This is a genomic window from Bradyrhizobium sp. 139 (assembly GCF_023074175.1).
In the GTDB taxonomy this organism is placed as follows: Bacteria; Pseudomonadota; Alphaproteobacteria; order Rhizobiales; family Xanthobacteraceae; genus Bradyrhizobium.
Genome location: NZ_JADPKS010000003.1, coordinates 1 through 54,941 on the forward strand (window position 1 = coordinate 1; position 54,941 = coordinate 54,941).

Annotated in this window: 57 protein-coding genes and 3 pseudogenes (1 of these 60 running past the window's edge); 29 read left to right on the forward strand and 31 right to left on the reverse strand. The window is 64.0% G+C overall.

Translation table 11 applies throughout. The features are described from left to right. Nucleotides 1-94 precede the first annotated feature (94 nt). Nucleotides 95-346: pseudogene (locus tag IVA80_RS00055) on the reverse strand (nitrite reductase, copper-containing); the annotation flags it as partial. A gap of 167 nt (nt 347-513) precedes the next feature. Here IVA80_RS00055 and IVA80_RS00060 point away from each other — a divergent pair. Next, nucleotides 514-2,196 (forward strand): mucoidy inhibitor MuiA family protein, encoded by a 1,683-nt coding sequence (locus IVA80_RS00060; RefSeq protein WP_247424098.1) that lies wholly within the window; start codon nt 514-516, stop codon nt 2,194-2,196. 174 nt (nt 2,197-2,370) lie between these two features. On the opposite strand, the gene IVA80_RS00065 is transcribed toward IVA80_RS00060, so the two are convergent. From IVA80_RS00065 to IVA80_RS00080, 4 genes are read right to left on the reverse strand one after another with little or no spacing between them, the layout of a single operon-like run. Then, nucleotides 2,371-3,174: a heme ABC transporter ATP-binding protein gene (locus tag IVA80_RS00065; RefSeq protein WP_247424101.1), complete on the reverse strand. Its 804-nt coding sequence runs from the start codon at nt 3,172-3,174 to the stop codon at nt 2,371-2,373. Then, nucleotides 3,171-4,265: an iron ABC transporter permease gene (locus tag IVA80_RS00070; RefSeq protein WP_247424103.1), complete on the reverse strand. Its 1,095-nt coding sequence runs from the start codon at nt 4,263-4,265 to the stop codon at nt 3,171-3,173. The genes IVA80_RS00065 and IVA80_RS00070 overlap by 4 nt, the downstream gene beginning before the upstream one ends. Further along, entirely contained in the window at nt 4,262-5,215 is a 954-nt protein-coding gene (locus IVA80_RS00075) for a hemin ABC transporter substrate-binding protein (RefSeq protein WP_247424106.1), read from the reverse strand. Before IVA80_RS00075 ends, IVA80_RS00070 begins: the two co-directional genes overlap by 4 nt. Before the next feature lie 6 nt (nt 5,216-5,221). Beyond that, nucleotides 5,222-5,428 carry a hemin uptake protein HemP gene (locus tag IVA80_RS00080; protein ID WP_247424109.1) on the reverse strand — a complete coding sequence of 69 codons (207 nt, stop codon included), beginning with the start codon at nt 5,426-5,428 and terminating at the stop codon, nt 5,222-5,224. A gap of 251 nt (nt 5,429-5,679) precedes the next feature. On the opposite strand from IVA80_RS00080, the pseudogene IVA80_RS00085 reads away from it, so the two are divergent. The 6 genes and pseudogenes from IVA80_RS00085 (at nt 5,680) to IVA80_RS00110 (ending at nt 11,174) form a co-directional block, all read left to right on the forward strand. Continuing rightward, nucleotides 5,680-8,077, forward strand: a pseudogene (locus tag IVA80_RS00085) (TonB-dependent hemoglobin/transferrin/lactoferrin family receptor). Between the two features lie 136 nt (nt 8,078-8,213). Then, complete coding sequence (locus tag IVA80_RS00090) at nt 8,214-8,546, forward strand: antibiotic biosynthesis monooxygenase (protein ID WP_045002782.1); 333 nt, start codon at nt 8,214-8,216, stop codon at nt 8,544-8,546. 27 nt (nt 8,547-8,573) lie between these two features. After that, nucleotides 8,574-9,089 (forward strand): heme utilization cystosolic carrier protein HutX, encoded by a 516-nt coding sequence (gene hutX, locus IVA80_RS00095; protein WP_247424111.1) that lies wholly within the window; start codon nt 8,574-8,576, stop codon nt 9,087-9,089. A 27-nt stretch (nt 9,090-9,116) separates the two neighbouring features. Beyond that, nucleotides 9,117-9,893 carry a tonB-system energizer ExbB gene (exbB, locus tag IVA80_RS00100; RefSeq protein ID WP_247424115.1) on the forward strand — a complete coding sequence of 259 codons (777 nt, stop codon included), beginning with the start codon at nt 9,117-9,119 and terminating at the stop codon, nt 9,891-9,893. A gap of 4 nt (nt 9,894-9,897) precedes the next feature. Further along, nucleotides 9,898-10,344 (forward strand): TonB system transport protein ExbD, encoded by a 447-nt coding sequence (gene exbD / locus IVA80_RS00105; protein ID WP_247424118.1) that lies wholly within the window; start codon nt 9,898-9,900, stop codon nt 10,342-10,344. Beyond that, nucleotides 10,344-11,174 (forward strand): energy transducer TonB, encoded by an 831-nt coding sequence (locus IVA80_RS00110; RefSeq protein WP_247424121.1) that lies wholly within the window; start codon nt 10,344-10,346, stop codon nt 11,172-11,174. The genes exbD and IVA80_RS00110 overlap by 1 nt, the downstream gene beginning before the upstream one ends. A 137-nt stretch (nt 11,175-11,311) precedes the next feature. Here IVA80_RS00110 and IVA80_RS00115 read toward each other — a convergent pair whose 3' ends face one another. The 5 genes from IVA80_RS00115 to IVA80_RS00135 form a co-directional block, all read right to left on the reverse strand. Further along, nucleotides 11,312-12,700: an esterase-like activity of phytase family protein gene (locus tag IVA80_RS00115; RefSeq protein WP_247424124.1), complete on the reverse strand. Its 1,389-nt coding sequence runs from the start codon at nt 12,698-12,700 to the stop codon at nt 11,312-11,314. Between the two features lie 46 nt (nt 12,701-12,746). Beyond that, nucleotides 12,747-13,643, reverse strand: a complete 897-nt coding sequence (locus IVA80_RS00120) for a carbohydrate ABC transporter permease (protein ID WP_247424126.1) — start codon at nt 13,641-13,643, stop codon at nt 12,747-12,749. Next, nucleotides 13,636-14,592 carry a sugar ABC transporter permease gene (locus IVA80_RS00125; protein WP_247424129.1) on the reverse strand — a complete coding sequence of 319 codons (957 nt, stop codon included), beginning with the start codon at nt 14,590-14,592 and terminating at the stop codon, nt 13,636-13,638. Before IVA80_RS00125 ends, IVA80_RS00120 begins: the two co-directional genes overlap by 8 nt. Nucleotides 14,593-14,727: 135 nt before the next feature. Beyond that, on the reverse strand, nt 14,728-16,071 hold the full coding sequence (locus tag IVA80_RS00130; RefSeq protein WP_247424131.1) for an extracellular solute-binding protein: 1,344 nt from the start codon (nt 16,069-16,071) through the stop codon (nt 14,728-14,730). Between the two features lie 87 nt (nt 16,072-16,158). Further along, nucleotides 16,159-17,202 carry a C-terminal binding protein gene (locus IVA80_RS00135; protein WP_247424134.1) on the reverse strand — a complete coding sequence of 348 codons (1,044 nt, stop codon included), beginning with the start codon at nt 17,200-17,202 and terminating at the stop codon, nt 16,159-16,161. Between the two features lie 264 nt (nt 17,203-17,466). On the opposite strand from IVA80_RS00135, the gene IVA80_RS00140 reads away from it, so the two are divergent. Beyond that, nucleotides 17,467-19,152 carry a methyl-accepting chemotaxis protein gene (locus IVA80_RS00140; protein WP_247424137.1) on the forward strand — a complete coding sequence of 562 codons (1,686 nt, stop codon included), beginning with the start codon at nt 17,467-17,469 and terminating at the stop codon, nt 19,150-19,152. A 154-nt stretch (nt 19,153-19,306) separates the two neighbouring features. On the opposite strand, the gene IVA80_RS00145 is transcribed toward IVA80_RS00140, so the two are convergent. After that, nucleotides 19,307-20,284, reverse strand: a complete 978-nt coding sequence (locus tag IVA80_RS00145; RefSeq protein ID WP_247424140.1) for a tripartite tricarboxylate transporter substrate binding protein — start codon at nt 20,282-20,284, stop codon at nt 19,307-19,309. 232 nt (nt 20,285-20,516) lie between these two features. Continuing rightward, a complete protein-coding gene (locus IVA80_RS00150; protein ID WP_247424143.1) occupies nt 20,517-21,452 on the reverse strand; it encodes a DMT family transporter in 936 nt (311 codons plus the stop codon). A gap of 105 nt (nt 21,453-21,557) precedes the next feature. Between IVA80_RS00150 and IVA80_RS00155 the strand changes: the two genes are divergently transcribed. Further along, nucleotides 21,558-21,947, forward strand: coding sequence for a DUF1330 domain-containing protein (locus tag IVA80_RS00155; protein ID WP_247424146.1), 390 nt, complete (start codon nt 21,558-21,560; stop codon nt 21,945-21,947). A 34-nt stretch (nt 21,948-21,981) separates the two neighbouring features. Here the strand turns inward: IVA80_RS00155 and IVA80_RS00160 are convergent, their stop codons facing one another. Further along, nucleotides 21,982-22,914: a DMT family transporter gene (locus IVA80_RS00160; protein WP_247424148.1), complete on the reverse strand. Its 933-nt coding sequence runs from the start codon at nt 22,912-22,914 to the stop codon at nt 21,982-21,984. A 430-nt stretch (nt 22,915-23,344) separates the two neighbouring features. On the opposite strand from IVA80_RS00160, the gene IVA80_RS00165 reads away from it, so the two are divergent. Beyond that, a complete protein-coding gene (locus IVA80_RS00165) occupies nt 23,345-24,637 on the forward strand; it encodes an adenylosuccinate synthase (RefSeq protein ID WP_247424152.1) in 1,293 nt (430 codons plus the stop codon). Between the two features lie 36 nt (nt 24,638-24,673). Further along, a complete protein-coding gene (locus IVA80_RS00170) occupies nt 24,674-26,293 on the forward strand; it encodes a hypothetical protein (RefSeq protein ID WP_247424154.1) in 1,620 nt (539 codons plus the stop codon). A gap of 80 nt (nt 26,294-26,373) precedes the next feature. On the opposite strand, the gene IVA80_RS00175 is transcribed toward IVA80_RS00170, so the two are convergent. From IVA80_RS00175 to IVA80_RS00185, 3 genes are all read right to left on the reverse strand, one after another. After that, entirely contained in the window at nt 26,374-26,640 is a 267-nt protein-coding gene (locus IVA80_RS00175; protein ID WP_247424157.1) for a hypothetical protein, read from the reverse strand. Nucleotides 26,641-26,890: 250 nt separating this feature from the next. After that, complete coding sequence (locus IVA80_RS00180) at nt 26,891-27,112, reverse strand: hypothetical protein (RefSeq protein WP_247424160.1); 222 nt, start codon at nt 27,110-27,112, stop codon at nt 26,891-26,893. A gap of 38 nt (nt 27,113-27,150) precedes the next feature. Continuing rightward, the gene (locus tag IVA80_RS00185; RefSeq protein WP_247424162.1) at nt 27,151-27,396 is read right to left on the reverse strand and encodes a cysteine rich repeat-containing protein; all 246 of its coding nucleotides are present in this window, start codon (nt 27,394-27,396) and stop codon (nt 27,151-27,153) included. A 149-nt stretch (nt 27,397-27,545) separates the two neighbouring features. Here IVA80_RS00185 and IVA80_RS00190 point away from each other — a divergent pair, with 149 nt between their 5' ends. After that, nucleotides 27,546-27,971, forward strand: coding sequence for a DUF5413 family protein (locus tag IVA80_RS00190; RefSeq protein ID WP_247424166.1), 426 nt, complete (start codon nt 27,546-27,548; stop codon nt 27,969-27,971). 61 nt (nt 27,972-28,032) lie between these two features. Beyond that, nucleotides 28,033-28,575: a DUF4112 domain-containing protein gene (locus tag IVA80_RS00195; RefSeq protein ID WP_247424169.1), complete on the forward strand. Its 543-nt coding sequence runs from the start codon at nt 28,033-28,035 to the stop codon at nt 28,573-28,575. An 85-nt stretch (nt 28,576-28,660) separates the two neighbouring features. Here the strand turns inward: IVA80_RS00195 and IVA80_RS00200 are convergent, their stop codons facing one another. The 4 genes from IVA80_RS00200 to msrA all read right to left on the reverse strand — a co-directional run bounded on the left by IVA80_RS00200 (nt 28,661) and on the right by msrA (nt 30,605). Then, entirely contained in the window at nt 28,661-28,954 is a 294-nt protein-coding gene (locus IVA80_RS00200; protein WP_247424171.1) for a hypothetical protein, read from the reverse strand. A 211-nt stretch (nt 28,955-29,165) separates the two neighbouring features. After that, the gene (locus IVA80_RS00205; protein WP_247424174.1) at nt 29,166-29,330 is read right to left on the reverse strand and encodes a DUF3309 family protein; all 165 of its coding nucleotides are present in this window, start codon (nt 29,328-29,330) and stop codon (nt 29,166-29,168) included. Nucleotides 29,331-29,434: 104 nt separating this feature from the next. Beyond that, nucleotides 29,435-29,854, reverse strand: coding sequence for a peptide-methionine (R)-S-oxide reductase MsrB (gene msrB, locus IVA80_RS00210; protein ID WP_247424177.1), 420 nt, complete (start codon nt 29,852-29,854; stop codon nt 29,435-29,437). Between the two features lie 46 nt (nt 29,855-29,900). Beyond that, complete coding sequence (gene msrA, locus IVA80_RS00215) at nt 29,901-30,605, reverse strand: peptide-methionine (S)-S-oxide reductase MsrA (RefSeq protein ID WP_247424180.1); 705 nt, start codon at nt 30,603-30,605, stop codon at nt 29,901-29,903. Nucleotides 30,606-30,878: 273 nt separating this feature from the next. Here msrA and IVA80_RS00220 point away from each other — a divergent pair. Further along, nucleotides 30,879-31,181: pseudogene (locus IVA80_RS00220) on the forward strand (tetratricopeptide repeat protein); the annotation flags it as partial. 241 nt (nt 31,182-31,422) lie between these two features. Here the strand turns inward: IVA80_RS00220 and IVA80_RS00225 are convergent. Further along, on the reverse strand, nt 31,423-32,538 hold the full coding sequence (locus IVA80_RS00225; RefSeq protein ID WP_247424183.1) for an ATP-dependent RecD-like DNA helicase: 1,116 nt from the start codon (nt 32,536-32,538) through the stop codon (nt 31,423-31,425). A 171-nt stretch (nt 32,539-32,709) separates the two neighbouring features. On the opposite strand from IVA80_RS00225, the gene IVA80_RS00230 reads away from it, so the two are divergent. From IVA80_RS00230 to IVA80_RS00255, 6 genes are all read left to right on the forward strand, one after another. After that, nucleotides 32,710-33,915, forward strand: a complete 1,206-nt coding sequence (locus IVA80_RS00230; protein WP_247424185.1) for an LLM class flavin-dependent oxidoreductase — start codon at nt 32,710-32,712, stop codon at nt 33,913-33,915. Between the two features lie 78 nt (nt 33,916-33,993). Beyond that, nucleotides 33,994-34,353: a DUF2200 domain-containing protein gene (locus IVA80_RS00235; protein ID WP_247424188.1), complete on the forward strand. Its 360-nt coding sequence runs from the start codon at nt 33,994-33,996 to the stop codon at nt 34,351-34,353. 121 nt (nt 34,354-34,474) lie between these two features. Beyond that, nucleotides 34,475-35,257 carry a helix-turn-helix transcriptional regulator gene (locus IVA80_RS00240; RefSeq protein ID WP_247424191.1) on the forward strand — a complete coding sequence of 261 codons (783 nt, stop codon included), beginning with the start codon at nt 34,475-34,477 and terminating at the stop codon, nt 35,255-35,257. Between the two features lie 170 nt (nt 35,258-35,427). Further along, the gene (locus tag IVA80_RS00245) at nt 35,428-35,997 is read left to right on the forward strand and encodes an NAD(P)H-dependent oxidoreductase (protein WP_247424194.1); all 570 of its coding nucleotides are present in this window, start codon (nt 35,428-35,430) and stop codon (nt 35,995-35,997) included. A gap of 96 nt (nt 35,998-36,093) precedes the next feature. Next, nucleotides 36,094-37,029, forward strand: coding sequence for a DUF5996 family protein (locus IVA80_RS00250; RefSeq protein WP_247424197.1), 936 nt, complete (start codon nt 36,094-36,096; stop codon nt 37,027-37,029). 369 nt (nt 37,030-37,398) lie between these two features. Further along, complete coding sequence (locus IVA80_RS00255) at nt 37,399-37,602, forward strand: hypothetical protein (RefSeq protein ID WP_247424199.1); 204 nt, start codon at nt 37,399-37,401, stop codon at nt 37,600-37,602. Between the two features lie 21 nt (nt 37,603-37,623). Here IVA80_RS00255 and IVA80_RS00260 read toward each other — a convergent pair whose 3' ends face one another. The 3 genes from IVA80_RS00260 to IVA80_RS00270 form a co-directional block, all read right to left on the reverse strand. Further along, on the reverse strand, nt 37,624-37,977 hold the full coding sequence (locus tag IVA80_RS00260) for a nuclear transport factor 2 family protein (RefSeq protein WP_247424202.1): 354 nt from the start codon (nt 37,975-37,977) through the stop codon (nt 37,624-37,626). A gap of 167 nt (nt 37,978-38,144) precedes the next feature. Next, nucleotides 38,145-38,345 carry a hypothetical protein gene (locus IVA80_RS00265; RefSeq protein WP_247424204.1) on the reverse strand — a complete coding sequence of 67 codons (201 nt, stop codon included), beginning with the start codon at nt 38,343-38,345 and terminating at the stop codon, nt 38,145-38,147. A gap of 59 nt (nt 38,346-38,404) precedes the next feature. After that, nucleotides 38,405-39,424: a hypothetical protein gene (locus IVA80_RS00270; RefSeq protein ID WP_247424207.1), complete on the reverse strand. Its 1,020-nt coding sequence runs from the start codon at nt 39,422-39,424 to the stop codon at nt 38,405-38,407. Nucleotides 39,425-39,684: 260 nt separating this feature from the next. Here IVA80_RS00270 and IVA80_RS00275 point away from each other — a divergent pair, with 260 nt between their 5' ends. The 9 genes from IVA80_RS00275 (at nt 39,685) to IVA80_RS00315 (ending at nt 47,834) form a co-directional block, all read left to right on the forward strand. Next, nucleotides 39,685-40,551 carry a L,D-transpeptidase gene (locus IVA80_RS00275; RefSeq protein WP_247424210.1) on the forward strand — a complete coding sequence of 289 codons (867 nt, stop codon included), beginning with the start codon at nt 39,685-39,687 and terminating at the stop codon, nt 40,549-40,551. Between the two features lie 119 nt (nt 40,552-40,670). After that, a complete protein-coding gene (locus IVA80_RS00280; protein WP_247424214.1) occupies nt 40,671-41,837 on the forward strand; it encodes a cytochrome P450 in 1,167 nt (388 codons plus the stop codon). Between the two features lie 359 nt (nt 41,838-42,196). Further along, a complete protein-coding gene (locus IVA80_RS00285; RefSeq protein WP_247424217.1) occupies nt 42,197-43,144 on the forward strand; it encodes a sulfonate ABC transporter substrate-binding protein in 948 nt (315 codons plus the stop codon). A 38-nt stretch (nt 43,145-43,182) separates the two neighbouring features. Beyond that, nucleotides 43,183-44,145: a sulfonate ABC transporter substrate-binding protein gene (locus IVA80_RS00290; protein ID WP_247424220.1), complete on the forward strand. Its 963-nt coding sequence runs from the start codon at nt 43,183-43,185 to the stop codon at nt 44,143-44,145. Continuing rightward, nucleotides 44,142-45,320, forward strand: coding sequence for an FMNH2-dependent alkanesulfonate monooxygenase (ssuD, locus tag IVA80_RS00295; protein WP_247424223.1), 1,179 nt, complete (start codon nt 44,142-44,144; stop codon nt 45,318-45,320). The genes IVA80_RS00290 and ssuD overlap by 4 nt, the downstream gene beginning before the upstream one ends. Further along, nucleotides 45,317-46,123 carry an aliphatic sulfonate ABC transporter permease SsuC gene (gene ssuC, locus IVA80_RS00300; RefSeq protein ID WP_247424224.1) on the forward strand — a complete coding sequence of 269 codons (807 nt, stop codon included), beginning with the start codon at nt 45,317-45,319 and terminating at the stop codon, nt 46,121-46,123. The genes ssuD and ssuC overlap by 4 nt, the downstream gene beginning before the upstream one ends. A gap of 7 nt (nt 46,124-46,130) precedes the next feature. Continuing rightward, nucleotides 46,131-46,967: an ATP-binding cassette domain-containing protein gene (locus IVA80_RS00305; RefSeq protein ID WP_247424228.1), complete on the forward strand. Its 837-nt coding sequence runs from the start codon at nt 46,131-46,133 to the stop codon at nt 46,965-46,967. 32 nt (nt 46,968-46,999) lie between these two features. Continuing rightward, on the forward strand, nt 47,000-47,581 hold the full coding sequence (locus tag IVA80_RS00310) for a flavin reductase family protein (RefSeq protein WP_247424231.1): 582 nt from the start codon (nt 47,000-47,002) through the stop codon (nt 47,579-47,581). Nucleotides 47,582-47,678: 97 nt separating this feature from the next. Continuing rightward, nucleotides 47,679-47,834, forward strand: coding sequence for a hypothetical protein (locus IVA80_RS00315; protein WP_247424234.1), 156 nt, complete (start codon nt 47,679-47,681; stop codon nt 47,832-47,834). Between the two features lie 116 nt (nt 47,835-47,950). Here IVA80_RS00315 and IVA80_RS00320 read toward each other — a convergent pair whose 3' ends face one another. The 7 genes from IVA80_RS00320 to IVA80_RS00350 form a co-directional block, all read right to left on the reverse strand. Continuing rightward, on the reverse strand, nt 47,951-49,099 hold the full coding sequence (locus IVA80_RS00320) for a M20 family metallopeptidase (RefSeq protein WP_247424238.1): 1,149 nt from the start codon (nt 49,097-49,099) through the stop codon (nt 47,951-47,953). 333 nt (nt 49,100-49,432) lie between these two features. Beyond that, nucleotides 49,433-50,818, reverse strand: a complete 1,386-nt coding sequence (locus IVA80_RS00325) for a sigma-54 dependent transcriptional regulator (protein ID WP_247424241.1) — start codon at nt 50,816-50,818, stop codon at nt 49,433-49,435. 52 nt (nt 50,819-50,870) lie between these two features. Further along, nucleotides 50,871-51,221 (reverse strand): flagellar motor switch protein FliN, encoded by a 351-nt coding sequence (fliN, locus tag IVA80_RS00330; protein WP_247424244.1) that lies wholly within the window; start codon nt 51,219-51,221, stop codon nt 50,871-50,873. A 2-nt stretch (nt 51,222-51,223) separates the two neighbouring features. Next, on the reverse strand, nt 51,224-51,847 hold the full coding sequence (locus IVA80_RS00335; RefSeq protein ID WP_247424247.1) for a FliH/SctL family protein: 624 nt from the start codon (nt 51,845-51,847) through the stop codon (nt 51,224-51,226). Further along, complete coding sequence (gene fliG, locus IVA80_RS00340; RefSeq protein ID WP_247424250.1) at nt 51,847-52,938, reverse strand: flagellar motor switch protein FliG; 1,092 nt, start codon at nt 52,936-52,938, stop codon at nt 51,847-51,849. Before fliG ends, IVA80_RS00335 begins: the two co-directional genes overlap by 1 nt. A gap of 18 nt (nt 52,939-52,956) precedes the next feature. Continuing rightward, entirely contained in the window at nt 52,957-54,567 is a 1,611-nt protein-coding gene (gene fliF / locus IVA80_RS00345; protein WP_247424253.1) for a flagellar basal-body MS-ring/collar protein FliF, read from the reverse strand. Nucleotides 54,568-54,759: 192 nt separating this feature from the next. Beyond that, nucleotides 54,760-54,941, reverse strand: the 3' portion of a protein-coding gene (locus tag IVA80_RS00350) for a DUF1153 domain-containing protein (RefSeq protein ID WP_002714638.1). The gene runs 94 nt beyond the window's last position; 182 of the gene's 276 nt are visible here — the last part of the coding sequence; its start codon lies beyond the right edge, outside the window; the stop codon is at nt 54,760-54,762.

Sequence of the window (54,941 nt, forward strand, 5' to 3'; positions counted from 1 at the left end):
ATCGACGACGTCAACCGCCATCCGGTCATCCATACCTGGTCCTACAAACTTGCCGAGGCCGCCTGAATATGATTCGAATCAAGGAAACGATCGTCTAGTTGGTGTTGGGAGCCGGTATCTCCGCAGGCGCCTTCACCTGGGTCATTAGATCGCCATTCCACTTGCCTTCGACCTTGAAGTGCGCAGTGGCGCCGAGGTCGGCCGCCTCGATCAGGTTTTGCGTGACATAGGCGTAGATGCCGGGCTGCAGGAACTTGTACAGCGCCGCTCCTGCCGAGCCGCCGCGAATGAACCAGATATCGAGCCCGATCTCCGGCGCGTTGGAGAACTTGCCAGTCTCCCAGACAGACGCCGCGGGACGATGCGTTCCGCGGCCATGGTGCCGCCGCCGCGGCGCCCCACGGAAACCCCAATCGAACCAGTTTCTTCCTTGCCGCGTCTCACCACGATGGCGTGGCTTTTTCATCGCGCGTCCGACTGGCGACGCGGCGATATCGGCAGGGAGGAATTTTTATGCGCATCATCGCGAAATATCTGGCGACGACGAGCCTGGTCCTGGTGACCACGGCCGCCGCGTTGCCGTCATGGGCGGCCGATGTGGAGGCCATATCGGCGATCGACAACGTCACCGTCTATCTCGATGGCGCCACCGTCACCCGCGTCATCGCGCTGGACCTCGCCTCCGGTGACAGCACGCTGGTCGCCAAGGATTTTCCGCTTTCGCTCGATCCGTCCTCCCTTCGCGTCGAGGGCGAGGCGGGTGCCAAGCTCACCATCGGCACGATCGATGCGCGGCCGCCGCGTGCGGCGGCCCCGGTCAACCTGCCCGAACTCGACAAGCGCATCGAAACGCTCAAGGACGAGCGCTCCGATTTGCAAGGAGCAATCGATGGGGCGGCCGCGCGGCGCAAATTCGCTCAGCGGTTTGCCGAGGCGTCCCCCGCCGGCCTCGGCGACAAGGGCGAGGCCCGTCCGATCACCGAGTGGCGGGCGGCCTTCAGCGCGGTCGGCGACGAGATCGCGACCGCCGACACCGCGATCCGAGAGGCCACTCGAAAACAGCGCGAGATCGATCGCCAGATCGCGCAGCTCGAAGCCGAGCGTTCGGCCAAGCCGCCGAGCAAGCTCGAGGTGCGCATCGACGTCGCCTCCGCAGCTGCGACAAAGGCGACGCTGCGGGTGACTTATGCTGTGCGAAACGCGCGCTGGCTGCCGCTCTATGATGCCCGGCTCGACACCGGCGCCAAGGACCGGAAGCCGCAGTTGGAGCTGGTTCGCCGCGCCGAGGTCACGCAATCGACCGGCGAGGACTGGTCGAACGTGACGCTCGGTGTTTCCACCGTGCGCATCGGCCGGGGCGGCAGCGCGCCGGAGCTGAACTCGCTGGTCGCCCAATATCTGCAAGTGCCGAAGGCGCGGGCGCTGGGCTCAGTTTCTGACACGGCGGCGCCTGCGGCAGCACCGATGCAGCGAAAGATGGAAGCCCCCGCCTACGCTAGCAGATCCAGGGAAGATATTGCGGAGCGCGCCGACGAACAGCAGGCGGTTGCCGAGATCGGCGACTTCCAGGCAACGTTCAAGATTCCCGGTCGCGTCAGTCTCGGTGCCGCCGAGGGCGCCAAGGGCCTGCGCATTGCTGCGATGAGCGTGCCCGCCGATCTCGCGGTGCGCGCGGCACCAGTGATGGATCCGACCGCCTTCCTCGAAGCCAGCTTCAAGCAGACGGACGACACGACATTGCTGCCGGGCAAGGTCGCGATCTACCGCGACGGCGTCTTCGTCGGCCGTGGCAAGATCTCGGCTTCGGCCAAGGACGATATTGTGCGGCTCGGATTCGGCGCCGACGACAAGGTCAAGATCGAACGCGCGGTGCTCAAGCGCAACGAAGGTTCGGCAGGTCTCCTGGTCACGACGTCGAAGACCGACGAGCGTTCGTTCAAGACGACTGTCCGAAACGGTCACGACTTTCCGATCAAGGTCGCGATCGAGGATCAGCTCCCGGTCAGCGAGAGCGAGGACATCGCCGTCGAGATGCTGCCGTCGACCACGCCGCCGACCGCAAGCAATACTCGCGACCGGCGCGGCGTGCTGGAATGGTCGTTCGACGCCAAGCCCGGCGATGTCAGGGACATCAACTTCGCCTGGCGCATCCGCTGGCCGAAGGACAAGAGCATGGTGATCGTGCCGGCGGGCTAAAGACGTGCGGCGCGCGCCCTCTTACCTCGCCCCGCTTGCGGGGAGAGGTCGGAATTCGAGCGTAGCTTGAATTCCGGGTGAGGGGGACTCTCCGCAAACTCAACTCTCACCGTCCCCGCGGAGACTCCCCCTCACCCCAACCTCTCCCCGCAAGCGGGGCGAGGGAGTGCACCTTCACCGCGTGGGCGGCGCCGCGCGCATCGACTGCGGCAGCACGTAGGGAACGCCGTCGTCGGCCTGGTGGACGACAGCGTCGATCTCGAAGATTTCGCGGATGGTTTCGCGCGTGACGATCTCCGCGCGCGGGCCGTCGGCGGCGAGCTTGCCTCCGTTCAGCACGACGAGCCGGTCGGCGAAACGGATCGCAAGGTTGAGATCGTGCAGGATCGCGATGACAGCCGTGCCGCCGGCCGCGCGGCAGCGCGCGGCCTCGACCAGGTCGATCTGGTGGCGCAGATCGAGGCTCGATGTCGGCTCGTCCAGCAGCAGGAGCCCCGGCCCATGCTCGGCCTCGCCGCAGGCGAGCTGCACCAGCACGCGGGCAAAATGGGCCCGCTGCTGCTCGCCGCCCGATAGCGTCGGCAATTGCCGTTCGCGAAAATGCGCGAGGCCAACCTCGTCCAGCGCGGCGTCGACGAACGGCACGGCATCGCGCAGGTTGCGGTCGCCCGCGCCCATCAGCACGATCTCCCCGACCGTGAAGGGGAATGTGACATTGACGTGCTGGGACAGCATCGCGCGCCGCGCGGCAAGCTCGCGCGGCGTATAGCTGCGGATGCCGCGCTGCTTCAGCCGCACCTCGCCTTGGCTCGGACGGAGATCGCCGGAGAGCAGCCGCAGCAGCGTCGACTTGCCGGCGCCATTCGGGCCGATGATGGCGACCATCTCGCCGGCGGCTACCGTCAGGCCGACGCCATCGAGCAGCGTCGCGCGGCCGGCGCGCTTGCTCAAGCCGTGCGCTTCGATCACGACGCTCATAGCGTGGCGAGCCCGCGCTGCCGCAGCAGGATGCCGAGGAAGACCGGCGCGCCGACCGCCGCGGTCAAGATGCCGATCGGCATCTCCGCGGGCGCCACGATGGTGCGCGCCAGCGTGTCGGCGCCGACCATCAGGACCGCGCCGAGCAGCACCGAGGCTGGCAGCAGCAGGCGATGTGCTGGGCCAATGACGAGGCGTAGGAGATGCGGCACGACGATGCCGACGAAACCGATGACGCCGCTGATCGACACTGCGACTCCCGTCATGGCGGACACCATGATGATCGAGATCCGCTTGAGACGCTCGACATCGACGCCGCCGTGAAAGGCGTCGGCCTCGCCGAGCACCAGCAGATCGAGACCGCGCGCGATGAAGGCGCAGGCCGCAAGCCCGACGACGAGGATCGGCGCGAGCACGGCCGCCTTGGTCCAGGTCGCGCCGCTCATCGAGCCCAGCATCCAAAATGTGATGTCGCGCAGCTGGCGGTCGTCGGCGATGAACACGAGCAGGCCAATGCCGGCATTGGTGATGGCGGTGATGGCGACGCCGGCGAGCAGGAAAATCGCGATCGACGTTCGCCCGGCGCGGCTGGAGATGCCGTAGAGGATCGCCGTCGTCGCCAGGGAGCCTGCGAAGGCTGCAAGCGGCAAGAGCTCGGTCTGGAGGAAACGCAGCGGCTCGCCGAAGCGCGAATCGGTGAAGACGATCGCGCTTGCGGCCGCGAGCGCGCCGCCGCTGGAGACGCCGACCAGTGCGGGATCGGCGAGCGGATTCCGGAACAGGCCCTGCATGATCGCGCCGGCCGCGGCGAGCAGGCCGCCGACCATCGCGGTCGCCGCGATCCGCGGAATGCGGATCGACCACAGCACGAGCTGGTCGCGGGCCGTCATGGCATCGGCTGCGTGGCCGGCAAAGCCCAGCGCGGCAGGCAGCCGGGAGAGGGGAATGCCGGCTGCGCCAACGGTCAGCGCGATGATCGCGGTGACTGCGAGCGTTGCGAGGAGCAGGGGAATCGCAACCGGCGCGAACCTGCGCCCCGCGCCGCGCCGCCGCAGGTTATGCGCGTCCGTTCCGACCGCCGCCGCGCTCATTGCCGGCAATTCGCAGCCGACAAGGCCGACGTGAATGCAGCGCCCCCGTCGGCCAATACCGGATAGAGCTTGACCGAGAGATCACGCGCAGCCGATGCCGTACGCGGCCCGAAGCCGAGCAGATATAGCCCGTCCATGGTGATGAAGCTCTTGTGTGCGGCGACCGGGGTCAGGGCAAAGCCGGGATGGGTGTAGATCGCCTCGGCCTGGAGCGACTCCTTGCCGCGTTCGATCGACAGCACGACGTCGGGCCTTGCGGCCACGATCGCCTCGTCGCCGATGATCTTGTAGCCGTCGTAATCGTCGACGGCGTTGGCAGCGCCCGCGAGCCGGATGATCTCGTCGGCGGCGGTCTTGTGGCCGGCGACCATCGCCCGTCCGTTCAGGAGCGACATCACGAACATCACGCGGATCGGCGTCGTTACCTTGGCACGCAGTGCGCGAAGTTGTGCAAGATCCGCAGTCACTGCGGTGCTCAGGCATTGGGCGCGTGCATCGACGCCCATGGCATGGCCGACCAGCTTGATCTTCTCGATCAGACCTTCCTCGGAGAAGGACTCTGGCACCAGCACCAGCGGCACCTTCGCCGTCTCCAGCAGGTCCATGGTCTCGCGCGGGCCCGATCCCTGGATTGCCAGGATCAGGGTCGGGTTGAGGCCCAGCACGCCTTCGGCCGAAATCTGGCGCATGTAGCCGACATTGGGTTTGTCGTGCAGCGCCGCCGCCGGATAGAGACTCGTGGTGTCGACGCCGACCACGCGGCTCTCCAGCCCGAGCGCATAGAGGATCTCGGTGATGGCGCCGCCGATCGAGACGGTCCGCGCGAAGTCGGCAACAGTGACATCGCGATTGCGGGCGTCATGCACGGTGATATCGGCGGCGTGCGCGGCCGAGCCGAGCGCGATCGTGCCGGAGAGCAGGAGATGTGTGAGGGTGCGACAAGATGTCATTGCAGTTTACTTCGTCAGGATCAGCTTGTTCTGCGAGGTCAGGCGAAGGCGATAGGTGTCCCCGCCATGCGCGATGACGATCTCGCGCTCCGTCGCAAAGAGCTCGCGGCTGTCGATCCGGCTCCCGTGCATGGTCAAAGTTCTCGTTGTTGCAGCAGGGCTTTGTGTCGGCCCTGCCGCATCGCCGCCGTCGTCTCCGGACGCTGCTGACATTGTTGGTGTGATGCTTTCGAAATTCCAGATGCTGCCTGTTTGTATAGGCGGCAACGGACGCATTCCAACGGCGGCAATTTACAATCGATATAAACTGCGACGCGTTGTCGTTGACCGTCGAAGTGTTGCCACGTAACCAATTATGATGCGGAGCAACTTGTCTGCGTCCTGAGAAAATTAGCCAGCCAGTCGTTCGCCTTGGGCGAGCGCACGCCAGCCAACCAACGAAGTGAAGTGCAGGCTGGGGTGATATGGCTGACGGGGCTAGGTATTCGCGCGCGCTGATTTTGGGCGCGTCGGTGGTTTCAATTGCGGCCTTGGCGACGGAGAGCAGTCTCGCGCAGACGGCTCAGCCGCAAGCCGAAAGTGCGTCGTCGGATCGGCCGAAGCAGGCCAAGCGCAAGCAGCCCAAGCCGCAAGTCGCGCAGCAGGCAACACCTGACGTCATGAACGCCCGTGCCCAGGCCGGCGGCACGGCACCGGTGCAGACGCTCGACACCATCACGGCGGCAGCGTCCAAGACTGAAGAGCGTGCCGTCGACGCACTTGCGCCGGTCAGCGTCGTGACCTCGGGGCAGATCGAGTCGCGCCAGGCCAGCACCGTTGGTGATCTTCTCTATAATGTGCCGGGCGTGTGGGTTCAGAACCGTGGCGACGAGCCGTCGACCTCGATCAACATCCGCGGCTTGCAGGACTTCGGCCGCGTCGTCGTCATTGTCGATGGTGCGCGGCAGAACTACCAGCGCACGGGGCACTTCGCCAACGGCTCGTTTTTCCTCAACCCCGAACTGATCAGCGGCATCGATATCGTCCGTGGTCCCACCGCCAACATCTATGGCTCCGGTGCGATCGGCGGCGTGGCATCGTTTCGCACCAAGGACATCGAGGATGTCGTTCGCGCGGGCGAACGCTGGGGTGTGGACGTCAAGACCATCCTTGGCAGCAACTACGGACGCGCGCTCGGCTCGGCTTTTGGCGGTGTTCACGTCAACCCGAATGTCGACGTGTTCGCGGGCGGCACCTATAGCACACAGGAGAACTACAAGGACGGCACGGGCTTCGAGGTTGCCAACACCGGCAACCGCCTCACGAGCGGCATCGCCAAGCTGACGGTGCGGCCGGCGGATGGGCACGAAGTCAAGCTCGGGACCATCTTCCAGGATGACATCTACAGTTTAGGCCAGCCGCCGCGGCGCGCCGGTGATCCCAACTCGACCAATGCGAACGGCAGCAACAGTCTGGGTGGCACGTCTATCTACGCGTCCAATGTGAAGAACTACACCACGACGCTGGGCTGGAAATATTCGCAGCCGGACGACCAGTGGTTCGACTGGGACGCGGAAGTCTACTGGAATCGTACTGAGAACGATCAGATCAAGACGGCGCATACCAGCACGACGCCGTCGGTCTACTGCGGTGGCGTGCCCGGCAATGCCGTGTCCGGCTGTATCGGCAGCAATCGCGGATATCTGCTCGACACGATCGGCGTCGATGTGCACAACACGACGCGGTTCGAGACCGGAAGCTGGCGTCATGCGGTGACTTACGGACTGGACGCCTTCCAGGACAAGGTATCGTCGCGGGACACGACCGGCACATCGGAAGTTACGACGCCTAGCGGCCAGCGCACGGTGTCCGGCGGCTTCTTGCAGTGGAAGACCGACTACACCTCGATGCTCGAGGTGATCGGTGCGCTCCGCTACGACAATTATCGGCTCTCGTCGGCCTCCTCGTCGTCCGGTGGCGACCGCCTGTCGCCAAAGATCACTGTTGCTTTGGTTCCTACGGCAGTCGTGACGCCGTATGTCAGCTATGCCGAAGGCTATCGTGCGCCGTCGATCACGGAGACGCTGGTCAGCGGCCCGCATTCGGGGTGCCACGGTCAACGACTCCTTCTTTCGCTGTCCGTCGGGCACGCCTGGACCGGGCGCGGATTCGACGTTCTGCTTCGTGCCGAATCCAAATCTGCGGCCCGAGGTCGGCAAGAACAAGGAAGTCGGATTCAACATCAAGAAGAACGATCTGTTCACGCCGGGCGATACGCTGCGCGGCAAGATCAACGTATTCCGCAACGACATCACGGACTTCATCGATCAAGTCGCCTACGGCAATCCGCTCGTGGTTCCCACCGGCCCGCCGCCGGCGCCCAGCATCACGGTGCTGCCGTTCCTGCAATATCAGAACGTCGCCTCTGCCCGCATTCAGGGCTTCGAAGCCGAGGCAATGTACGATGCGAACGTCTGGTTCTTCGGCCTATCCGGGACCTATCAGAACGGCAAGAACCTGCAGACCGGGTTTGGCCTGTACAGCGTTCCGCCGCAGAAGATCACGACCACGGCGGGCGTCCGCTTGCTTGACCGCACACTGATCCTCTCGATGATGTGGACATCGGCGATTGCGAACTACGACATTCCGCGGACCTATACCCCGGCAACGTCGTACGATCTCGTGAATCTCTACGTGCAGTATCAGCCGACGCAGGATCTCACGCTCAATTTCTCGGTCGAAAATCTTCTCAACCAGTACTACCGGCCCTACGCCATTCCGGTTGGTAGCACGGGTGACACGCAAAACGACGTGAAGTGGGCCAGCGCCGGCGCGGGGCTCGTGATCAAGGGAGGCCTCAAGTACCACTTTGGCGGCACCTGAGGAGTAGACCGGCGAACCCGTGCAGGGCGCCGTATTGACCTCCAGAGCCACGCTGATGTCCCAGCGTGGCTTCGGCGCGTTCTGAAATATCCGATTGGCGTTTGCCGATCCACACGACTGACAGGAGAAGAGTCAAATGTTCATCGCCATGAACCGTTTTCAGGTGAAGAAGGGCGCGGAGACCGCGTTCGAGACCGTCTGGGCTACCCGCGAATCCTACCTCGGCAGCATGCCAGGCTTCGTCGAGTTTCATCTGCTGAAAGGTCCGGAGGCGGAGGACCACACGCTCTATTCCTCGCACACCACCTGGGTCGACAAGGCAGCGTTCGAGGCCTGGACGCGCTCGGACCAATTTCGCCGCGCCCATGCGCGTGCCGACAATCCGACCGGCGAAAGCCTCTATCTCGGTCATCCCAAGTTCGAGGGATTTGAGGTGATCCAGAGCGAGCGCAAGGCTGCGGCCGCCTGAGGCGGCCGAGCACGAAAGGAGTTGGACATGCTGAGCACCGATCTCGCCGATCTCAGGGCATATATGGCCGAAAATCCCGGCGCGGTGATCGAGGACGTTGCGCGCGAGCGCAAGGTTTCGCCGCGCGCCGTGATCGAGGCGCTGTCGCCGTCGATGGTGCGCATCGGCAGCGGCGAGCACTTCGCCGCCGCCATGCAGGACATCGCGGCGTGGGGCGAAGTCACGCTGATCGTGCACACGGATGACGCAATCTTCGAGTTCACGGGCGTCATTCCCGCGGGCGAGATCGGCTGCGGCTATTTCAACCTGATGCAGCCGAAGGGCCTGCACGGCCATCTCCGCCACGAGCGCTGTGCGGGCGTGGCTTTTGTCGAGCGGCCCTTCATGGGCAAGACTTCGGCCTTCGTCGCGTTCATCAATGCCGACGGTGGCATCATGTTCAAGGTGTTCGTCGGCCGTGATGAAACCCGCGCGCTGCGTGGGGACCAGCTGGCGCGGTTCCGGCAGCTTGCGGACCGGATCGCGGCGCAGCCCGCGGCGTAGCTTCCTTCTATCTGTCGGGAGATCAGGATGCAGGGCATTTTTGGGCTTCGGCACGTGATCGTGGCAATCGCGTTGGCGCTTGCGCCGACATCGGCCTTTGCGATCGACGAAGCGCTGTTGCCGCGCAATTTGTCGCCCTGGGGCATGTTCCTTGGTGCCGACATCATCGTGAAGACGGTGATGGTGGGGCTCGCCATCGCCTCGCTGGTGACGTGGACGGTCTGGCTCGCCAAGACCATCGAGTTGCGGCGCAAGGCGGCGCTCGCCTTGCAGCGGACGCGCGCGCTCGAAGGCAACATCAAACTGACGGAGGCTGCCGAACGGGCCGGCGACGCGCTCGACGCCGTAGCCCAGCTCATCCAGTCCTGCGCGAAGGAGGCAGAGCTCTCCGGCGGCATGCTCGACGACGGTCTTCAGGAGCGCGTGGCGCTGCGGCTGGAGCGGGTCGAGGCCGCGATGTCGCGGCAGATCGCGCGCGGCACCGGCGTACTGGCGACTATCGGCGCTACCGCGCCGTTCGTCGGCCTGTTCGGCACGGTCTGGGGCATCATGAATTCGTTCATCGGCATCTCCGAGAGCCACACCACGAGCCTTGCGGTGGTCGCGCCCGGCATTGCGGAAGCGCTGCTGGCGACCGCGCTTGGCCTCGTCGCCGCAATCCCGGCGGTCGTGATCTACAATCATCTCGTCCGCGGTATCGCCAATTACCGCGCGCTGCTCGGCGATGCCTCGGCGCAGCTCATGCTGCTGGCGAGCCGCCAGCGCGACCATCGCGACTTCCGCTTGTCGCGAGCGGCGGAGTAGGCCGATGGCCGCGAAGCTCGGCACACATTCGGGATCGCCGCTCAAGCGCGGCGACCCTGACGATCTCGACGTCACCCATGAGATCAACGTCACACCGTTCATCGACGTGATGCTGGTGCTGCTGATCATCTTCATGGTGGCCGCCCCGCTCGCCACCGTCGACGTCGGCGTCGAGCTGCCCGCCACCGCGGCCGAGCCGCAGCCACGGCCGGACAAGCCAGTCTTCGTCACCGTGAAGCCTGATCTTTCGATCGCTGTCGGCGAAAACGTCGTGGGCCGTGAATCGCTCGGCACATCGCTCGACGCGGCGACCAAGGGTCGCAAGGACGAGCGCATTTATCTGCGTGCCGACAAGGCCGTGAGCTACGGCGACCTGATGGGGGTGATGAACACCTTGCGCAATGCCGGCTACCTCAAGGTGGCGCTGGTCGGCCTCGACGGACGCAGCTGATGGCCGCGAACGCCTTTGCGCTGCACGAGCCGCTCGGCGAACGCGAATCCGTGCGCTGGGGCTTAGCGGCGGCGGTGATCGTGGCGCTGCATATTGTGGCCGCGCTGCTTGCGACGAGCTGGCTCAGGTCGCAGCCCGAGCAGGGCGTCAGCCTGCCGGCGATCATGATCGACATGGCGCCGGTGACGTCGGCGCCGCAGTCGGTGCAGGACGACGTTGCGCCGGGACCGGCGATGCAGGAGGCTGACGCCTCGCCGCCGGAGCCGGTGCAGCAGCAGGCCGTCGAGGAGACCATCGCGCCGACGCCGCTGCAGGAAAAGCCGGAGGTGGTGGCGCCGCCGGAGCAGAAGCTCGAGCCGGCACCGGCCAAGCCCGAGCCGGCGAAGATCGTGCCGGTCGAAAAGCCTGCGCCGGCGAAGCCGAAGCTGGTTCGTCGCGAGGCCAAGAAGCCGTCGGAGGCGACGCCTGCGCCGCGTACCAGCGCGCCGCCGCGTGCGGAGCGCGAGGCGCCGATGGCATCCGCAGTGAGTGCCGGCGCGGTGGCCTCCGTGCTCGCATCCTATAATCAGCGCGTCCGCGCGCATTTGATGCGCTTCCACCAATATCCGTCCGGCGGCGGCGGTCAGCGCGGCGTTGCGAGGCTCAGCTTCACCGTCAGCCGTAGCGGGCAGGTCACGTCCAGCCGTCTCGGCGGATCGTCCGGCGTTGCCGTATTCGACGCCCAGGCCATGTCGATGATCCGCCAGGCCTCGCCGTTTCCGCCGATCCCGGACGAGATCAAGAACGGCGCGATGAGCTTTTCGATCCCGGTGGAATTTACGGTGAGGTAAGCCCTCCGCTGTCATGCCCCGCGAAGGCAGGCATCCAGTACCCCGCGGCCGTTCCGTATCACATAGACGCCGCAGCGTACTGGATCGCCCGGTCAAAACATCAAGCCGGGCGATGACCGTGTCGAAAGAGCCGGGCCTTACTTCGCCTTCAGGAAATCCGCGACCTCGAGCAGCATGAACTCGTTGTCGTCGGCCTTGTTGGGATCGCGGCTGGACGAGAACGGCAGATTGTTGTCGTTGCCGACGATGATGTGGGTCTCGTCGACGCGATCGACGTTCTCGATGGTGAAGAACGGGAAGGTGTAGACGCCGTCATTGAGCGGCTTCTTCGCCTTCTTGTCGGGATCTCTGATCTTCAGGAGGTCGATATAGCCGATCTTGCGCACGGGCTTGCCGACATTGGCGTCCGAGAACTCGATCTTGTAGACGCGCTTGAACTTGGCGAGATCAGGGAAGCAGTTTTCGCCGCGCGTGCCTTGCGGGCAGGCCTTGTCCGCGGTGCCTTCGCCGTTGTCGCGCTCGATGATCAGGCCGCTCGCCAGGTCGATCATATTGAAGTCGCCGATGGCATTGCCGTTCTGCTCGAACACATATTGCCAGTAGCGGCCGGTGAATTTTTCCGCCGCGACATCGAATTCGAGAATGCGGGAGGCTTCCTTGCCGTCGACCTTTTCCCAGTCCTTCTTGTCGGCATCCCACAGCGGCCCCTCGAGCAGGCCGTAGAGAAACTTGCCGTCCTTGGACGACGCAAAGCCCTCATAGCCCTTGGAGCGGCGGAGGTTGACGTTGGTGTAGGTCGCGCCCGGCGCGCCCGGGGTTCCCACCGCCCAATGATCGGGCGACCGCACCGGCTTGCCGTCGGCCACCGTCTCGAATACGCCCAGGATCTTGCCGGTCTTGTCGGCCTTCAGGATGTAAGGGCCGAACTCGTCGCCGATCCAGAAGACGTCGCCGACGATCTGAAAACCTTCGGTGTCGAAGTCGGAGCCGGTGAGGTAACGCTTCTGGGTGTCCTCGTGCACGATGCGGAACGGCACGCGTCTGTCGGGGTCGTGCAGGAAGATGGTTTCCTGGCGCTCGATCTTGCCGCTCGCCCAATCCATCTTGTAGCGGTTCAGGTACAGCATTGAATCCGGCGAGTTCGCGCGTGCGCCCATGCCGTTGTCGGTGATGACCCAGAAGCTGCCGTCGGGCATGGTCTTGATGCCGGAATGGCCCTGGAGCGGCTGGCCCTTGAACGGCAGCGACACGCCGGTCGGGCGCTCATAGGACTTGCCCATCACGGTGCCGAGTGCATCGACGCGCTTACCGGTGGTGTATTTGCCGGAGGTCTTGAGATCGGCGGGGGCATCGACCGGCGCATCGATGAACGTTGCGGCCGGCATCACCACGTGGCCGGCGAGCTTCGCCGGGAATTCGCCTTCGCTCTCGGCAAGCGCTGTGCTCGCAGTGAGAATGATCGTTGCGACGGAGGAAAAGTGGCGCGCATGTGCGTCTCCTGTTAGCGGAGGCCGTCTTATGCGCATCGTGCATTGCAGTTTTGTGAGGCCGGACCAAACGCCGCTGTCGCGGTCACTCCTTGACCGCGCCGGTCAGCGAGGACACGTAATAATCCACGAACAGCGAGTAGAAGATCGCAACCGGCAGCGAGCCGAGCAGCGATCCCGCCATCAGCGCGCCCCACTGGTAGACGTCGCCGGTGACGAGCTCGGTCAGGATCGCCACCGGCACGGTCTTGTTGGCGCCGCTCTGGATGAAGGCGAGCGCGTAGATGAACTCGTTCCAGGACAGTGTGAAGGAGAAGATGCCGGCCGAGATCAGCCCGGGTACCGCCAGCGGCAGCGTGATCCGCCGCAGGATCTGCAGACGCGTCGCGCCGTCGACCAGCGCGCATTCCTCGAGTTCGTAAGGAATCGACTTGAAATAGCCGATCAGGAGCCAAGTGCAGAACGGTACCAGGAAGGTCGGATAGACCAGGATCAGCGCCATCGGGCTGTCGAACAGGCCGAATTGCACCACCACGGTGGCGAGCGGTATGAACAGGATCGACGGCGGCACGAGATAGGCGAGATAAATGCCAAGGCCGACATAGGGGCTGCCGCGGAAGCGCAGACGCTCGATGGCGTAGGCGGCGAGCGTGCTCGCGATCAGCGACAGCGTGGTCGAGCCGATCGCCACCAGCATCGTCGTCCATAGCCAGCGCGGATAGGCCGTGTCGAACAGCAGATGCTTGATGTGCACCAGCGTCGGCGAGGAAATCCAGAACGGATTGTGCTCCTTGTAGTTCATCAGCTCCGCGTTCGGCTTGAACGACGTGATCGCCATCCAGTAGAACGGAAACAGCAGGATCAGCACGAAGCAGCCGAGCGGCAGGTAGATCATCATCAGCCGCCGCAGCCCGGAATCCCAGGCCATGGTGTCGGGCGATGTGGTGGCGACGGAGGCCGGTTGGGCGACGGTATCAGTCATTGCTCTCTCCCTGCTGCCATTTGCGGCGCGCCAGGCCGAAATATGAGAACAGCGTCGCGAACACCAGGAACGGGATCATCGACACCGCGATCGCGGCGCCTTCACCGAGCTCGCCGCCGGCAATGCCGCGCTGGAAGGCGAGCGTGGCCAGCAAATGGGTCGAGTTGCCGGGACCGCCGCGGGTGATGGCGTAGACCAGCTGGAAGTCGGTGAAGGTGAAGATGATCGAGAAAGTCATGACGATGGCGAGGATCGGCATCATCATCGGGAAGGTGATGTAGCGGAAGCGCTGCCAGGCGCTGGCGCCGTCGAGCATCGCGGCCTCATACAGCGAGGGCGAGATGGTCTGCAAGCCGGCCAGCAGCGAGATCGCGACGAAGGGAATGCCGCGCCAGATGTTGGCGGCGATCAGCGAGAAACGCGCCGGCCAGGGCGAGCCGAGGAAGTCGATATTGCTGGTGCGCCAGTGCAGCACGTCGACCAGCAAATAGGAGATGATCGAGAATTGCGGATCGTAGATCCACCAGAACGCCAGCGCCGACAGCACCGTCGGTACGATCCAGGGCATCAGGATGATGGCGCGGAGCAGGCTCTTGAACGGAAAATGGTTGTTGAGCAGCATCGCAAGCCAGAAGCCCAGTGCGAACTTCCCGAAGGTCGCGATCCCCGTGTAGATCACGCTGTAGAACACCGCGTTCCACCACAGCGAATCGGTGAGCAGATACTGGAAATTCTCGAAGCCGACGAAGACGCCGTTTCTTCCGATCGTGGTGTCGGTGAAGGCGAGCCAGATGCCGAGGCCGAGCGGATAGGTCAGGAACACCGAGAGCAGCCCGATCGCGGGCGCGAGGCACATCACGATCAGGAACGGCTTGTAATCGAGCAGGCGTGCGATCCAGCCCGGCTGCCGCTGCACCAGGGTGGGGGAGGAGAGTGTGGTCACGGACATCGGTTTGCCTGTCCTCTTGAATTATTGCCACACCGTCATTGCGAGTGAAGCGAAGCAATCCAGTCTGTCTCCGCTGTTACGGTCTGGATTGCTTCGTCGCTTTGCTCCTCGCAATGCCGGCCACGCCGCTGGACGCTACTTCTGCCGCCGGAAGTACCGCTTGCTGCGCTGCTCGGCTTCCGCGGCCGCGGCCTCCGGCGTGGCAGCGCCGGTCGCGACGGACGCGAACATCTGAATCAGCACGTAGTCGGCGCTGACGGCGCCGGTCGCGGTCGAGATCGGGCCCGCGTAGCCGTCATAATAGGTGCTGTTCATGGTGTTCTTGAACAGCTTCACCTTGGGATCTTGCGACCACACGGCGGCGTCGGCATAAGCGGCCAGCGGCTGGGCCCAGTAGCCGGAGTTGGCGTTGAGCCACGGCTCGTACTGGTCCTTTTCCAGCATGTATTGCAGGAAGGCCTTTGCGGCGTTGGGGTACTGGCTGTGCTTGAACACCATCGCGTTCAGCGTCAGGCCTGCCATCGGTGAGACCTTGGCCACGCCCTTCGGCAGCAACTGATGCTCGCTGTCGTCGGCGATCGCCTTGGTCGCCGGATCGTTCTTCAGCGAGAAGTACAGCGAGACACCGTTGGCGGTCAGCGCGATCTCCTGCGCGGCGTAGGCGCGGTTGTTGCTGACGTCGTTCCATGACGTCGTGCCGGCGATGAAGGTCGGGTAGAGCTGCTTGACCCAGTTCAGCGCGGCGATCGTCTCCTTGCTGTTGATGACGACGTTGCCCTCTTCGTCGAGCAGGGCGGCATTGTGCGACCACAGCGCCCAGCTCGCGAAGCCGTTGCCGTCGCCCTTGGCGTTGCCGAGCGCGAAGCCGGCCGGCTTGCCGGCCTTGTGGAGCTTCTGGCACAGGTCGAGGATGCCGGCATGGTCTTCCGGCACCTTGTCGAAGCCGACCGATTGCAGGATCGATTTGCGGTAGATCAGGGGACCTGCGGTGGCGCCGAACGGCAGTCCGATCCAGGCGTCGCTCTTGTTCTTCTTGCCGTAGCGCTGCGCCAGCGGCAGCCAGCCGCCATAACGCTTGCCGACATAGTCGGCGACGTCGGTGAGCTCGATCAGCTTGTCGATATAGATGTGCGGCGCATCGGAGAAGCCGATGATGATGTCGGGGCCGGCGCCGGAATTGGCGGTCACCGCGGTCTGCTGGTTGATGTCCTCCCAGCCGACGAAGTCGACCTTGACCTCGACCCCGGTCTCCTTGGTGAATTTGGCCGCATTGGCGCGGAATACGTCTTCGTCGGCCTGGACGAAGCGTACCGGCCGCAGCATGCGCAGGGTTGCGCCTTTCTCGATCGGCAGTTTCGGTGCGGGGACGTCCGCGGCCTTGATCGTGGATTGGGCATTCGCCGGAGCACCGGTTGCCGCGATTGCGGCAGCGGACAGGCCCAGCGCCAAGGCATCACGACGTGTGATGTCGTTCCTCATCGATTCCTCCCTATGATGTCTCCCTTCCCGGCGTTGATCGCCGGTGAAGGGTCGTTCCGGTTCCCGGCGCGGTTTGCGGCCGGCCGCCTAGCTGTTCGGGCCGCGGTCCATGCTGACGGGCTGCCAGCGGCGGAGCGCGGTGTCTTGCAGCACCGACGGATTGACGCAGCTTACCGGCCACATGCCCTGAAGCACCAGTGACAATTCGTAGCCCACGCGGCGCTTGCGCGCCTCGTCGAACCGTGCCGAGGCCGAGGCGACATGGGCGGTCAGGGTGACGTTCTCCATGCTGAGGATGGGATTGTTGTGCGACGGCGGTTCCGTCTCCAGCACGTCGAGGGCGGCATGCGCGATCCAGCCCTCCTGCAGCGCCTTGATCAGGCTCTCCTCGTCGACCGTGGCGCCGCGGCCGGTATTGATGAAGACCGATCCCTTCTTCATCTGCCGAAAATGCTTCTCGGTCAGCATGTGATGCACCTCGGGCCGGGCGGGTGCGTGCATCGAGACGAAGTCGGATTGCGAGAGCACCTCGTTCAGCGTCGCCGGGATCACGCCGTGGTCGTACATCAGCGTTTCCTGGATGAAGGGGTCGTAGGCCATCATGCGCAGGCCGAACGGGGCGGCGCGTTTCGCAACTGCACGCGCGACGCGGCCGAACGAGATGAAGCCGAGCGTCTGGCCCATCAGCCGCGGAACCTTCAACAGCGCCGGCCGGCCCTCCGCCCAGCGCCCGCTGCGCACCATTTTGTCCTGCTCGACCAGGCGGCGGAAGCCCGCGAGCAGCAGCATCATGGCATGGTCGGCGACCTCCTCGATGAACGTGTCGGGAATGTTGGTGACGGGAATGCCGCGGGCGGTCGCAGCCTTGACGTCGACGCTGTCGACCCCGACCGAGCCGAGCGTGATCACCTTGCAATTGTCCAGCGTGTCGATGATCGACTTGGTGATGGGGATGCCCTTGGCATAGATGGCGTCGGCGGTTTTTGCGGCGGCGATGAACCCGGCTTCGTCGGCCGGCGCCTCGACGATCTCGGCGTCGATCGGATCGAGCGCCTCGCGCTCATAGGAATAGTCGCTGCCTGCGACCGTGAAGCTCGCGCCCTTCGGCGTCACCACCCTGTATTTCGGCATGTCCTGCTCCCGATTTGGTCTGTCGGTTCTTGTTATGGCCCGGCCTTCGCGGCGGGCCCTTGCGTCTTTTACGCGAAATGGCGGCGATTGCGTACAATCATCGGTTGCCGCTACGGCGATTTGTTCGACTGTTTCGGCCTTACGTCCGGGCTTCTACGGAGCCCGCCCGTAACAGCTTGATAACAGGTCGCACACTAAGAGTTGATTCCACTTCTATCGATTTTACTCGCGCGCCCGTGTCCCATTTATTGCCGGAGCTATCCCGTGAAGTTGAGCAATCTGAAGATCGCCCCGAAGCTCGGTATCCTTGTCGGCGTCACCCTGTTCGGCCTTTGCGTCTCCGGTGTTCTCGCCGGCTATCTGATGAAGCGCGAGATGGTGAATGCGCGCATCGACCAGGCCAAGTCGATCGTCGATCTGGGTCGCAACTACGCCGCGGCGTTGAAGAAACGCGTCGATGCCGGTGAGCTGACGAAGGATGCGGCGATGGCCGACCTTCGCCGCTACGGCAACGCGATGACCTATGACAACGGCTCGGGCTATCTGTTCGGCACGTCCTATGACGGCATCACCCAGCTCGCGCCCGATCCGAAGCAGATCGGCACCAACCGCATGGATGTCGTGACCAACGGCCGCAAGCTGTCGCTGGAGCTGATGGACGGCGTCAAGGCCAATGGTTCGATCCTGCTGCACTATGAATATGCGAAGCCGGGCCAGGAAGGGCTGATCCGCAAGCTCGGCTACGCCGTGGCCGTCCCGGGCTTTGACATGTATCTCGGCACGGGCGCTTATCTCGACGATATCGACGCCAAAATGGGCCCGGTCTACTGGCTGCTTGGTCTGGCCATGCTTGGCATCGTCATCGTTGCCGGTAGCGTTGCCTGGCTGCTTGGTCGCAGCATCAGCGGTCCGCTCAATCTCCTCGGCACCCGCATGAAGGATCTCGCCGACGGCAAGCTCGAGGGCGACATCCCCGGCGTCGGCCGCGGCGACGAGGTCGGCGCGATGGCCTCGACCGTCCAGATCTTCAAGGACAACGCGGTTCGCATCCGCGAAATCGAGAAGACCGAGGCCGATGCCAAGGAGCGTGCCGCGACGGAACGTCGCAGTGTGATGGAGGGCATCGCCAACGACTTTGAACGCAGCGTCAATGGCATCGTCCGCTCGGTTTCCTCGGCCGCGGCCGGCATGCAGAGCACGGCGCAGTCGATGACCGCGACCGCCAGCGATGCCTCGTCGCGCGCGGCGACCGTCGGCGCTGCCTCGCAAAGGGCCTCCGGCAATGTCGGCACGGTTGCCGCAGCCGCCGAAGAGCTGTCGAGCTCGGTTGCGGAAATCTCCCGTCAGGTCACGCGCTCGACCGAAGTGGCGAGCCGCGCGGTCAGCGATGCCGAACGCACCAATGCCACCGTGCAGGTGCTCTCGACCGGCGCCGAGAAGATCGGCGAGGTCGTCAAGCTGATCCACTCGATCGCCGCGCAGACCAATTTGCTCGCGCTCAACGCCACCATCGAAGCGGCCCGCGCCGGCGAATCCGGCCGCGGCTTCGCGGTCGTCGCCTCCGAGGTCAAGGCGCTGGCGAACCAGACCGCGAAGGCGACCGAGGAAATCTCCGCCCAGGTTGCGGCGATGCAGACCTCGACCAGCGACGCGGTCACGGCGATCTCCGGCATTACCCAGACGATCGCCGAGATGAGCGAGATCACCGCCGGTATCTCCTCGTCGATCGAGCAGCAGGGCGAAGCGACCCGCGAGATCGCCCGCAACATTCAGTCGGTTGCGGCAGGCTCAAGCGAGATCAACACCCATATCGGTGGCGTCACCTCGGCCGCGGAAGCGACCGGCAGCGCGGCCACCGACGTGCTCACCAACGCCCGCGAGCTGGATAACCAGTCCAGCGCGCTGCGCAGCGCGGTCGACGGCTTCCTCGCCAAGGTCCGCGTGGCGTAAGTCGTCACACAAGGCAACAGCATCTACTCCATCGTCATGCCCGGGCTTGTCCCGGGCATCCACGTTCTTGGACACCGTACGCGTCGATAGGCGTGGATGGCCGGGACAAGCCCGGCCATGACGGAGAATACGGAGCGCGCAGCTTTCGCGAGCCCTACTGCTTCTCAATTCCGGCGTTCGTGATCAGCTTCTCCCACAGCACCAGTTGCTCGTTCACGAACGTGCCGAGCTGCTCTGGCGTGCCCGAAAATGCGTCCATGCCGAGCGTGGCAAGCTGGGCCTTGATCTCCGGCTTCTCGACGATCTTCCTGATCTCGGCGTTGAGTCTGGTCACGATCTCCTTGGGCATGCCGGCGGGGCCGAAATAGCCCTGCCACGACGAGATGTCGAAATCCGGCACGCCGGCCTCCTGCATCGAGGGCAGGTTCGGCACCAGCGGCGAGCGGTCCTTGGTGGTGACGGCGAGCGCGCGCAGCGCGTTGCCGTTGACGTGGGGCAGGCCCGTCAGGATGTCGACAAACATCATCGAGACGCGGCCGCCCATGACGTCGTTGAGCGCCGGAGGCGAGCTCTTGTACGGCACGTGCAGGAGATCGAGCCCGGCATTGTGCGCAAAAGTCGCGCCCGACACGATCGCCGAGGACGAGCCCGAGGCGTAGCTGAGCTTGCCCGGATTGGCCTTGCCGTAGGCGACGAGCTCGCCGACGGTTTTTGCCGGCACCTCCGGATGAATCACCAGCATGAAGGGCAGGTCGCCGGTGCGCGCGATCGGGGTGAAATCCTTGACGGGATCGTAGGTCAGGCTCTTGAGCAGATAGGGATTGGCCGAATGCGTGGTGTTGGTCGTCACCAGCAGCGTGTAGCCGTCGGGGGCGGCGCGCGCGACATAGGTCGCGGCGATCATGCCGTTGGCGCCCGCCTTGTTCTCGATCACGATCCCGACGCCGAGCGCCTGCGATAAATGCTGCGAGATGAGCCGCGTCGTGGTGTCGGTGCCGCTGCCGGCCGCGAACGGCAGCACCAGCGTGATGTTGCGGCTCGGATAATTGTCGGCCTGCGCGGCGGATGCGGCGGCGAGACAGAGCGCGGCCGCGCCGGCGGTGCGCAGGGCGCGGATCAGTGATGACAGCATGTCTGGACGTTCCCTCTTTTTCGTTGGCGGGGAACCTAGCCGGTCCACATCAAAACCGGAAGACGCGAGTTAACTTGGTCTCGTGCCCCGGACGCAGCGCAGCGCTTCTTCAGCGGTGCGCTGCAGAGCCGGGGCCCATGCCGCGGCAAACTGGGTCCCGGTTCAGCAGCGCATCACTGCGTGCTGCGCCGCGCCCGGGACATGAGACTTGTTGTGCGCCCGCGCTGCTGAATTATTTCACCGCAGAACCCTGGCGTGATGCGATCACGACGCCGGCGAGCACGAGCGCATAGCCGACCAAATGAAACGGCCGGAGCTTTTCGCCCAGCAGCAGGATCGCCATCGCCGAGCCGAACACCGGCACCAGATGGAAGAACGGTGCGGCGCGGTTCGGGCCGATCAGCGCCACGCCGCGGTTGAAGAAGAGATAGGCCAGCGTCGAGGGAAAGATCAGGATGTAACCCAACGTCGCCAGCGTCACCCCGTCGAGTTGCAGGACCCGGCCGCTCCAGGTCTCCCAGACCGCGGTCGGCAGCAGCATCGTTGCGCCGCAGCAGGTGGTGAAGGACAGAAAGGAGAGCTGGTGGATCTTCGGCCGGCGCGGGATGAAGGCGGAGTAGATCCCGAATGCCACCAGCGAGGAGGCGAACATGATGTCGCCCCTGTTGAAGCTGATGCTCGCGAGCGCGGCGAGATCGCCGTGCAGGATGATGATCAGCACGCCGAAAAGCGAGATCCCGATGCCGGCGAGCTGCGCGCCCGTCAGCCGCACGCCGAACAGCACCAGCGACCACAGCGCCACGAACAGCGGGCCGGCCGACTGGATCAGCAGCGCGTTCAGCGCCTCCGTGTATTGCATCGCCCAGTACGAGATCGCGTTGTTGAAGGCAAAGCCGACCAGCGACAGGAACAGCATCAGCGGCAGGCTCTTGCGTATGCTCGGCCAGTCGCGCTTCAGATGCGGCCAGGCGAACGGCAGGAGGATCAGGAACACGCCGAACCAGCGGATCGTGGTCACCGTCAGCGGCGGCACATGCGCGCCGACATGGCGCGCGAGCACGATGTTGCCGGCCCAGAACAGCGAGCTCAGGCTAAGCAGCAAATAAGGCTGGTTGTTGAGCCAACTGGCCGGATTCGAGACCTTTGGCGGGGGCGAAGCAATCGTCATTGGCGTCACATAGGACCTTGCGCCGAATTGCTGTCGTGACACAAGTCACGCCGCCGCAACGCTACAATGCAGGCATGCCCCGGGGAGGCGCCATTGCCGGTTAATATGTTGAACATCCAAGGCCTGGAAGGGCTCGATCAGCATGCGCCCGTGGTGATGCTGAACCTGATGCGCTTCCACGCGCGCTCGCGCGATGGCGACGGTTCGGGCTGGGACGCTTATCTGCGTTACAGTGCGATCACGGTGCCCATGATCCGGGCACGCGGCGGCACGCTGCTCTGGACCGGCGCCGCCAAGACGGTCGCCCTCGGCCCGCACGATGGCAACGAATGGGATTTCGTCGCGCTGGTGTTTTATCCGTCGGCCGCGGCCTTCCTCGACATGATGACGTCGGAGACCTACGAGCGTGAGGCCGACCCGCATCGCGTCAACGGCTGCGCCGAGCACGTCATCATCGCGACCAGCGAAGCGTACAGCAAGTTCAAGGCGAAGTAGCGCCACCTTCTGCCACAACGAGAGAAGGATGAAGTTATGTCGCCTGCTTTCTCGAAGCCACAAACACACCGGCCAGCACCAGCGCGAAGCCGATGAAGTGGAAGGCTTGCGGGTGTTCGCCGAGGAATGCCAACGCCATGATCGAGCCGAATACCGGCACGACGTGGAAGAACGGCGCCGCGCGGTTGGCGCCGATCAGGCGGACGCCGCGATTGAAGCAGAGATAGGCGAGGGTCGAGGGGAATACCGCGACATAGAACAGCGTCAGCATGTTCGGTCCGTCGAGCTTCATCACCGGACGTGCGGACAGTTCCCAGATCTCGAGCGGAATGAGACAGGCGGCACCGGCGCCGAAGGTGAAGGCGAGGAACGACAGTCCGTGCATCGGCGGCCGCTTCAGGGTCAGTACCGAATAGAGCGCGAAGATGATCAGCGCGACGATGAAAATGACGTCGCCCTTGTTGAACTCGATGTTCGACAGCGTGGTGAAATCGCCGTGTAGCAGGATCGTCAGCACGCCGCACATCGACAGCAGCACGCCGAAGGCCTGCGCCTTCGTGAGCCGGACGCCCAGGATCGCCAGCGACCACAGCGCCACGAGCAGGGGCGCTGCCGATTGGAGCAGCAGCGTGTTGAGCGCCTGCGTATGCTCCAGCGCCCAGTATTGCAGCGTGTTGAAGGCGCCGATGCCGGTGATCGAGAGCGTGATCATCAGGCCGAGCTTGCCGCGGATCGCGGGCCAATCCCGGGCGAGATGCTTCCAGGCGAACGGCAGCACCAGGAGGAAGGCGAAGAACCAGCGCAGGAACGACAGCGTGACCGGCGGGATGTGGCCGGCGGCGAGCCGCCCGACAATGGCGTTGCCGGCCCAGCACAACGCGGTGATGCTGAGCAGCAGATAAGGCTGGTTGGCGATCCAGCTGTGGCCGGATGATTCGGTGCCGGTGGTCTGGCCGGTGGCGGACATTGTGATTGTTATGGCCCCGCAAGGTGCGCCAAGGCCGCCGGCCCGGCAAGGTCCGGGCCGGACGATCCCCGGCTCCGTTCAAAGACACGGAAATCGGGGTTGCATCAATGGGGGCTGGACGCATCGCGACCATGCAGCGGCCGGCGCGCAGAAGGCATCCGGCGGCTTCTGACGAGGTCGGCGCGCCAGCCCGGAACGTTTCTGGATTTTCGGGGGATATCAAAGGCTTGGATCATGCTTTGAATCCCGAAAAAGCCTCCTTCTTGCTTGCCTAGAAGGACCGCTTCCTTTATCCGGTGGGGCTGCCTCGCATGCGAGCGGCCGCGGCCGTGACTTGGGCTGGGCGCAGGCATGATCCCGGAAAAGTGGGCACCGGTTTTCCGCGAGGATCATGCCACTTAGAGACAGTTTGCATAGGGATTACCCGCGAATGGCCAATGTTGTCGTCGTCGGCGCCCAATGGGGCGACGAAGGAAAGGGCAAGATCGTCGACTGGTTGTCGGAGCAGGCGGACATTGTCGTTCGTTTCCAGGGCGGTCATAACGCCGGCCATACGCTGGTCATCAACGGCAAGACCTACAAGCTGGCGCTGCTGCCCTCCGGCGTGCTGCGCGATCAGAAGCTGTCGGTGATCGGCAACGGCGTGGTGTTCGATCCGCAGGCCTTTCTCGACGAGGTCGCCAAGCTGCGCTCGCAGGGCGTCGCGGTCTCTCCGGACAATCTGCGTGTCGCCGAGAACGTCACCCTGATCCTGCCGCTGCACCGTGAGCTCGACGCGCACCGCGAATCCGCCAATGCGGCGACTGCGATCGGCACCACCCGCCGCGGCATTGGACCGGCCTATGAAGACAAGGTCGGCCGCCGCGCCATCCGCCTGATGGACCTCGCCGATCTCGACACCCTCCCGCACAAGATCGACCGGCTCCTTGCTCACCACAATGCGCTGCGCCGCGGTCTCAATCTGCCGGAGTTCGATGGCAAGGACATCCTGAAGGAATTGACCGCGCTTGCGCCGCAGCTCTTGCCCTATGCCGAGACGGTGTGGCGGTTGCTCGACATCAAGCGACGCGAAGGCAAGCGCATGCTGTTCGAGGGTGCGCAAGGCGCGCTGCTCGACGTCGACCACGGCACCTATCCTTACGTCACCTCGTCCAACACGGTGGCGGCGCAGGCTGCGACCGGCTCGGGCCTCGGCCCCGGCGCGGTGGGCTATGTGCTCGGCCTGTGCAAGGCCTACACGACCCGGGTCGGCCAGGGCCCGTTCCCGACCGAGCAGGACAACGAGACCGGCCGCAAGATCGGCGAGCGCGGCCGCGAGTTCGGCACCAACACCGGCCGTCCGCGCCGCTGCGGCTGGTTCGACGCCGTGCTGGTCCGCCAGGCGGTCCGGACCGGCGGCATCAATGGCCTGGCGCTGACCAAGCTGGACATTCTCGACGGCTTCGATTCGATCGAGGTCTGCACCGGCTACAAGCTCGACGGCAAGGAGATCGACCACTTCCCGGCCGGCGAGGGCGCCCAGGCCAGAGTCGAGCCGATCTACGAGACCATCGAGGGCTGGAAGGAGCCAACCGCCAACGCGCGGTCATGGGCCGACCTGCCGGCCCAGGCCATCAAATATGTCCGCCGGATCGAGGAATTGGTGGGGTGCCCGGTCGCACTGCTTTCCACCAGCCCCGAACGCGAGGATACTATCCTGGTACAAAATCCGTTCGAGGCTTAACGAAATCTTACCGGACGTGCGTATAGTTGAGTTGAAATGGCTGATTACTATCCGCTGATCGCCCGCGCTATTGCCGCCCTGGACCCCAATGCTCCCGGCGAAAGCCGTCGCGCGCTCTATGAGCGGGCGCGCACGGCCTTGATTGCGCAGCTCCGCAGCGTGCAGCCGCCGCTCTCCGAATCCGAGATCACCCGCGAACGGCTGTCGCTGGAAGAGGCCGTCCGCAAGGTCGAATCGGAGGCGGCCCAGCGCGCCCGGGAGGCCTCGCGCCCCGGTGGCGGCGCCCGCAGCAGCGGCAGCGGTGACGCCTTTCGCCGGGCCAGCACCCGCGCCGCCGAGGGCAACCCGCCTCCGTCGCCGCCGGCCGCTCCGCGGACGCGTCCGGCTCCTCCGCCGCCGCGTGCCGACCGTCCGTCCTTCAACGTCGATGACCAGGGTGAGGCCCCGCGTGCGCCGCGGGCCCCGCGGTTCGACGCGCCGCGCCAGCCGGATCCGTCGGCACCGCCGCCGATGCCGGAGCCGCCGGCTCCTCCGCCAGCCGGACGTGATCGCTCGCCCGGGCGCCGTCCGCCCGACATCGGCCCGCCGCCGTCTCTGCCGCCGGCACCGGGCGTGCGCGGCTTCCGCGACATCACCGCCGATGTCAACGATCTCGGCGGCGCCGCCGCGCAGGCCAACCGCGCCGCGCGCCGCACCTACGCCAATGTGCCATCGCCCTCGCCGGAGTTCGACCGGCTGGAGCCGAGCCTGGAAAATCGCGCCGGCGAGCAGGACGCGCCCTATTCCTACGACGAGTCGGTCGAGGAGGCCGAGCGCTACGCGCCGCAGCCGCCATCGCCGCGTTCGCGCGTTGCGCCTGAGCGCGGAGCCAAGAAGCGCGCCCGCACCGGCTCCGCCTTCCCGTTCAAGAGTGCGATCGCCGTCGGCATCGTGCTGATCCTGGTCGGCGCCGGCATCCTCTGGGGCAAACAGCTGGTTCAGACCGTGAACGGCCTCTTCAAGTCCTCGCCGACCCAGGTGGTGGAGGCGCCGAAGGATGCGGCCCAGCCGCAGAGCAAGCCCAAGATTCCGGATCGCGTCGGCCAGCCTTCGGCCAGCGACCAGCCGGTTGCGCCGGTGGCGCAGAAGGTCGTGCTCTATGACGAGGATCCTTCCGACCCGAAGGGCAAGCAATATGTCGGCTCGGTGGTGTGGCGGCTGGAGCCGATCAAGGCCTCAGGCAACCAGAAGGCCGATGTCGCCGTGCGCGCCGATATCGAGATCCCCGACCGTAAGTTCAAGATGACGATGTCGTTCCGCCGCAACACCGACTCGTCGCTGCCGGCGAGCCACACCGCGGAGCTGACCTTCATCCTGCCGCAGGATTTTCCGGGCGGCGGCGTCGCCAACGTGCCGGGCATTTTGATGAAGTCGAACGAGCAGGCGCGCGGCACGCCGCTCGCGGGCCTTGCGGTCAAGGTCACCGACGGCTTCTTCCTGGTCGGCCTCTCCAATGTCGACGCCGACCGCGCCCGCAACGTCCAGCTTCTGAAGGAGCGCTCCTGGTTCGACGTGCCGCTGGTCTACGCCAACCAGCGCCGCGCCATCATCGCCATCGAGAAGGGCGCCCCCGGCGAGCGCGCCTTCAACGACGCGTTCGCGCAGTGGGGCGACTAGAGTTCCCGCATAACCGATGTTCACCTCTCTCGACCAGAGGTGAACCGAACTCTCAACGATCCAATCGAGATTGAATCGGCCTATTGCGCCGCCGCTTCCCGCTTGCGCGCCGCTGCGTGCTCGCGGTCCATCACCGCGCGGCAGCCGGGGCTGACCTGCGCCTTGTTCCGCACCATGCAGGCCCTGATCCGCGGGATGTCGGGGATTTCGCTGGAGCACAGCCGCATCGCATCGCCCGAGCACATCTGCTGCGCTTCCGACGAGAAAGCGAGGCCGGGCGATGTCTGGAGTGCGATGGCGGTGGTTGCAAAGGCGAAGAGCGAAACGATGGTCTTGTAGCGTGTCATGCGATGCGTCCCTGAGTTCCGCGGCTATGAGCCGCTTGGTTTTGGGGCACCGCACGCGGCTTGCTTTGCCGCACGTCGCAGCCTTCACGCGGAACTCATCCCGCATGTGGTTGCTCGATCTCTGCTGATGTTCGAATCGAAAGTGCTGCGCCGCCCGAGCGAAGTATGCGCCATTGTCACGAGGCTGCAATGGTCCGCTCGAATGAATTCGCAGCTGTTGCGTGTACGTCACGCAGAAAGCGGCGCGAGATCAGATCAACCGATCGGACGATGCGCTCGCTTCTTCCGCGTCGCTCGCGCCGGCGTGTTCCTCGACGGCAGTGACGCCCTTCGCAGTGAGCTCGAACAGGTCGCCGTCCTTCATCACGTAGCCATCGGCGATCAGTTCGCCGATCTTGCCGTGCCGGTCGTCGGCAAAGGCGACCGATTGGCTGATCTCCCGCAGGATCGAGAGCTGTTCGTTGCGCAACATGGCTTCACTCTCCGTTCGCGGGGAATCCTTCCCCAGCCTTACCTGCCGTGACTCTCGAACACCTTGCTGCAGGGCTTCGACAGCTTGGCCCGGTGGGCTTGCAGGCACCCCTGCACCGCACCGTCATTGCCGAGGTCCTTGCGGCAGAACCGCGACGCATCACGCGAGCAGGCGTTCTGCTCCTGCGGCGTACCCATGTGGCCTTGCGCGAGAGCAGGCGTGATCGACACGCCGCTCAGGATCGTCAGGACGAGCGTTGCCATAAGGACGGATTTCCGGGACATCGACACAACTCCGTTCTGACTGCAGGTATGAATTTCAGTCCTGTCTGAACTCGTCGCCTTGCCGCTTGTTCCCCTCGGGAGGGGATGCGCCCTGCTATTCAAGGTTCCCGCGGCGCTGCTATAACAGCGGCGAAGGATGAGGATACTTGATGAAACGCTATCTGGTGTTTGCGCTGGTCGGTCCGTTCGTGGGCGGGTTCCTGCTGCTGCTGACGACGACCTATCAATCCGGTTATTGGGCCCAGACCAATCTCGGCGAGGTCGGCAAGCTATTCGCAGTGTTCTTCAAGACCCTGCAATACAGCTATCTGTTCGGCTTCCTGCCCTCGCTGATGATCGGCGCGGTCGATGACATCCTGGTCCACGTCAGGAGGATCGGCCCGGTGCTACGGACGCTGCTGGTCGGCGTCTTCGCTTTCATCCTGGCCTCGCTGACCTACAGTTCGCGCGGGCCGGATTCCGGCGCGGTCCAGTTCATCCTGTACGGCTTGGTCGGCTTCGTGCCAGCGGTGGCGTCATCCTGGTTCGTGCACAAATATATCGAGGAGCGGGAGCCCGCGGCGGCCTCGACCTGAGGGGCGCGACCTTCCAGCGCGCCGCAGCAACTTCCGTCACGCCGGCGCGTTCTTTGAGAGCATGGCCATGTCTGACGACGATATTCTTGCTCCGCGCCGATCCCGATCAGGGAACCGCTCGCGCGCGACCTCCTCAGGCGCCGAGGCGCGCGGGCCGATCATCGACCAGGAAGGCCGGGAGATCCGGCCCGAAACGCTGGAGCAGGGGTTTCGCGAATTTCGCTTCGAGTTCGGGCAAGGTCATCCGTTCGGCAATCTGACGCGCGAGCAGCGGATCGCACGGATCGAGGCGATCGCAAAGCTGCTCGATGTCGCCTTCGTCGTGCCCGGTACGAATATCCGCTACGGCATCGACGGCCTGATCGGGCTGATCCCCGTCGTCGGCGACATCATCACCACCGCGATCTCGCTGTGGCTGGTGCGTGAAGCCCGTGCGCTGGGCGCGCCCTGGTATCTCACCGCGCGCATGCTCGGCAATGTCGCGGTCGACAGCGTGGTCGGCATCGTGCCGTTCGCAGGCGATGCCTTCGACGTCATGTTCCGCGCCAACATGCGCAACGTCCGTCTCTTGCGCCGCTGGCTCGACAAGCAGCCGCGCATCTGAGGCGCCTCTCCCCCCAAAACGCAAAAAGCGCGACGGCCTTTTGGCCATCGCGCTCTCAGCGCTTGTCGAAGATTTGCGAAAAAGCTTACGCCGCGTCGGCGTCGGCGTTCGCGACCGGCTCGGGCTTGCGATGGCGGGGCAGCGGGAAGGCCTCGCTTTCGTAGAGCGAGCGGATGCCGTTCTGGTCGAAGCGCGCTTCCTCGACCTGGAGATAGGCGCCGTTCAGCGAATCCGTCGGCAACTGCTCCATCGCGAACTGCACGGCTTCGGCCGCGGTGCCGAAGCGGCGATAGGTGAACCCCGCGCGCTTCTTCTTGCGGATCGCGGCGGGAAAAAGTTCGGCGGAGGTGTTGAAGTTAAACGGACGCAGTGGACGCATGGTCAAAGACCTCGTGATCTCTCTGGGGCTTTAAGCGCGTGGGTTTGGCGGGCGGAGGCCACAATTAGGTGGGCCTGCCGAACACGTCATTTTCGCTCTCTAATATAGGCCGATTTGACAAAATTGCGACCCCCGCGATGCGAGATGATGAATCCGCGCATGGCAGCTCCGCGACGTGGGAAGCAGCAACAATATCAAAGGCTTGAATGGTTTACAGCTTGCCGAGTAGCAGCAACACGAGCAGCACCACGAGCACGAGGCCGCCGATCCCCATGCCGGAATGGCCCATCCCGTAGCCATAGCCGCCGATGCGGCCTGACAGGCCGCCGACCAGATAAATGATCACCAGGATGATCAGGATGGTCCCAAGGCTCATGGCGTCCTCCCTGGCAGTCGCCGAAGGCGATGATCGGCCGCGCCGGGAGAGAAAAGCATATTGCGCCGCCCGGTTCCATGACGGAACCCGGCGGCGCGTAACGTTTATTTCGGCTCAAGCTTCAACGCCGCGGAATTGATGCAGTAGCGCAGGCCGGTCGGGCCGGGGCCGTCGGGGAAGACGTGGCCGAGATGGCCGCTGCACTTCGAGCAGAGCACCTCGGTGCGGACCATGCCGTGGCTGGCATCGTGCTCCTCGTCGACATGGCTCTCGATCGCGGGCTGCGTGAAGCTCGGCCAGCCGCAGCCGGAATCGAACTTTGCGTCGGACTCGAACAGCACATTGCCGCAGCCGGCGCAGACATAGGTGCCGGCGCGATGGTCGTGCTCATATTCGCCGGAGAAGGGCCGCTCGGTCGCCTTTTCCCGCAGCACGGCGTACTGCATCGGCGACAATTCGCGCCGCCACTGCTCTTCGCTCTTGATGACCTTGTCTTCGGTGGTTTTCGTCCTGGTGTCGGGCATGGGTCTCCCGTTTTCTTTGGTGATCTCGTCTTTGGCGATCTCGCGATCAGTTGGTGGCCTTGCTGGCGCTCACCAGCGTCGCCTTTTCAATGTAGTGATCCGCGAACAGCTTTTTCAGGTTCTCGACCTTGGGAATGTCGTTGTAGGCGATATAGGGCTGGTTCGGGTGCAGCGTCAGATAGTCCTGGTGATAGGCTTCCGCCGGATAGAACGCCTCCAGCGCGCCGACCTTGGTCGCGATCGGCTTGCTGAACACCTTGGCGCCGTCGAGCTGGGCGATATAGGCCTCCGCCACCTTCTTCTGCTCATCGGAGGTGGTGAAGATCGCCGAGCGATATTGCGTGCCGGTGTCGGGGCCCTGCCGGTTGAGCTGGGTCGGGTCGTGCGCGACCGAGAAGTAGATCTGGAGGATCTTGCCGTAAGAGATCTTCTTCGGATCATACTTGATCTCGACCGACTCGGCATGGCCGGTCCGGCCGCTCGAGACCGTCTGGTAATCGGCCGTCGCCTTGGTGCCGCCGGCATAGCCGGAGACCGCGTTGACGACGCCGGCAGTGTGTTGGAAGACGCCCTGCACCCCCCAGAAGCAGCCGCCGGCGATGACGGCGGTCTGGATCCCGGTTGCGGGCGCCGCATCCACGGCGGGGGCGGGGATCACAACCGCGTCCTCAGCGGCCCAGGACGGCACGGCAAATGCCAGCGTCAGTGCGGTGGTGGCGGCGAGCAGCGAGGCGAGGGCGGGGCGGCGCATGGCGATCCTCTTTCGAAGGTGTGACAAAGTCTAGGGCGGTTGGGGCCGGGCGAACAGCCTGCCTGGCGCGTTTTCGGACACCTGAGATACGGGCGCAGGCGGCGATTGTTACGGGAGAATGGACACGAGACTGTGAAAAACAGCCGCCCAGGATAGTCCGGCTGCAGCGCGGCTTGGCGAGGCCGGGAACTCCGGGCTAGATGAACCCGCGCAATCGACGATCGACTTAAGACGATCGACTTAAAATGTGGTGGCTGGAGCTGACCTGACAACATGCCGCGCGTCATTCCCCTGACCCTCGCCATCCTGACCTCAGGCGCCGCGATTGCTGCGGCCGAGCCGCAAGCCGGCGACGACCTCTTCACCTGTCGCGACCGCCAGGCGGAAGTCCAGGCCCGCGCGGCGGCCTGCGACAATCTGCTGAACGCCGACCGTCTCGCCGGCAAGGACAAAGCGATCGCGCTCTCCGTGCGCGGCAACACGCTGATCAACAAGCGCGACTACGTCCATGCGATCGAGGCCCTGTCCATGGCCGTCGACCTCGATCCCGACAATGTCGTGACGCTCAACCTGCGCGCCGCGCGTCGAGATCCGAAAGCTGTTCGACATCGTCCGTGACGACGTCTGGGCCGTGACCAGGCACGAGCAGCAGCCGTTCTCGTACGGCTCGCCGCCGGGCCGCGAGGATTTTTATTTTGTCGCAGGGAAGTGACCAATTGTAGAGATCGTAGCCTGGATGGAGCGCAGCGAAATCCAGGAATCACGATCGCGGACCCAACCCCGGATTTCGCTACGCTCCATCCAGGCTACAGCAGCCTCACACCACAATGCTCAGCCGCTTCGCCGCCCGCGTGATCCCCGTGTACAGCCACCGCGCCCGGCTCTCCTGAAACGCAAAGCTCTCGTCGAACAGCACGACGTCGTCCCATTGCGAGCCCTGCGATTTGTGCACGGTCAGCACATAGCCGTAGTCGAACTCGTCATAGGGCTTGCGCTGCTCCCAGGCGATCTGCTCGACGCCGCCCTCGAAGCAGTCGGCGCGCACCGAGACCTTGGTCACCTTGTGCCCAAGATCCTCGTCCGGCGACAGCCGCATGCTGAGGATGCGTGATTTCGAGCGCGAGGTGTTGCGCGACTTCACGCGCCACAGGCCGCCGTTGAACAGGCCCTTCTTGCGGTTGTTGCGCAGGCACACCAGCTTGTCGCCGGCGACCGGGAAGACATCCTCGATGTTCTGGCGCTGGCGCACCCGCATATTGTAGGCGCGGCGCGTGTTGTTGCGGCCGACCAGGACCTGGTCGGCGCCCATGACGCGGTCCGGATCGAGCTCCTTGCGGGATACGACTTCGCTCTCGCCGTAACGGCCGATGTCGAGCTCGCGGCCCTCGCGGACGTCCATCGACATCCGCACGATCGGATCGTCCTGGGCCTGGCGATGCACTTCGGTCAGCATCGCATCGGGCTCGGTATTGGTGAAGAAGCCGCCGCCCTGGATCGGCGGCAGCTGGGCGGGATCGCCCAGCACCAGCAGCGGACAGTCGAACGACATCAAATCGCGCCCCAACTCGGCATCGACCATGGAGCATTCGTCGATCACGATCAGCTTGGCCTTGGAGGCCGGCGCGTCGTCCCACAGCTCGAAGCTCGGCTGCTCCTCGCCGGATTCGCGGGCGCGGTAGATCAGCGAGTGGATGGTGGAGGCGTCGTCGCAGCCCTTGTTGCGCATGACCAGCGCGGCCTTGCCGGTGAAGGCGGCGAACTTCACCTCGCCATCGACGCCGTCGGCGATGTGCCGCGCCAGCGTGGTCTTACCGGTGCCGGCAAAGCCGAACAGACGGAATACCGGCGGCGTGCCGCCCCGTCCGGGTTTTGCCTTGAGCCAGTCACCGACGGCTTTGAGCGCGGCGTCCTGATGCGGAGTGAATGTGGGCATGGTTTTCCGGGAAGACGAAGGCGCCACAGCTACATGAGTCGCCGCTGGCAAACTAACCATTCGGCCCGCGCAATCAAGCCATTCTCCCGTACGGCGGAATTGTTGCTCCGTAGACAGCGCCGCCTCGCTCATTAAGATGAGCGCAACAAAAATAATGCAGGAGAGGCGTCCATGAAGTTCGGCATCTTCTACGAGCTGCAGCTGCCAAGGCCCTGGACGGCAGGTGACGAGCTCAATCTCTACCAGAACGCGCTCTCGCAGATGGAACTCGCCGACAAGCTCGGTTACGACCATGCATGGGTCGTCGAGCATCATTTCCTCGAGGAATATTCGCACTCGCCGTCGCCGGAATCATTTCTCGCCGCCGCAAGCCAGCGCACCAAAAACATCCGGCTTGGCCACGGCATCCTCCAGCTCACCACCAACCATCCGGCCCGCGTCGCCGAGCGCGTCGCGGTGCTCGACCTGCTCTCCAACGGCCGCTGCGAATTCGGCATGGGCGAGAGCGCCTCGATCACCGAGCTCACGCCGTTCGGCCGCGACATGGAGACCAAGAAGGAAGTGTTCGAGGAGGCCGTAGCTGCGATCTTCCCGATGTTCAAGGACGCGGGCAGCGAGCATCACGGCAAATACTTTGACATCCCGTTGCGCAATGTCGTGCCGAAGCCGGTGCAGAAGCCGCATCCGCCGCTGTGGATGGCCTGCTCGCAGCTGCCGACCATCGAACGCGCCGGCCGCCACGGCTTTGGCGCGCTCGGCTTCCAGTTCGTCAGCGCGGACGCCGCGCATGCCTGGGTGCACGCCTATTACAACGCCATGACCAAGCGGCTGCACAAGCTCGCCGACTATGAGATCAATCCGAACATGGCGCTGGTCTCGTTCTTCATGTGCGCCAAGACGGATGAAGAGGCGCGTGCCCGCGCCGACGGCGCCACCTTCTTCCAGTTCGCACTGCGCTTCTACGGCGCCGCGCAGAACCGCCAGCGTCCCGCGCCCTACACGGTCAACATGTGGGACGAGTACAACAAGTGGAAGCGCGACAATCCGGAAGCCCAGGAGGCCGCGCTGCGCGGTGGCCTGATCGGCTCGCCGGAGACCATCCGCAGGAAGCTCAAGCGCTTCCAGAGCTCGCACATCGACCAGGTGATCCTGCTGAATCAAGCGGGCAAGAACAGCCACGAGCACATCTGCGAATCGCTGGAGCTGTTCGGCCGCGAGGTGATGCCGGAGTTTCAGAACGACCCCGCGCAGGAAGCCTGGAAGAGGAGCGTCATGAGCGGCGAGATCAAGCTCGAGGAGATCGACACCCAGGCCTTCACCGATCGCTACGGCAAGCTCGCGGTCAGCGTGACGCCGGCGAAGGCGGCTGCGGGGTAGGGCGACTGCTCATCGAGACGGATGCTGGCTGCGTCCCGTAACAAGTGATCCTGTAACGAGTGATCCCCTGGAGTGGTCATGGCAAAACACCGGATCTATACGATGAGCTTCGCAAGCGTTTACCCGCTTTACGTTGCGAAGGCAGAGAAGAAGGGACGCACCAAGGCAGAGGTCGATCAGATCATCTCCTGGTTGACAGGCTATGGTCAGAAGGAGCTCAAAGCTCAACTGCAAAAGCGGACGGACTTTGAAACCTTCTTTGCAAAGGCTCCTAAAATGAATCCTTCGCGCGCCCTGATCACAGGCGTGGTTTGCGGCGTCCGGGTTGAGGATATCAAAGAACCAACCATGCAAGAGATCCGCTACCTGGATAAGCTGATCGATGAGCTGGCCAAGGGAAAAGCAATGGACAAGATTTTGCGGCAAAGTGCTTCCTGAGCCGCCCACCGTCCGCCTGGCTCGGCGACGTTGCGCGACATATCCGACGACACTTCCGCCGCGCGGCCATTGCCGATAAAATTCATCAGAAAGGCGACAGGGAGAAGATAGGGAGAAAACGATGCGCCCTCACGGGAGGCCCGCAAATCCGGGCGCTGGCGATGTCACGTCCGCGGTGCTCGCGATCGGTCGGCCGGATTTCCCCGATGTCCTGATCGACGCACTGCGCCGGCAGGCCGGGGTTGGGCATTGCATGGTGTTCGCACTGAGCCGCGCGGGCGCGGCGCGCTGTCTGCTCGATGCCGGCAACATCCCGATCGGCGGTGATCTCGGCGCTGCCTATGCCGGGCAGTTTCACCAATCCGATCCCAACCGCGAGGCGATGTTCGAAGGCGAGGACAGCGCGCCGATCGTGCTGCCCGCCTTCGCGCCCCGCATGTACGGCGCGCGCTACCGGAAGATGTTCTTCAACGATTCCGGCATCGTCGACAAATGCGCGACCGCGATCTGGACTGGCGACACCTGCTTCTACGTCAATTTCTACCGCATCGCCGCCCAGGGTCACTTCAGCGATGCCCAGCGCGCGCGGCTTCAGGCCATCGCACCGGCCATCAGTGCGAGCGTGGCACGCCATTTCCAGCACAGCCCGGCCGCGACGGCAGAGCAGAGTCTCGCCGCGCTGTTCGCGACCCGCGCGCCGCTCGCCGATCTGACGCCGCGCGAGCGGGAAGTCTGCCGCCGCATTCTCTTAGGCTTCAGCTCCGAGGCGATCTCGCAGACGCTCGGCATCAGCCTGCATTCGACGTTGACCTACCGCAAGCGCGCCTATGAGCGGCTCGGCATCTCCTCGCAGAGCGAGCTGTTTGCGATCGTGCTGCGGCTTCTGACCCGGAGCTTGAACTGAGTGCGTGTACTCACAAATCCGCAATGTCTGCTTTCGACGGTAAAGCGAACAAGAGGCGCCGGTCCTGGAATGTCGCCTTGTGACCCGAAGCCGACGTCCGGCCGTGATGCCTAGGAACGAAAACCAAGGAGCAATGTTTACGGCGTCTAAAGAGCAGGAGTTTGGCTGCAATGTCTTCTCGTCGTGATATCGCTGTGATCGTGGGTAGCCTTCGGAAGGGTTCAATCAATCGCATGGTTGCTGCCGCGCTTATGGAATTGGCGCCGGAGGACGTAAAGCTCGGCATCGTCGAGATCGGGCAATTGCAGCTTTATAACCAAGATATCGATGATCGTCCGCCAAAGGAATGGACAGAGTTCCGCGAACGGATAAGGGGCGTCACTGCTGTCCTTTTCGTAACGCCAGAATACAATCGCTCCATACCCGCCGCCCTGAAAAACGCTCTGGATGTCGGCTCTCGGCCTTACGGGAAGAGCGTCTGGAACGAAAAGCCCGGGGCGATCGTGAGTGCTTCGCCCAGCGCGATCGGCGGCTTCGGTGCCAACCATCATTTGCGCCAGACGTTCGTGTTCCTCAATATTCCCTGCATGCAGCAGCCAGAAGTGTATCTCAGTCACGCTGACAAGTTATTCGATCAGCAGGGAAAGCTGACCAACTCCGATACCCGCCGCTTTCTTCAAAATTTTATGCAAGCCTATGCGTCGTGGGTCACGGCCACCGCAAAAAATCCAAATATCTGACTGTGGAAGCGTTTTGAGCCGACCAAGCGGTCAGTGCAGGATGGAAAGCCGCTGGAGAACGAACAATCACAATCGGCGTCAATCAGGAGAACCATTGTGAGCTCAGGCTGGCCCGACATCCCTTATGAGCCGTGGCGCGAGACTTGCTCCGCGCTGCACCTCTACACGCAGATAGTGGGCAAGTACCGGCTCGCACGCACGCCCTGGGTCAACCACTCCTGGCACGCGACCTTCTACGTCAACGCGCGGGGTCTAACGACGTCACTCGTCCCCGACGGCCCCGGTGGCGTGGAGATCATCTTCGACCTTCTCGGCCATGCGGTAACCGGTGCTGCCACGGACGGGCGTCGAGCGGAGTTCGCTCTCGGACGTATGTCGGTGGCCAGTTTCCACACGCGGTTTGTCGATCTGCTCCGATCGCTCGACGCCGCGCCCGACGACTTCGGCAAACCGAATGAGGTGCCCAATCCCATCCCGTTCACCGAGGATCACGCGGAGCGACCCTATGATGCCGAGGCGGTGGCTCGTTACTTCCAAGCGCTGGTAGCAAGCGACCGCGTGTTCAAGCGCTTCCGCACCAGCTTTCTTGGCAAGGACAGTCCGGTGCACCTTTTCTGGGGCAGCTTCGACCTAGCGGTGACTCGCTTCTCGGGTCGCGCCGCGCCGCGCCATCCCGGTGGCGTTCCGGCCTTGCCCGACTCGGTCACGCGCGAGGCATATAGCCATGAAGTCTGTTCGGCCGGTTTCTGGCCAGGCGGGAATGGCGTCGATTCTGCGGCATTCTACTCATACGCATATCCCAAGCCCGACGGGTTTGAGGCCGCACAGCCGTCGCCGGCGGCCGCGTACTTCGACGAGAAGCTGGGCGAATTCTTGCTGCCCTACGATGCTGTCAGGCGCTCGTCCGATCCGGAAGCAACACTCATGGACTTCTTGGAGAGCACCTATCGCATAGCAGCCGACCTCGGCAGTTGGGATCGGGCTGCGCTCGAATGTCGCGTGGGCGTCCCCCGGCAGCCGCGTCGAGTCTGAGCGGAGGGCACCTCTGGATCCAAGGAGGAATCAGTCAGCTCTACCTTCGAGGATAGGAAACCAAATCGGCCACAAGACCTGCAATCGCTCTGTAAAGAAGATGCACGCCGAGTCGCTCTATCCGGACCGCGTTTGGCGCGTTGTGCTCGCCTTCCGTCATGAATAGTCAGCTTCGTGCGTTCAGTTCAGGTGGCGATCGAAGATATGGTCCACGCCCGCGGAATGGCCCGGATCCGACACTACTTTGTCGAACGGTCGCCGGGAGCGCGATCATATTTGATGCATTCGCCTCACGACGATTACCGAGGCACGCTCGACAGCTTCGGTCTCAGACTGACAGGCTTCCAATCCTTTATGACGACGGCTGGAATGGTGAACGTCATCAGCAGCGTCATTGCTGGCGTGTTCGTGGGCTTGGCGATCAAAGCTGCGATCCGTTTGCCACCATGGGCGCTCACGCTAGGCGGTGTCGCCGGCTTTATTGCGAGCGTTCTTATTTGTTGGCAATACGAAGTGCGGACCTGGACGAGAGCCGAGCGGAACCTTGCCGTACACTCCCCAAGTGAAAAGTAAGCCGCGGCGGTTCGTGTGGGCTTACTCTGTTTTAGTTTGCACCGTATAGTGGATCGTCATCGCCTCAATACGTCCGTTGCGAATGAGATATGAGTCAGCGCCGTCGTCGATACGCGCGCGCGAGCTTTCGGCTGACCATTCTAGAAAGGCGACCTCACCATCGGTCATTTGCGTCCGATAGTGATACTCAGTTTTCCCGATCTGCTGGTCAAGCAGCGCGGCGGCTGCCTTGACACCTTCATGCCCTCGGAAGACGCCGTAGCTTGTCAATAGAGTACAAGCAGGCGAAAAGTTTCGCTCGATATCGGCCGCGATATCACCTCGCTGTGCGCATTCCAAGTGGTCCAAGAACACGTCCGTTGCTGTTCGGCTCATAAGAGGTCCCTCCCGATAGCGGCCCGGGCGCCCTCGCGCTGCCGGCTACTTGTGCGGTGGCGCTGTTAACCGTCCTGATCTGGGAAGGTTCACTTTTGCCGGTACGTCGGAGCATCCCGAAGATGATTTGGGCTCTCTACGTTCTGCGCGGTTGCCTAGGGGGGTCATCACCTGCGCAGTGAGGCGATCAGATGACGGCTTCTGGCCTTTTCGCGAACTGCGACATCAAACAGCATCGCATGCTGCGATGCCACACGTGGTTCAGCCCTGCCAACGTAGCCGGTTAAACCGGTACGATGCCTCCTCACCTTCTCCTGCTGTGGATCGGCGAGCACCCGGCTGGCCAACCGTTCGTCGAGCGGCACCAAACCGCAGGCTCGAATTCTCTGCGCTAGCGGCGAGGCTTTGGCGAGTCTCGTCCGAGCCTTTAACTCGGTTCAATCCAATGGGAAGGATTCGAGACGTACATAGTTCCTCGCGTTAAGAAAGCGGACAATTCAAGTCCCACACCTAAAAACGGCAAGTCAAGCACAATGACGCCCGAGCCCTTGGCTGCCTCGAGTCCTCCGTACAGCGTATGGAGTGCATTTCTCACGTTCTCAAGTAAGCCAATAGCCGTAAAGGTGTTTCGCGCATTTAGCGCGGGCGCTACGTATCGGCCGTTTTTCATGCCATCGATGAAGTACTTGCTGTGATGGATTGATTGTAGTGCCGATTTCGAGATTAGCTTTTCGGTAAATGCGACATTGACGCCCCAGTCATTTAGGGGTTCACGGTGCAACTCATATGGTACCGTGAAACCAAAGCCGATCACAGCAACGGCCCCTCCGCTGCCTCCAAGACCCAGTCCCCACCGGCTGCTAATAATCTGGAGATCAAAGGTCTCCAAATCTCCTAAGTTCACGACGTACGCGGTTGTGCTCTCGACGCCGCCGATTAACAACTGTCCGCCAGACTTAACGCCGAAGCCAAGCCAACGCTTGAAGAATTTGCGTTCCGCCGGATATAGTTGAGGTCTCGGTTGAGGCGGCGGTGGCGGTGGTGGCGGTGGCGGATTTGGTTTATTCCAAACTGAGATGATGACACCACGCCAGCTTTCGTTTTCCACCCCATCCATTTCACCTGCATACATGGCCGCGCGTTCCCCTTTCGCCACCTCGAGCGCAACTTTGAAATTGTTGGGCACTTGCTTGCGAAGCAAATCAATTACGGCCCGCAGCCTATTATGCGACAATTCCATGTTGAAATCGTCGCTGCCGGTACGACTTGCAAGTCCTATAATTGTAAGGCTTCCTCCGCTCCTTAATTTCGGAGCGACGACACTCATCAGCCAATTGGAATGTTCCGGCTTTATGGCGAACTTGCCGACTTCAAAGTTGAATAACTTCGCCGCAATCGTATCTAGTGCCTGCGCTCCGTACTCCTGGATTTTCCCGGGCGATGCCATGTTGATTTTCTCCCAACGGAGAGACCGACCGCGGAACGGGTAGAACTCAGATCGGAAAATCCGCGTATCGATGGGTCGCTCTGGACGTTATGTCGGTTCATCGTCGCCCTCAGATTTCCCGCCAGCTATTTGAAGGTGCCATCGATGGACAAGAGTTCGGCGTTAACCATCGCTGACGGTTCCAGTCTGGGCGTCATCGCTTCTAAGTTTCTTAAATTTTGCTGGGTACCTCTCTTGGGCATGGTGACCTGGGGAAAGACATGAGTAAGCGGGCCAAACGTGGAAAGGCAGAGACGCTCGCACTTCCGATGGTCGCGAGAGTTGCAATTGGCGCCGTGGCGGTCGTCGCATTGGGATATAGTTTGCTGTCTCGCCCGGCGAGCGTGCAACCGATACGGAAGCCGTCCGCACCCCAAGCCCAGGCATCGTCAACTCCAGTTTACGTGGCAACTCCAGTTCATGCAGCGGCGCCAGTTCCGGCGCCGGCTCCGATTCCGGCCCCGGCGCCTCTGGTCGAACCGCCAAAAGCTGCTGACGGTCCCGGAGCATTTGTTCGGCAAGTGGTTGACTACACAAGCCGCCAGACGCCGGGCACCGTCATCATCGATACCGGAAACACATTCCTTTATTTCGTTCTGAACGACAGGCAAGCGATCCGCTACGGCATCGGTGTCGGCCGCGAAGGTTTCACATGGTCCGGTGAACAGACTGTGGCCCGTAAAGCAGAATGGCCGGATTGGCATCCGCCTGTAGAGATGGTCTCGCGTCAGCCTTATCTGCCGCGGTTCATGGCAGGCGGCCCCGGCAACCCGCTCGGCGCCCGGGCGATGTATCTGGGCGAGACCGAATATCGAATTCACGGCACCAACAAGCCCGATACGATCGGGAAGCGGGTTTCGTCCGGCTGTATCCGGCTGACCAATGAGGACGTCGTGGACCTCTATGAGCGGGTGAAAGTCGGAGCGAAAGTGATCGTGCTTCCGGCAACCGTTGCCCGTCGACCATCCCAGGGAGCGCCGCCCGAGGCCGCTTTCCGATTGCCGGACCCGGCATCGCCGTCGAAGCGGCCCTTGGCGGCCAACGCGCAGATGCTGTCACTTGGACCGAAGATCGCCGAGGCCCAGTAACTCAGTCCTTCGTTCTCGGTGTGCCTCCCAACTCCGCTCGTCCCTATTGCTAGGGACAGACGCCGGTACTGGATTTCGATAGTCTTGCTTGGAAAACACCAGAATCCGGGGAGGCCGCCTTGAGCACCGCGCCGCGCATCGACATCGACCTGGCCGCGTTCTGGGCCGACCCCTATCCGATGCTTGCAAAAATGCGGAAAGAAGCGCCGATCGCTTTCGTGCCGCAGCTCGGTTCGACGTTGCTCACGAGCCGCGACGACATCTCGATCTCCGAGAAGCAGATCGACGTGTTCTCCTCGCACCAGCCCGCAGGCCTGATGAACCGGCTGATGGGCCACAACATGATGCGCAAGGATGGCGAGGCGCATCAGGTCGAGCGGCGCGCGATGTTTCCGACGGTGTCGCCGAAGACGGTGAAGGCGCACTGGACGGCGCAATTCCAGGCCCATGCCGACCGCATCATTGACGGCATCGAACCGGGGCGGATCGATTTCATGCGCGATTTCGCGCTGCCGTTCTCCGGCGAATGCCTGAAGTCGATCACCGGCCTTACCAACATCGGCTTCCAGGACATGGATGCGTGGTCGCAGGGCATGATCGAAGGCATCACCAATTACAGCGGCGATCCCGCGGTGGAGGCGCGATGCCACGCCGCGACGTCAGGCATCGATGCCGCGATCGACGACATGCTGCCGGTGATACGCAAGAAGCCCGACCAGAGCATCCTCGGCGTCCTCGTTGCCTCCGGGATGCCGATGGAGAGCGTGCGTGCCAACGTCAAACTCGCGATCTCCGGCGGCCAGAACGAGCCGCGCAAGGCGATTGCCGGCACGGTGTGGGCGCTGCTCACCCATCCCGAGCAGCTCGATCTCGTGCGCAAGGGCGAGGTGTCCTGGCTCGAGGCCTTCGAGGAATACGCCCGCTGGATTTCGCCGATCGGCATGTCGCCGCGGCGCATCGCAAAGCCGTGGACCATCCGCGACGTGTCCTTCGAAACCGACGAGCGCGTGTTCCTGATGTTCGGCTCGGCCAACCGCGACGAGAAGCATTTTGAGCGCGCCGACCAGTTCGACATCAGGCGCGACGTCTCCAAGAGCGTCGCCTTCGGCGCCGGCCCGCATTTCTGCGCCGGCGCCTTCGCCTCCCGCGCTATGATCGCCGACGTCGCGCTGCCGACCGTGTTCGCGCGGACGGGGCGGATCGAGATTGCCGACGACGAGCCGGTGCGGATCGGCGGCTGGGCCTTCCGCGGGCTGCTCAATCTGCCCGTGAGATGGTTGCAATAGCCCGGCAGGGGCCGGTCCATCCCTTTTTGCTGCATGATGGCATCTTGCCCCTGTTTTGCCCGACGCGTCAAACGAATTTCGAAAAATAAGAAATGCGTTCTGAAAGAAGACGTTGGCTACTGTGCATGGGGTTGTTTTCGAATTTTTTTAGTCTCGGACCGGGTGCGTGCGATTGTCACATTCGCGTGCAGAAAAAATCTCCCTGCATTCGCGCCGCGGATTGAAAGATTAATCATGCGCGCCGCCCCGGGCGCAGTGCTCGCATCGCTATTTTTCCGCACGTCTCGACACCTCCGGTAAGCCGCACCATCATTCCCGAAGGCGAATGAATGGCGGCCACGCGCGGCCGGGAGTGTGGAATGCAGCGTCGGGACTTTTTGAAACTCTCCGTTGGAACAGCCGCCGCCGCGTTTGCCGCGCGCGCGAACGCGCAAGGCGCGGTGAAGGAAATTCGTGTCGGCTACCAGAAGAACGGCGTGCTGGTCATCACGCGCCAGCAGGCCGCCCTGGAAAAACATTTCGCTCCCTTAGGCATCGAGGTGAAATGGGTCGAGTTCTCCTCGGGCCCGCCGATGATGGAGGCGATGAATGTCGGCAGCGTCGACTATGGCGCGGTCGGCGATTCCCCGCCGGTGTTCGCCCAGGCCGCCGGCGCCGCGATCGTCTATGCCGCCGGCCAGCCCATCACCAACGGCCAGGGCATTCTGGTGCCGAAGGATTCGCCGATCCGTTCGATCACGGAGCTGAAAGGCAAGCGCGTCGGCTTCACCAAGGGCTCGAGCGCCCACAACATCGTGGTGCAGACGCTGGAGAAGGCGGGGCTCACTTACGCCGACATCACCCCGGTCTATCTGACGCCGCCGGATGCCGGCCCTGCATTTGCCAATGGCAGCATCGATGCCTGGGCGATCTGGGATCCCTATTTCGCGATCGGCGAGACCAGGCAGAGCGGCCGCATTCTGATCAATGCACGCGAGGTCACCAAGAGCAATTCGTTCTACATCGCCAACCGCGATTTCGCCAAGAACCACGGCGCCATCCTGCAACAGATTGTCGATGTCACGACCGCGACCGCCAAATGGGCCGAACAGCATCGCGATGAAGTCGCCAAATCGCTGGCCGCAGTCACCGGCATCCCCCTGGACATCCAGACCATCGCGGCGAACCGCTCGGCCTTCGTGGTCGGACCCGTCACCGACGACATCGTCGTGACCCAGCAGGGCGTCGCCGATCGCTTCCACAAGCTCGGCCTGATCCCGAAGCCGATCGCGATCCGCGACATCGTCTGGCGCAACCCGGCAGCCTGATCGTGCCGACCAATCTCCCCATTTCAAAGGGTCTGAACATGAGGCGTATTATTCAGCGTCTGATCGCAGCCATCGTGCTGTCGATCGGCATCGTCGCGGCCGCGGTCGGCACGTCCTACGGCCAGGACAAACAAGACAAGGTGGTCCGCATCGGCTACCAGAAATACGGCAAGCTGGTGCTGCTCAAGAGCAAGGGCACGCTGGAGCCGAAGTTAGCTGCCGACGGCTATAAGGTGGTGTGGACGGAATTCCCGTCCGGCCCGCCGCTGCTCGAGGCGCTCAATGTCGGCGCGATCGATTTCGGCAACACCGGCGAAGCCCCGCCGATCTTCGCACAGGCCGCCGGCGCGCCGATCCAGTATGTCGCCTATGAGCCGCCGGCGCCGAAGGGCGAGGCGATCCTGGTGCCGAAGGACAGCCCGCTGAAGTCCGTCGCCGGTCTCAAGGGCAGGAAGGTCGCGCTGAACAAGGGCTCCAATGTCCATTATCTTCTGGTCAAGGCGCTCGAGAAAGCCGGCGTCAAATATTCCGAGATCGAGCCGGTTTTCCTGGCGCCGGCTGATGCGCGCGCAGCCTTCGAGCGCGGCGCGGTCGATGCCTGGGTAATCTGGGATCCATTCCAGGCTGCCGCGGAAGCGGCGACCGGCGCGCGCACGCTCGCCGACGGCACCAACATCGTCTCGAACTACCAGTTCTATTTCTCCTCGAAGAAATTCCTCGAAGCCAATCCGAGGATTGTCGACGCCGTGCTGGCTGAGCTGAGCGCGGTCGACGGTTGGGCCAAGGGCGACATCCATGCCGTTGCCGAGCAGCTGGCGCCGGCGATTGGATTGTCCGTGCCGGTCGTCGAGGTGGCGCTGAAGCGGCAGTCCTACGGCATCAAGCCGATCACCGACGCTGTCGTCGCCGACCAGCAGCAGGTTGCCGACGCGTTCTTCGCGCTCAACCTGATCCCGAAAGCAATCAAGATTTCCGACGTGGCGCGGAGGCCAGGATCATGAGCAAACAGATGAGCAAGCAATCGAACGCCAACATCCTCTGGTTCCTGCCGACCCACGGTGACGGCCGCTATCTTGGCACCGGTGTCGGCGGCCGCGAGGTCAATTTCAACTATCTGCGCCAGATCGCGCAGGCCGCCGACCAGCTCGGCTATTACGGCGTGCTGCTGCCGACCGGGCGGAGCTGCGAGGATTCCTGGATCGTGGCCTCCTCGGTTGCGCCGTTCACCGAGCGGCTGCGCTATCTCGTGGCTGTCCGTCCCGGCCTGCAATCGCCGAGCGTGGCGGCGCGCATGACGGCGACGCTCGATCGCGTCACCAATGGCCGGCTTCTCGTCAACGTCGTCACCGGCGGCGATCCCGTCGAGAACAAGGGCGACGGCATCTTCCTCGGCCATGACGAGCGCTACGAGGTCACGCGCGAGTTCCTCGGTGTCTATAGCGACCTGCTCGCCGGCAAGACGGTCAATGTCGAAGGCAGGCACATCCATGTCGAGGGTGGCAAGCTGCTGTTCCCGCCGGTCCAGTCACCGCGGCCGCCGCTCTATTTCGGCGGCTCGTCGGATGCCGGCATCGACGTCGCCGTCGACGCCGTCGATAAATATCTCACCTGGGGCGAGCCGCCGGCCTTGGTTGCCGAGAAGATCGCGAAGGTGAGGGAGGTCGCTGCTGCGCGCGGCCGGAAGCTCTCCTTCGGCATCCGGCTTCATGTGATTGTCCGCGAGACCAATGAGGCGGCCTGGCGCGCGGCGAACGAGCTGATCAAGCATGTCAGCGACGAGACGATCGCGACCGCGCAGAAGAACTTCGCGCGCATGGACTCCGTCGGCCAGCAGCGCATGGCGCAGCTCCATGGTGGCAAGCGCGACAAGCTCGAGATCGCCCCGAACCTGTGGGCCGGTGTCGGTCTCGTGCGCGGCGGCGCCGGCACGGCCCTGGTCGGCGACGCCCAGACCGTCGCGGCCCGTATCAGGGAGTATCAGGATATCGGCATCGATACCTTCATCATGTCGGGCTACCCGCATCTGGAGGAAGCATATCGCTTCGCCGAGCTCGTCTTCCCGCTGCTCTCGCTGGAGCAGCCCAGCAACGTGACGAAGCTGAACTTCAACGGCGGTCCCTTCGGCGAGACGGTCGGCAGCGACTTCCGCCCACAGCAGAAGGTGTCGCAGTCATGAGCCTGATCGACACCGTTTCGCTTCCGCGCAGCTTTCGCCTGCCGCGGGTCGACGGCCTGATCCAGTGGATCGTGCCGCTCGCCATCATCGCAATCTGGCAGGTGGCGAGCGTCACCGGCTTCGTGCCGACGCGGGTGCTGCCGGCGCCGAGCGACGTCGTGCTGGCGGGGTGGAAGCTGCTGCTGTCCGGCGAGCTCGTCCGCAACATCTGGGTCTCGTTCTGGCGTGCCTCGATCGGCTTCCTGATCGGCGGCAGTATCGGTTTCGCGTTCGGTCTCGCCAACGGCCTGTCGCAGCTCTCGGCAAAGCTCACCGACACCACGCTGCAGATGGTCCGCAACGTGCCGCATCTGGCGCTGATCCCGCTCGTCATCCTCTGGTTCGGCATCGACGAGAGCGCAAAGTTGTTTTTGGTGGCGCTCGGGGTGTTCTTCCCGATCTACCTCAACACGCTGCATGGCATCCGCACCGTCGATCCCCAGCTGATCGAGATGGGCCGCATCTACGGCATGACCGATAGCGAGCTGTTTCGCCGCGTGATCTTCCCGGGCGCGCTGCCCTCGATCTTCGTCGGCATCCGCTTCGCGCTCGGCATCATGTGGCTCACCCTGATCGTCGCGGAAACCATCGCGGCGTCTTCAGGCCTCGGCTACATGGCGATGCAGGCGCGCGAGTTCATGCTGATCGACGTCGTCGTGCTCTCGATCCTGATCTACGCGCTGCTCGGCAAGCTCGCCGACAGCGCCTCCCGCGTGCTGGAGCGTCTCACGCTCTCCTGGCACCCCGCCTTCCAGAAACGTTGAGAGTGACATGCAGACAGCGCTTCGGACGTCCCTTCCCGAGACCGAGCTCGCCAGTCGCGCCAATTTCGCGCCTCAAGCCCGTATGCTGCGCGAGGAGCGGCCGCTGCAGACCAGCGGCCTGCCGCTCAGCATCCGCGGCTTGCGCAAATCCTTCGGCGACAATGAGGTGCTGCGCGGCATCGACCTCTACATTCCCGCCGGCCAGTTCGTCGCGATCGTGGGCAAGAGCGGCTGCGGCAAGAGCACGCTGCTGCGCCTGATCGCGGGCCTCGAGAAAATCGACGCCGGCAGCATCAGCTTCGGCGACGCAGTCCAGCCCGAGGACATCCGCGTGATGTTCCAGGAGCCGCGGCTGTTGCCCTGGGCCCGCGTGCTCTCGAATGTCGAGGTCGGCCTCGGCCGCGATCGTGCCTCGGCTGACGCGCACGCTCGCGCCGAGAAGGCGCTGACCGAGGTCGGCCTGACCGACAAGCGCGACCAGTGGCCTTCGGTGCTGTCCGGCGGCCAGAAGCAGCGGGTCGCGCTCGCCCGCGCGCTGGTCTCGCGTCCCCGCGTGCTCGCCTTCGACGAACCCCTTGGTGCATTGGACGCGCTGACCCGTATCTCGATGCAGCGGCTCCTGGAGCGCGTCTGGCGCGATCAGGGCTTTACCGCGATCCTGGTGACCCACGACGTCTCCGAGGCGGTCGCGCTGGCCGACCGGGTGCTGGTGATCGACGAGGGCCGCATTGCGCATGACGTTACGGTTAACGCGGCCCGGCCGCGCCAGCGAGGCTCCGCCGAGCTTGCGAGCCTGGAAGGCTCGATCCTGAGCCATCTTTTGTCAGCGGACGATCGTACCTAAATAGAGGGAACCCCACTTTCGGGGAGCATGCCATGAATGTAGTGCCCCGCGATCTCATGACCGAAATTGCCGTCTCGCCTGCCGATTTCCGCGGCGCCATGCGCCACCTCACCGGCGGCGTCAGTATCATCACCGCCGGACGGGGCAAGGACGTCACGGGCATGACGGTCACGTCGGTGACGTCGCTGTCGGCCGAGCCGCCGACGCTGCTGGTCAGCATCAACCGCGATGCCTCCTCGTTCCCGCTGATCCGCCGCTACGGCGCCTTCGGCGTGAACATCCTCAACGCAGACCAGCTCGATATCGCCGAACGTTTTGCCGGCAAGGGCGGGCTGAAGGGCGCCGATCGTTTCGCCGGCACTCAATGGGTGACGGCCGTTTCGGGCGTTCCGCTGCTGGCCGGCGCGTTGTCGGCTTTCGATTGCGAGGTCGAGGAGATCATCGAGCGGCACTCGCATGCCATCGTCATCGGCCGTGTCAGGGATATCAAGAGCTCGACCCGCAACGCCGCGCTGGCCTATTGGCACGGCCGGTATGTGGCGGTCGATCAGGACGAAGACGCGGCCAGGCTCGCGGAGGTCAGCGTTCCCGCGCGCGGCCGGCGCGGCGTTTGATCGCCGCGGCCACCGGCCGCGCAGGCTGGCCTTTTCCCCTTCATCGCTCTAGAAGCGCTGCCTGGGCCTCCCGCCGGGACGGCAATGGAGCGGATTGATGAAGCGTGTCGCGACCTGGGCCTTCTACGCCGTCGGCGCGCTCGCGATCGCCTATCTCGCGCTCTACGCCTATGCGATGTTCAGCGGCCAGCCGATCGTGCCGGGCGACCCCATCCACATCTTCCGCAAGCCGGACGCGCCGAGTTATTCGTGACGGCTCTCTCCGCACGTCATGGCCGGGCTTGACCCGGCCATCCACGTGCAGCCACGCTTCGGGAGAGACGTGGATGCCCGGGTCAAGCCCGGGCATGACGACGGAGTGTGTGACGATCACCCCCTCAAAATCGCCAGCGCCAGCGCCTGCGCGCGCGGCACCATGCTGTCGAGCTCGAGATATTCCTCCGGCGTATGCGCAAGCCCGCCGACCGGGCCGAGGCCGCAGATGGTTGGCGTGCCGACCTCGGCGGTGAAGCCGGAATCGGCGCAGCCGCCGGAAAACTCGCCCTGGAGCGTGGTGAGGCCGGCCTTCTTGGCGGCGGCCTGATAGCTCTCGAACAGCGCCTTCGAAGCCTCGCTCTGCACCACCGGCACGAACTCGCCCTTGATGGTCAGCGTCGCGCTGGTGCCCGGCACGTAAGAGGTCGCAATGATTGTCTCTATCGCGGCCATGATCCTGGCGCGATCGGCCGGATCGACATAGCGCAGGTCGATCTGGCCTTCGGCTGAGGGCGCCGTGGTGTTGACGGACTGCCCGCCCGAGACCAGGCCGACATTCAACGTGATGCCCTTGTCGAGATCGGTCAGGGCGTGGATCTGCACGATCTTGTGCGCGAGTTCGCCGATCGCGCTGACGCCGGCGGCGAAATTGGCGCCGGAATGCGCGGCTTTGCCGGTGATGGCAAAGTGCATGAAGATGCCGCCCTTGCGGCCGGTGACGATGTTGCCGGTCGGGCGGCCCGGCTCGGAATTGAACACCGCGCGCGCGGCGCGTCCTTCGCGCTCGATCACCGGGCGCGAGGAAGGCGAGCCGATCTCCTCGTCCGAGGTGATCAACAGCTTGATCGGATGCGGGCTGCCGCCGAATTTGTGGAACGCGGTCGCAACGAAGATATTCATCACGACGCCGGACTTCATGTCGGCAACGCCAGGACCGTAGGCGCGCGTGCCCTGGATCGTAAACGGACGCCGTCCGGCCTCGCCCTTGCCGAACACGGTGTCGCGATGCCCCATCAACAGCACCGGCTTCTCGTTGCTGCCGGGTTTTGCGACGTCGGCATGGATCGCGTCGCCGAATGTGCCGTGGCTTTCGCGCCGGAATGGAATGCCGTGCTCGGAAAAATGCCGCTCGAACCGCGCGCCGACCGCATCAACGCCTTCCTTGTCATAGGATCCGGAATCGATGTTCACGACATCGCGCAGCAGATCGATCATCGCCTGCCGCTGCGATGCCAGCCAGTCCGTGATTTGAGCTTCAGACATGTTCACCCTCGTATGGTTCTCTGCGCGGTTATAGGGCGTTGTACGAGCGTGACCTAGTCGAAGAAAGCAGTGCGGCCCTGCGCCCAGTACTTTGTTCGACCGTCACCCTGAGGTGCTCGCCAAGCGGCGCAAATGCGCCGCTTGGCGAGCCTCGAAGGGCGACGGCCCGGCTGCATCGGTGGCCGTCCATCCTTCGAGGCTCGGCCTGCGCTGCATGCGCATCGCAGACCTCGCGCCTCAGGATGACGGGGAGGGAATGCGCATGGCCGGCGGCAAAGAAAATGCCCGGAACCAGCCCGGGCATTCGTATCCTCAACAATCGCGGGACGCCGCCTACGCCCCCACCATCGGCATGCGCGAATATTCGCCCGGAGTGCCGGCGGGGGTGATCGGGATGCCGCCGTCGGAATATTCGTTGAGCTTGTTGCGCAGCGTACGGATCGAGATTCCCAAAATGTTGGCGGCATGGGTCCGGTTGCCGAGGCAGTGCTTCAGTGTCTCCAGGATCAGGTCGCGTTCGACGTCGGCGACGGTGCGGCCGACCAGGGCGCGCGTCACCTGCTCGGCAGCGAACGTGGCATGCGCGACCGCGGGCGGGGTCTTGGCGAGGTCGAGGCGGTCGCCGTCCGGCGTGAGGATCGCGTCGACGCCGATCTCGTCGCCCTGCGCCATCAGCACCGCGCGATGCATGGTGTTTTCGAGCTCGCGAACGTTGCCCTGCCAGCGGTTGGCGGAGAGCACGCGGCCGGCTTCGGCCGAGACCGGACGCAGCGGCACGCCGTTGGCCTCGGCATATTTCTTCGCGAAGTGCTGGGCGAGCTCGAGAATGTCGGCAGGACGCTCGCGTAGCGGCGGGATTTTCAGGTTCACGACGTTGAGGCGGAACAGCAAATCTTCGCGGAACGAGCCTTCGCGCACGGCTTCCGCCAAATTGCGGTTCGAGGTCGCGATGATGCGGATGTCGACCGGGACCGGCTTGGTGCCGCCGACGCGGTCGATGACGCGCTCCTGGATCGCGCGGAGCAGCTTCGATTGCAGGCGGACGTCCATCTCCGAGATTTCGTCGAGCAGCAGCGTTCCGCCGGTCGCTTCCTCGAACTTGCCGATGCGGCGGGCGATCGCTCCGGTGAAGGCGCCCTTCTCGTGGCCGAACAGCTCGGACTCCAGCAGGTGCTCGGGGATTGCGGCGCAGTTGATCGAGATGAAGGGACGTTTTGCACGCGCCGAGCGCGTATGGACGTAACGCGCCAGCACTTCCTTGCCGGTGCCGGATTCGCCGGTGATCATCACCGAGGCGTCCGAGCCCGCGATCTGCTGCGCGAGCTTGATCACCTTCGCCATCGCCTCGTCGCGATAGACCAGTTCGCGGGAATCGTTGGCGACCGCGGCGAGCACGGCCGCGATCAGCTCCGGGTCCGGCGGCAGCGGGATGTATTCCTTGGCGCCGGCATGGATCGCGGCGACCGCAGCGCGGGCGTCATTGGTGATGCCGCAGGCGATGATCGGAGCGTGGATGTGCTCGGCTTCGAGCCGCATCACGAGGTCGCGGATGTCGAGGGCGACGTCGACCAGCAGGAGGTCGGCGCCCTTGCCGCCGCGCAGCACGCGCATCGCCTGGTCGTGATCCTCGGCGTGGGTCACGGTGGCGCCGTTCTCCATCGCGATCTTGGTGGCGGTGGTGAGCTGGCCCTTCAATGTGCCAACGATGAGAAGCCGCATGTCAGTCTCCTGTCCGTCTGGTCGCGCTGCCGCGCATCATTCGCTTATTTGGCTAGCTGCGTTCAGCCTTGATGATTTCGGTCATGGTCACGCCGAGCTTGTCCTCGACCAGGACGACTTCGCCGCGGGCGACCAGCTTGTTGTTGACGTAGATGTCGATGGCCTCGCCCACGCGGCGGTCGAGCTCGAGCACGGTGCCGGGCCCGAGCTTCAACAGCTCGCTGACGTCCATCTTGGAGCGGCCGAGCACGGCCGAGACCTGCACCGGAACGTCGAACACGGCCTCGAGGTCGGCGGCGGCGCGCGCCGCGTATTCGTCCTCGTTGTAGCCGACGTCGGTGCCGGCAGGCGGCATCGGGCCGTTGAGATCGGGCAGCGGGACCTGTCCGTCGATGTCGCTCATGGTTAGCTCCCCCTGCGGGACGCGATGTAGCGTCCGACCATTTCGTCGATCTTGGCCGCGATGGCGCCGCGTTCCAGCACCACGCCGCCATCGGCCCATTCGATCCGGCAGTCGCCGGTGACAATTTCGGGCTCGGCCAGGATCACCAGCCGACCCTCGAAGCCGCTCTGCTTGGCGAGTCGCTCGATCTTCTCGCGCGCGCTGTCGTAGAGCGCGTCGTTGATGCGGACGACGAGATGCGGCGTGGCGACCAGATGCGAGAAGCAGTCCTTGACCAGCGCCATGATCTCGCCGAGCGGTTCGGCGGCGACCAGATCGGCGCACAGCTTGCGCGCCACCGCCACCGCGACGTCGACCGCTTCGGTCTCCATCCTGGACTCGATGTTGCCGATGCCGGAGGCGATGCTCCGGATCGCGATGTTGATCTCTTCCATGGCAAGCGCGACGCGGCGGTCGCTCTCGGCCCTGGCTTCGCGCTGGCCGGCGGCAAAGCCGTCCTGATAGGCGCGCGCCTCGGCTTCCGCGACCTTCTGGGCGATCTCCGCTGTGGTCGCAGCCTTCTCGCGCGTCGTCCGCTCCGGCGCCGCGAAGTCGGTGTCGAACAGGAATTTTGCCGGAGCGCCCATCAATACACCAGTTCGTCGTCGGCACGGTTCTTGGTCAGCATGATCTCGCCCTTGGCGGCGAGGTCTTTTGCGAGGTTGACGAGCAGCGCCTGGGCCTCGTCGACGTCGCGCAGGCGCACGGGTCCCATTGCCGCCATGTCGTCCTGGAGCATCTTGGCCGCGCGCGAGGACATGTTGCCGAAGAAGAAGTTGCGGACATCCTCGTTGGCGCTCTTGAGCGCGACGCCGAGCTTGTCCTTGTCGACATTGCGCATCAACGTCTGGGCAGAGCCGGCATCGAGCTTCACGAGGTCGTCGAAGGTGAACATCAGCGCCTTGATGCGCTCGGCCGATTCGCGGTTGTCTTCTTCCAGCGAGGTGATGAAGCGGGTTTCGGTCTGGCGGTCGAAATTGTTGAAGATCTCCGCCATCACCTCGTGGGCGTCGCGGCGGCGGGTCTGCGACAGGTTGGACATGAATTCGGTGCGCAGCGTCTTCTCGACGCTCTCGATCACCTCCTTCTGAACCGCCTCCATCTTCAGCATGCGGTTGACGACGTCGAGCGCGAGTTCCTCGGGGAAGATTCCGAGCACGCGTGCGGCGTGTTCCGGCTTCAGCTTCGACAGCACGACCGCGATGGTCTGCGGATATTCGTTCTTGAGATAGTTCGCGAGCACCTCTTCCTGCACGTTCGAGAGCTTCTCCCACATGTTGCGGCCGGCGGGTCCGCGGATCTCGTCCATGATGCCGTTGACGCGCTCGGGCGCCAAATATTGCTGGAGCAGCCGCTCGGTGGCGTCGAAATTGCCCATCAGGGCGCCCGAGGCCGACATGCGCGAGACGAATTCGAGCAGCATGTCCTCCACCGTGTCGACCTCGACCGTGCCGAGCGTCGACATCTCCAGCGAAAGCTGGCGGACCTCGTCATCGTCGAGCAGCGACCAGATCTTGCCGCCGTATTGCTCGCCGAGCGCCAGCATCAGGATCGCGGCGCGCTTCGGCCCCGCCACCGCTTCCACCTTGGCGCCGCCACGGCTGCCGGCACGCTGACCGAGCGTGGAGATCACGCTGGTGATGTCGTTGGAGTTGGCGTTTTGCAAGTTACCGGCCATGTCAGATCTCGTCTCGAATCATTTCGCGGGTTCGGTCAGCCACTGACGGATGATGGCGACGGTTTCGTTGGGGTTGCGCTCGGCGAGCTCGCCGACGCGGTGAACGGACTGGGCATGGACCTGGCCCTGGATAGTGGCGACGTCGATCGCGCTCGGCGCGCCGCTCGGCAGGAGCGGCTGACCGCTGGCCGGCGCCTCGTCCGAGGCGGCGGGGCCGGTCAGGACGCCGGAGATGGCGGCGGCGACTTCGTCGGAAGCCAGGATGCGCTTGACCAGCGGGCGGATCACCATGAACAGCACGACCAGGCCGAGCAGCATCATCATGCCGAGCTCGACGAAGTACATGACGTCGTCCTTGGTGAACTGGAGCATGCTGAGGAAGCCTGAGGGCTCGCTGATCGGGGCGGTGGAGGGCGCATCGGCAAAGCGGAGGTTGACGACCTCGACCTGATCGCCGCGCTTCTGGTCGAAGCCGATCGCCGAGCGCACCAGGGTGGCGATGCGGTCGAGCTGCTCCTTGGTGCGGTCCTGGTAAGCCTGCTCGCCCTTTTCGTTCTTGGAATAGATGCCGTCGACCAGCACCGCGACCGAGATGCGGTTGACCCGGCCGGCCTCGGTCACCTCGGTCTTGGTGGTGCGGGAGATCTCGTAATTGTTGGTCTCTTCGGTCTTCTTGCTCTGGTCCTTCGCCGTCTGACCGCTGTTCTGCTGGTTGCCGGGCAGCTCGTTATTGACCGTGACCTGGCCGTTGTTGTCGGCGGTCATGCTCTGTTCTTCGCGGGTCTGGCTCGAGCGCAGCACGCGGCCCTCGGGATCGAACTTGTCCGAGGTCTGGGTGACCTTGTTGAAGTCGAAATCGGCCGAAAGCTGCACGCGGGCGCGGCCCGAGCCGACCACGGAGGAGACGATGTCCTCGACCTGCTTGCGCATCCGCTTCTCGAAGGCGGTGCGGCGCTCGTCGCCGATCTGCTGGTCCGGATCGGTCTGGGCGCCGTCCGCGAGCAGCTGGCCGGCCTCGTCCACGATCGAGACCCGCTGCGGCTTCAACCCGTTGACGGCGGAGGCGACGAGGTGGCGGATGGCGCGGATCTGCTGGGCCTCGAGCGCGCCGCGGACCCGAACCACGATCGAGGCCGACGGCTCCGGCGCCTCGCGCGAGAACAGCGGGCGCTCGGGCAGCACGAGGTGGACGCGGGCGGCCTGGATGCGGTCGATGGCGCGGATGGTGCGGGCAAGCTCGCCTTCGAGCGCGCGGAGATGATTGATGTTCTGGACGAAAGAGGTGGTGCCGAGCGCGTCCGACTTGTCGAACACCTCGTAGCCGACGCCGCCGCCCTTGGGCAGGCCGCCCTCGGCGAGCTTCATCCGCAGGCGGGTGACCTTGTCCTTAGGCACCATGATGATGGTGCCCTCGTTGCGCAGCTCGAACTGGATACCCTGGCGCTCCAGGTCCTTGATGATGCCGGAGGAGTCCTCGACGCTGAGGTCGGTGAACAGCGTCGTCATCTGCGGCGTGGTGACGCGCATGATGACGAACGCGAAGAAGCCGACGAGCGCGGCGGTGACCGCGATCATCGCCCCGAACCGGGCGGCGCCGATACCTTTTAGAAAGTCCGCAAGACCTTGCAAGCAACCGCCCCAGAAGATTCGGCTGCTTTCCCTGGAAAGGCCGACTGGGCAATTATTGCCTAGGGGATGGTTTCGATATGGTTAACGAAGGTTAAGAGCTGGGACAAAAGTCGCGCTAAAAACGAACATGAAAAAAATCGGCCTCGCAGGGCGAGGCCGATTTTCGTCAAAAGCCGCAGATTTCCGGATCGCTTACTGGCGATATTGCTGAATGCGGGTGGTGCGAAGCCCCGCCAGACCATGCTGGTCAATGGAAAACTGCCAGGAAAGGAACTCGTCGACCGTCAGAGTGTAACGGCTGCAGGCCTCCTCGAGGGACAGGAGTCCGCCGCGGACGGCGGCGACGACTTCGGCCTTGCGGCGGATGACCCAGC

Coding starts and splice junctions, on each gene's coding strand:
- IVA80_RS00060 (WP_247424098.1), top strand. CDS start 514: ATGCGCATCATCGCGAAATATCTGGCGACGACGAGCCTGGTCCTGGTG.
- IVA80_RS00065 (WP_247424101.1), bottom strand. CDS start 3,174: ATGAGCGTCGTGATCGAAGCGCACGGCTTGAGCAAGCGCGCCGGCCGC.
- IVA80_RS00070 (WP_247424103.1), bottom strand. CDS start 4,265: ATGAGCGCGGCGGCGGTCGGAACGGACGCGCATAACCTGCGGCGGCGC.
- IVA80_RS00075 (WP_247424106.1), bottom strand. CDS start 5,215: ATGACATCTTGTCGCACCCTCACACATCTCCTGCTCTCCGGCACGATC.
- IVA80_RS00080 (WP_247424109.1), bottom strand. CDS start 5,428: ATGTCAGCAGCGTCCGGAGACGACGGCGGCGATGCGGCAGGGCCGACA.
- IVA80_RS00090 (WP_045002782.1), top strand. CDS start 8,214: ATGTTCATCGCCATGAACCGTTTTCAGGTGAAGAAGGGCGCGGAGACC.
- hutX (WP_247424111.1), top strand. CDS start 8,574: ATGCTGAGCACCGATCTCGCCGATCTCAGGGCATATATGGCCGAAAAT.
- exbB (WP_247424115.1), top strand. CDS start 9,117: ATGCAGGGCATTTTTGGGCTTCGGCACGTGATCGTGGCAATCGCGTTG.
- exbD (WP_247424118.1), top strand. CDS start 9,898: ATGGCCGCGAAGCTCGGCACACATTCGGGATCGCCGCTCAAGCGCGGC.
- IVA80_RS00110 (WP_247424121.1), top strand. CDS start 10,344: ATGGCCGCGAACGCCTTTGCGCTGCACGAGCCGCTCGGCGAACGCGAA.
- IVA80_RS00115 (WP_247424124.1), bottom strand. CDS start 12,700: ATGCGCATAAGACGGCCTCCGCTAACAGGAGACGCACATGCGCGCCAC.
- IVA80_RS00120 (WP_247424126.1), bottom strand. CDS start 13,643: ATGACTGATACCGTCGCCCAACCGGCCTCCGTCGCCACCACATCGCCC.
- IVA80_RS00125 (WP_247424129.1), bottom strand. CDS start 14,592: ATGTCCGTGACCACACTCTCCTCCCCCACCCTGGTGCAGCGGCAGCCG.
- IVA80_RS00130 (WP_247424131.1), bottom strand. CDS start 16,071: ATGAGGAACGACATCACACGTCGTGATGCCTTGGCGCTGGGCCTGTCC.
- IVA80_RS00135 (WP_247424134.1), bottom strand. CDS start 17,202: ATGCCGAAATACAGGGTGGTGACGCCGAAGGGCGCGAGCTTCACGGTC.
- IVA80_RS00145 (WP_247424140.1), bottom strand. CDS start 20,284: ATGCTGTCATCACTGATCCGCGCCCTGCGCACCGCCGGCGCGGCCGCG.
- IVA80_RS00150 (WP_247424143.1), bottom strand. CDS start 21,452: ATGACGATTGCTTCGCCCCCGCCAAAGGTCTCGAATCCGGCCAGTTGG.
- IVA80_RS00155 (WP_247424146.1), top strand. CDS start 21,558: ATGTTGAACATCCAAGGCCTGGAAGGGCTCGATCAGCATGCGCCCGTG.
- IVA80_RS00160 (WP_247424148.1), bottom strand. CDS start 22,914: ATGTCCGCCACCGGCCAGACCACCGGCACCGAATCATCCGGCCACAGC.
- IVA80_RS00165 (WP_247424152.1), top strand. CDS start 23,345: ATGGCCAATGTTGTCGTCGTCGGCGCCCAATGGGGCGACGAAGGAAAG.
- IVA80_RS00170 (WP_247424154.1), top strand. CDS start 24,674: ATGGCTGATTACTATCCGCTGATCGCCCGCGCTATTGCCGCCCTGGAC.
- IVA80_RS00175 (WP_247424157.1), bottom strand. CDS start 26,640: ATGACACGCTACAAGACCATCGTTTCGCTCTTCGCCTTTGCAACCACC.
- IVA80_RS00180 (WP_247424160.1), bottom strand. CDS start 27,112: ATGTTGCGCAACGAACAGCTCTCGATCCTGCGGGAGATCAGCCAATCG.
- IVA80_RS00185 (WP_247424162.1), bottom strand. CDS start 27,396: ATGTCCCGGAAATCCGTCCTTATGGCAACGCTCGTCCTGACGATCCTG.
- IVA80_RS00190 (WP_247424166.1), top strand. CDS start 27,546: ATGAAACGCTATCTGGTGTTTGCGCTGGTCGGTCCGTTCGTGGGCGGG.
- IVA80_RS00195 (WP_247424169.1), top strand. CDS start 28,033: ATGGCCATGTCTGACGACGATATTCTTGCTCCGCGCCGATCCCGATCA.
- IVA80_RS00200 (WP_247424171.1), bottom strand. CDS start 28,954: ATGCGTCCACTGCGTCCGTTTAACTTCAACACCTCCGCCGAACTTTTT.
- IVA80_RS00205 (WP_247424174.1), bottom strand. CDS start 29,330: ATGAGCCTTGGGACCATCCTGATCATCCTGGTGATCATTTATCTGGTC.
- msrB (WP_247424177.1), bottom strand. CDS start 29,854: ATGCCCGACACCAGGACGAAAACCACCGAAGACAAGGTCATCAAGAGC.
- msrA (WP_247424180.1), bottom strand. CDS start 30,605: ATGCGCCGCCCCGCCCTCGCCTCGCTGCTCGCCGCCACCACCGCACTG.
- IVA80_RS00225 (WP_247424183.1), bottom strand. CDS start 32,538: ATGCCCACATTCACTCCGCATCAGGACGCCGCGCTCAAAGCCGTCGGT.
- IVA80_RS00230 (WP_247424185.1), top strand. CDS start 32,710: ATGAAGTTCGGCATCTTCTACGAGCTGCAGCTGCCAAGGCCCTGGACG.
- IVA80_RS00235 (WP_247424188.1), top strand. CDS start 33,994: ATGGCAAAACACCGGATCTATACGATGAGCTTCGCAAGCGTTTACCCG.
- IVA80_RS00240 (WP_247424191.1), top strand. CDS start 34,475: ATGCGCCCTCACGGGAGGCCCGCAAATCCGGGCGCTGGCGATGTCACG.
- IVA80_RS00245 (WP_247424194.1), top strand. CDS start 35,428: ATGTCTTCTCGTCGTGATATCGCTGTGATCGTGGGTAGCCTTCGGAAG.
- IVA80_RS00255 (WP_247424199.1), top strand. CDS start 37,399: ATGGTGAACGTCATCAGCAGCGTCATTGCTGGCGTGTTCGTGGGCTTG.
- IVA80_RS00260 (WP_247424202.1), bottom strand. CDS start 37,977: ATGAGCCGAACAGCAACGGACGTGTTCTTGGACCACTTGGAATGCGCA.
- IVA80_RS00270 (WP_247424207.1), bottom strand. CDS start 39,424: ATGGCATCGCCCGGGAAAATCCAGGAGTACGGAGCGCAGGCACTAGAT.
- IVA80_RS00275 (WP_247424210.1), top strand. CDS start 39,685: ATGAGTAAGCGGGCCAAACGTGGAAAGGCAGAGACGCTCGCACTTCCG.
- IVA80_RS00285 (WP_247424217.1), top strand. CDS start 42,197: ATGCAGCGTCGGGACTTTTTGAAACTCTCCGTTGGAACAGCCGCCGCC.
- IVA80_RS00290 (WP_247424220.1), top strand. CDS start 43,183: ATGAGGCGTATTATTCAGCGTCTGATCGCAGCCATCGTGCTGTCGATC.
- ssuD (WP_247424223.1), top strand. CDS start 44,142: ATGAGCAAACAGATGAGCAAGCAATCGAACGCCAACATCCTCTGGTTC.
- ssuC (WP_247424224.1), top strand. CDS start 45,317: ATGAGCCTGATCGACACCGTTTCGCTTCCGCGCAGCTTTCGCCTGCCG.
- IVA80_RS00305 (WP_247424228.1), top strand. CDS start 46,131: ATGCAGACAGCGCTTCGGACGTCCCTTCCCGAGACCGAGCTCGCCAGT.
- IVA80_RS00310 (WP_247424231.1), top strand. CDS start 47,000: ATGAATGTAGTGCCCCGCGATCTCATGACCGAAATTGCCGTCTCGCCT.
- IVA80_RS00315 (WP_247424234.1), top strand. CDS start 47,679: ATGAAGCGTGTCGCGACCTGGGCCTTCTACGCCGTCGGCGCGCTCGCG.
- IVA80_RS00320 (WP_247424238.1), bottom strand. CDS start 49,099: ATGTCTGAAGCTCAAATCACGGACTGGCTGGCATCGCAGCGGCAGGCG.
- IVA80_RS00325 (WP_247424241.1), bottom strand. CDS start 50,818: ATGCGGCTTCTCATCGTTGGCACATTGAAGGGCCAGCTCACCACCGCC.
- fliN (WP_247424244.1), bottom strand. CDS start 51,221: ATGAGCGACATCGACGGACAGGTCCCGCTGCCCGATCTCAACGGCCCG.
- IVA80_RS00335 (WP_247424247.1), bottom strand. CDS start 51,847: ATGGGCGCTCCGGCAAAATTCCTGTTCGACACCGACTTCGCGGCGCCG.
- fliG (WP_247424250.1), bottom strand. CDS start 52,938: ATGGCCGGTAACTTGCAAAACGCCAACTCCAACGACATCACCAGCGTG.